This is a genomic window from Sphingomonas pseudosanguinis (genome assembly GCF_052056765.1).
GTDB lineage: Bacteria > Pseudomonadota > Alphaproteobacteria > Sphingomonadales > Sphingomonadaceae > Sphingomonas > Sphingomonas pseudosanguinis.
Genome location: NZ_CP189888.1, coordinates 3,103,706 through 3,156,925, shown reverse-complemented (window position 1 = coordinate 3,156,925; position 53,220 = coordinate 3,103,706). Strand labels below are relative to the sequence as shown.

The following is a 53,220-nucleotide window of genomic DNA, read 5'->3' as shown; positions in this document are numbered from 1 at the left end:
TAGACGCCGCGCTCGGCGAGGTGGCGGTTGAGCACGATATGCCCGTCCAGGATCGAGCGCGCCGAGTCGACGACCGGGTCGTTGCCGTCGTCGCCGTCCGCCAGCACGGTGTATATGGCGGTGATCGATCCGGTGCCGTGCGCATCGGCGCCCGCGCGCTCGATCAGATTGGGCAGCATCGCGATGGCCGAGGGCGGATAGCCGCGCGCCGAGGCGGGTTCGCCCAGCGCCAGCCCGATCTCGCGGCCCGCATGCGCGACGCGGGTCAGCGAGTCCATGATCAGCAGCACCTTCTTGCCCTCGGCGCGGAACGCCTCGGCAATGGCGGTGGCGCGCAGGGCGCCACGGATGCGCAGCACCGGCGAGTGGTTGGCCGGCACCGCCACCACCACCGAGCGCGCGCGCGCCTCGCCAGCGACCTTGGTCTCCAGAAAGTCGGCGACCTCACGGCTGCGTTCGCCGATCAGGCCGATGACGATGACATCGGCCTTGGCGGCGCGGACCATCATGCCCAGCAGCACCGACTTGCCGACGCCCGAGCCCGCCATGATGCCGACGCGCTGGCCCTGGCCGATGGTCAGCAGGCCGTTGATCGCACGGACGCCGACGTCGAGCGGCTCGAGCACGCGGCCACGGTCCAGCGGCGACTGCATCTTGCCCGCCAGCGGCCAGCGGCCCGCACCGCGAATGGGGCCGAGACCGTCGATCGGCTTGCCCGACCCGTCGACCACACGGCCGAGCATCGCCGCGCCCACCTCCGCTTCGCCCGGAGGACCGAGCGGGCGCACCGGTGCGCGCGGGAGCAGGGGGGCGGGGCCGCCGAGATTCATCATCAGCGTGCGGCCGTTGCGGAACCCGATCACCTCGGCCTCGACGCGTTCCTCCGCCTTGTCGCCGATCGCGCAGACGGTGCCGACCGGCAGCGAGAGGCCGACTGCCTCCATCAGCAACCCGTCATAGGAAGCGAGCCGCCCGGCGACGCTGGCGCGCGGGGCGAAATCCGCCTGGGCCAGCGTGTCCAGATAATCGGCCGTGAAACGGTTCAGCATTGCGGAACGGGAACCTTGTCGATCGCGGCGGCCAGCTGGTCCAGCCACATGGTCGGGCCATCCTCGACGATGGTCGAGGCGCTTTCGAGGACGAAACTGCCCCGCTCCAGCGCGGCGTCGCCGACGGGAAAGATGCTCTGCGGCAGGCGGCCTTCGAGCAGCGCGACATCGTCCGGGTGGACGCGCAGCAGCGCGGCCTCCTGCGCATCGGCCATCAGGTCGATCGCCGCCTCGATCCGGCCGGCCAGCCGGGCGCCGTCGACGCCGATCTCACCGACCAGCTTGCCGACGAGCGCGAGCACGGTCTGGCGCAGCTGCTCGGCCATCGCCTGGCGATCGAGACGCGAGGACATCGCCTGCGCGATCGAGTCGATCAGCTGGCCGTCGCGCGCCTCGGCCTCGGCACGGGCCTGGAATTGCTGTGCTGCGACCGCCAGCCCCTCGGCATAGCCCTCCGCATGGCCGGCGGCGTGCGCGGCGCCGATCGGGTCGTGCATCGCCTCGGCGGGCGAGTCCTGGCACGCGCCGAACGGGTCCCAGCCCTCGGTCGGGTCCTGGTCGCGATTGGCGGGGTGGAAATGGCGCGGCTGGCCGTTCGGCTGTGCGTCGGTGGCCGAGGGGCCAGCGCCCATCGGTCCACGGGCGCGGAACGAGACGGGGCCGGCATCGCCGCCCAGGCCCAGGCCCGGCACGCCCGACGGGGAAAAGCCGCCCGGCGGCATGAACGCGCGTTGCAGCGCGGCCGCCGCGTCGTTGCGGGCGGAAAAGCCGGCGACGAAATCAGACATAATCGTCCTCGCCTCCGCCCATCATGATCGTGCCTTCCTTGGCCAGGTTGCGCGCGACGGTGATCATCGCCTTCTGCGCCTCCAGCACTTCGGACAGCTTCATCGGCCCGCGCGACTCGATCTCGTCGCGGATACCGGCCGCCGCACGCGCCGACATGCAGCCCAGGAAGCGCTCGCGCGCCGCCTCGTCCGCGCCCTTGAGCGCGCGGGTGAGGATCTCGCCATCGACGTTGCGGATGAGCGTCCCCAGATTCTTGTCGTCCATATCGAGCAGGTTCTCGAAGATGAACAGCGCCTCCTCGATCTGCTTGGCGACGTCGCGATCGATCTTGAACAGCTTGGGCATGACCCGCTGTTCGGTCGCCTTGCGCGCGCTCGACAGGATCTTGGCCGCCTCGCGCGAACCGCCCAGCGCCAGACCCTGGCCGCTGCTGCCGCCCTCGCTCCAGCGGGTCAGCACCGCGTTCAGCGTCTCGATCGCCTGCGGCGTCACCGGACCCAGCCGCGCGACGCGGTGGAGGATGTCGGGCTGCATGACGTCGGGCAGCAGCTCCAAGACCTTGCCGGCGACCACGGGATCGCAATTGGCGATCAGGACCGCGCCGATCTGCGGATGCTCCTTCTCGACGATCTTGGCGATGTCGGTCGGGTCGAGCCAGCCGAGCATCTCGATCTCGCATTGCGCCTTTGGCGGCACGATGCGCGACAGCACGCTGCCGGCGCGTTCGGGACCGAGCGCGCGGTTCATCAGGCTTTCGACCATCGGCTTGGGCTGGAACGCGATCGAGGCGCGGGCGCGGGCACAGCCGACGAAATCGTCGAGCACGAAGCCGACATCCTGCTCGCTGACATCGGCGATCGAATACATCGCCTTGCCCAGTTCGCGGACCTCGTCCGGCTCCAGCTTTTGGAGGATGGCCGAGGCTTCCTCCTCGCCGACCAGCATCATCAGCACGGCGGCGCGCTCGACCCCCGAATAGACGCGGCCCCCTTCGGACGCGGTGACGGTCACGACTGCGCCTCCGAGCGGATCATGTCACGGATGGCCAGCGCGGCGCGCGCCGGGTTGTCGCGGGTGAAGCCGCGCACCTTGACGATGCGATCGTCGAAATTGTTCGTCTCTTCGATCTCGTCGAGCGTGACGGCGGGCTGGACCGCGATCTGTTCAGGGACCGGCTGGCCATCGGCGGCGACGCGCGGGGCGGCCCCCTCGGCCCCCGCACCATCGGCGGCACCCATGGGCAGCGCCTTGGTCTCGGCCTCGTCCTTCTTCTTCGTCATCGCCTTGACCAGCGGGCGGACGCCCAGCAGCAGGACGAGGAGCGCGATCAGGACGGCGGTGGCGTTGCGTGCCACGATCGGCAGCCAGCTATTGTCGTACCAGGCGCGGCTGTCCTCGACACCCGCATCGGCGAACTTGCGGCTGATGACGGTGACATTGTCGTTGCGCTGCTGGTCGAAACCGACCGCCGACTTCACCAGGTCGGAAATCTGGTTGATCTCCATCTGGCTGCGCTTGCCCGTGGCGGGGTCGCGCAGCAGGACGGCGACGGTCAGCCGCTTGATCGAACCCGGTGCGGCGCGGGTGACCGAGATCTGCTTGTTCAGGTCATAGGCGCGCTGGAAGGCGTCGGACTGCTTCTCCGGATTGACGCCCGGGCCCCCTGCGACCGGCTTGCCATCGGCCGGCGGCGCGCCGTTCGCGCCATTGGCGGCCTGCGGCTGCTGCAGCGTGCTGGCGGGCGGGGGCGTGTTGGACAGCGCACCCGGAATGCCGCCCGGCGTGGTCGGGTCCTTCTGGTTGCCGGTCCAGTTGCCGGTTTCGGCGCGCAGCGCGCCGTCCTTGTCATAGCGTTCGCTGGTCGCGCTGGTCTCGTCGAGATTGACGTCCGCCTGCACCTCGGCGGTGAAGTTGCCCGCGCCGACGAGCGGGGTCAGCAGCTGGATCAGCTGGGTGCGGTATTTCTCTTCCAGGCGGCGCTGGAAATCAATGCGACGATCATCGCCGCTTGCGCCCTCGCCGCCCTTCTTGGACAACAGGCCGCCCATCTGGTCGACGACGGTGACGTCCTCGGGCTTCATGCCGGGCACCGACGAGGCGACGAGATTGATGATCGACTGAACCTGCGATTCCGACAGCGAGCGCCCGGCATTGAGCTTCAGCACCACCGAGGCGGACGGCGAGGACTTGTCGCGGATGAAGGGCGACGCTTCGGGCGTGGCCAGATGCACGCGCGCCTCGGCCACCGCGTCGATCTCCTCGATCGAACGCGCCAGTTCGCTCTCGCGCGCCTGGCGAAGGCGTTCGCCCTCGACCGCGCGGCTGACGCCCATCGGCAACTGGTCGAGGATCGCATAGCCGCCGGGTGCCTGTTTCGGGAGCCCCTGGCCCGCGAGCAGCATCCGCGCCTTGGAGTAATCCTCCTCGTTCACGGTCAGCGCGCCGGTGCCGTCGTTGATCTTGCTCTTGATGTTCGCGGCCGACAGCGCGGTCGTCACCGCCTGCTTGTCCGCGTCCGAGAGATTCTCGAACAGCGTCTTTTGCGGCGGGCTCGACAGCGCCATCCAGGCGAGCGCGGCGGCGGCGATCAGGCCGATCAGCATCGCCATCGGCGCCGAGCGGCGCACGGCGGGCTGCGCCATCACCGACTTGATCTGGCGTAGCGGGTTGGCGAATTTTTCCGGCAACGGCGGCAAGGCCGGCGGCGTGTTGGATGCGGGGGTGAGGGCTGTGCTCATCTTACACCGGCATGCTCATGATGTCCTTGTAGGCGGACAGGAGTTTGTTGCGGACTTGCAGCGTCGCCTCGAACCCGACCGAGGCCTGCTGGCGGGCCATCATCACCTTGGCGATGTCGACGGTCTCGCCGCGTTCGTAGGATTCGGACAGGCGGGCGGCCTGTTGCTGGCCCTCGTTCACGCCCTTCAGCGCGGACTCGAGCGTATCGGCAAAGCTGGTCGGGGGTGCGACCGGCTGGGACTGGGCGGCCTGTGCCGCCTGGTTGGCACCGGCCTGGCTTGCCGCCTTGAGCGCCTGATTGCGTTCCAGGATCTGGGCACGAAGCGCCATCACCCGGTCGACGCTCATCGCGCCGCCGACACCGCCGACGCTCATGCCATCATGGCCCGGCTAGAGGGGCGGATGATCTCCTCGCCCTGCTCGCGCGCCTTGGCGAGGCGGTAGCGCAGCGTGCGCTCCGAGATGCCGAGGCGCTTGGCGGTCTCGATCCGGTTGCCGCCGCATGCGGCCAGCATCTCGCGGATCGCGGCGAACTCGCTCATCTGCACGACCTTGCCCAGCGTGGCTTCCGCGGTCGTCACGGTCAGCGGGGTCTCGTCGGTGTCGTTGGCGACCATCGGGCGGTCGAACACGATATGCTCGGGCTCGATCGTCGCACCGCCGGCAAAGAGGAGCGCGCGCTGGATCACATTCTCCAGCTCGCGGACATTGCCGGGCCAGTTGTGCATCGCCAGCTTCTCGATCGCCGCGACGCTGGGCCAGGGCATGACGGCGCGGCTGGCGGCGTGGCGCAGGATCATCGTCGCGGCGAGCGCGGGAATGTCCATGCGCCGTTCGTTCAGCGACTTGGTGGTCAGCGGGAAGACCGACAGGCGGTAGTACAAGTCGGCGCGGAACCGGCCGGCGGCGACTTCGGCCTGCAGGTCGCGGTTGGCGCAGGCGATGACGCGGACGTCGACCGACTGCGGCATCGATGCGCCGAGCGGGATCACCTCGCGCTCCTGAAGGACACGGAGCAGCTTGGCCTGGAGCTGGAGCGGCATCTCGGCGATCTCGTCGAGGAGCAGCGTGCCGCCATCGGCCGCACGGAAGAAACCTTCGCCCGCCTGGGCCGCGCCGGTGAACGCGCCCTTCTGGTGACCGAAGAGCAGCGCTTCGAGCATCGATTCAGGCAGGGCAGCGCAGTTGATCGCGACGAAAGGCTTGGCCGCGCGCGGCGACTGGGCGTGGATGGCGCGCGCCACCACTTCCTTGCCGGTGCCGGTCGGGCCGTTGATCAGGACGGTGATGTCGGCCTGTGCCACTCGCTCGGCCAGCGTGAAGAGCGCCAGGCTCTCCGGATCGGCGGCGGTCGGCATCTCCGGCCCGGCGACGAGCGCGCGGACGAAGCTGTTGCCGACGCCGGCTTCGCTGGCCGGATAGGTCACGGTCGCGGGGCGGCCGCCCTGTGCCGGGGTCAGCGAGGGAACCGGGCCGTCATTGACGATGACGGTGCGTGCCGGATGCGCGATCGCGTCGCCCTCGGTCACCAGGGCGGTGTCGCCCGGCAGGAATGCGGCACCGGGTTCGGCAATCGCCAGCCCCTGCGCACGCAGCGCGGAGATCAGCGCGTATTTCTGCTTAACCAGCGCAGCGGAGGGGTGAATCGACGACATCGGGCTTCAGTCCTTTCGTGACTCGCTAATGCCGTCTCCTTGGTAAAGCCGCGGTTAATCCTGGCAGCTTGCCGGCAAGTTTTTTCCGGGCGCGACGCGCGCCCGTATGTGTGCGGGCGACGCGCCGCCGCGCGCGCGACCGTTCCGGCAATACCGGCAAGGCGACCGGCAAAAATTTGCAGAGGCCGGCTAAAACCTGCCGGAATGCGGCCGTTACTCCACTCGGCGGCTCGGTGGTCCAGAGGGGACACAGACGGATCGCCGAGCAGATTTGGAGACAAGACATGACCGTTATTGCCAGCAATATCAGCGCTTTGCGTGCCACCGCCGCGTCGACCTCGGCGCAGAACGCGCTCAGCACCTCGATGCAGCGCCTGTCGACCGGCAACCGCATCAACTCGGCAAAGGACGATGCCGCCGGTCTGGCCATCAGCGACTCGATGACCGCGCAGATCAAGGGCATGGCGCAGGGCATCCGCAACGCGAATGACGGTATCTCGCTGGCGCAGACGGCCGAAGGCGCGCTGAACGAAGTCACCAACATGCTGCAGCGTATGCGTGAGCTGAAGGTCCAGTCGTCGAACGGCACCTATTCGTCGGCCGACAAGGCGAACATCACCAACGAGCAGACCTCGCTGGCCTCGCAGATCAGCGCCGTCGTGAAGAACACGCAGTTCAACGGCAAGCAGCTGTTCAACGCTGCCTCGACCGTCACGATCCAGACCGGTGCGACGACCAACGATACGGTCAATATCGGCCTGCGTGACATGACGGCGACCTACGACACCTCCGGTGCGTCTCCCGCTGGTTCGAAGCTTCAGGCGGTCGTCAATTTTGCGCCGACGGGCACGGATACCGCGCTGAAGTCGGACACGCTGGCCAACTATGACGACGCGATCGCCGACGTCTCGTCGATCCGTGCGGGCCTGGGTGCGACCCAGAACCGTCTCCAGTCGGCGGTCAACTCGGCGACCTCGAACATGACCAACCTCGCCGAAGCGAAGAGCCGCATCGCAGACACCGACTTCTCGGAAGAAACGACCGCGCTCGCCAAGGCGCAGATCCTGAGCCAGGCGTCGACCGCGATGCTGAGCCAGGCCAACCAGTCGCAGCAGGGCGTGCTGAAGCTCCTCGGCTAATCGCCCTGGGCGAATGCCGACCGCGGTTTTCCCCTCGGTCGCGGAAGGTGGACCCCCCGGTGCTCTTTAAGAGGGTGCCGGGGGGCTCCGCCCGAAAAAATGCGCCCATTCGACTCTTTTCTCTAAAGCCCTGCCGAACGCGGTCGTTACCCGTCTTGGCAGCTCGACCTTCGCCTTGGGGGCGGCGGAGAGCTCCGGCTTTGGAGAACGACCATGACGGTTATCGCCAGTAATATTTCGGCGTTACGCGCATCGAGCGCCAACGGCGCCGCGACGGAAGCGCTGAACGTGTCGATGCAGCGCCTGTCCACCGGCAAGCGAATCAATTCCGCGAAGGACGACGCCGCCGGCCTCGCCATTGCCGCCTCGATGACCTCGCAGGTCCGCGGCATGAACCAGGCGATCCGCAATTCCAACGACGGCATCTCGATGGCGCAGACCGCCGAAGGCGCGCTCGACGAAGTGAGCAACATGCTCCAGCGTATGCGCGAACTGGCGGTGCAGAAGGCCAACGGCATCTATTCGTCGAACGACAAGGCGAACATCACGTCCGAGCAGAACGCGCTGGCGTCGCAGGTGTCGAACATCCTGTTCAACACCCAGTTCAACGGCCAGAAGCTGCTCGACGGTTCGGCGGGAACGGCCGGTGTCGTCGCCATTCAGGCGGGCGCGAACACCAGCGACGCCATCACCATGACCTTCAGCAATCTGACGACCGATGCCGACATCAACAGCGCCATCGCCGTGGTCGATCCGGCCACCGGCCCCAGCAGCATCGCGACCGCCGCGACTCTCGAGAAGTTCGACGCCGCCATTGGCAGGGTCGCCAATATCCGCGCCGGCCTCGGCGCCACGCAGAACCGGCTCCAGTCGGCGGTCAACAACCTGACCTCGAACGTCACCAACCTGACCGACGCGCGAAGCCGGATCGAGGACACCGATTTCTCGGCGGAAACCACCGCGCTCGCCAAGGCGCAGATTCTTAGCCAGGCCTCGACCGCGATGTTGAGCCAGGCCAACCAGTCGCAGCAGGGCGTGCTCAAGCTGCTGGGCGGCTAATTCCCGGTTCCTGAGCGCCCCGGCACCGCGCCCCCACTCGGGTGACGGGGCCGACCGGCCACGAGTCTCTCGCAGGCCGGTTCGCAGGACAAACCCCGGCGGCAGTCATGCCGCCGGGGTTTACTCGCGTTTGAATCGCGTCAGGTGCCGAGCGGCGTCCGGCCGATCGAGGCCTGGGCAAAGGCGATGATCGCGTCGTTCACGTCGCCCGACACTTCGCCCGGCACCACGGTGAACGGCAATGCCCGCAATTCCTCGCTCGCCAATTGATAGGCGTGATGCGCCGCCGGCTCCGCATCCGATGTCGGCCCCTGGGTGGCGATCAATATGTCATGCGGGGTGATACGCTGCCGATCGAGCAGATAGTCCAGTCGCTTGCGCCAGTGCGCGGCATAGTCGACCATCGCCATCGGGCTTTTCTGCGTGAAGGCGAGCGGCCGGATCGCGCGCAGCCGATCTCCCCGATGCGCCAGCGGAAAGGAGATCGACATGAGTTCGTCGTCGATCTTGACTGACTTGAAGAAGTCCAGATGCCGCCGCCGCAGCGCATGCCGAATGTCGCGGGTCAGCTCGACCTCGGGCGTGTCGGTCGAGAAATCGCGGCGGACGAAGCGGGCATATAATCCCTCGACGAAGGCTGTCAGGTTCAGGTCCGTCTGGGCGATTCGGGGCTCGCTGAACCGGATGCTCGATTCGCGTCGGGCGATAATGTCCCGGAAGGTCGCCTCGGCATCCCATTCTCCGAGGCTGGGCAGGAACTCGCTGACCCGGCCCAGCTCCAGCCGCAGCAGGTCGATCGCGCCGGCATAGGCGGCATAACCCTTGTCATCGAAGAAGTGACGGACCCGTGCGAACCGCTTGGGCGCGATGCGATAGTCGATCAGGCGATGCGTCAGATCGAGCGCGATGACACCGATATTGGCGAACTCCTCGGTCTCGGCGAAGGGCCGAAAGCGGATGATGGCGTATCGATAGAGCGTCTTCATACGAGTTCTGCCCAGAATCGGGGGTCGTCATGGCGGCGCAAGCGCGTGGCGATAGTGTCGAGGAAATCAGCCTGCCCATCCAGCCATTCCTCGGGGAGGGCGTGGAATATGTCGGGCAGCAGCCTCGCCGCGTTCGTCATGCCGGCCATCATCGCATCCCGCAGCGAGTCGCGCCGCCGCATTCTATCCCAGGCGGGACGCCCGGCATGCAACGGCAATTCCCGGGCGGGATCGTAGGACGCTGCGAACGCCAGATTGTGATCGATGACGATCAGCGCGCCGTCTTCCAGACGCACGAAAAGATTGGGATTGCCGCCATGTTCGGTCAGCGTCCGGTCACCATTCGCGATCCAGTGGTCGAAGACATAGAGCCAGCATGACAAAGCGGCATTTTGCTGCGCCAGAATGACCGGCGTGACCGGCTGTATCGGTTCCTGCCATGCCGAGGCGAACACCGGGCCATCCCCGATCGCATGCGCCACATCCGGGTCGCCATGATGCCGGACCAGCGACGTCGGCATCCGGCCAATGACGAAGGGGGGTATGGGCAGTCCCAGCTCCCGGCCCAAAAAACCAGCGACCACCTCGGCGATCAACCCCTGGCGCAACGCCTGGCGGCCCTTGACCGCGTAGAGCTGGCCATCATCGAGATGGCACAGAAAGGGCTGGGTCATGCCGCTGGCGATCGGCTGGACGATCTCCACGATATCGAGAATGTCCAGCCGCACCGTCATCGCGCCGCAGCCTATCAGCTGGCGGGGAGGGCGGCCATGGTTAAGATCGGCCCGGCATGTCGGGCCTTCATGACCTCAACGCTGCGCGGCCAACGCCTTCTTCAACCGGGCATGCGCCGCGCTCTTGATCTGGCAGACGCGCGCGGCGCCGACGCCGAGCACCTGGCCGATTTCCTCCAGATTGAGTTCCTCGACATAATAGAGCTGGATCACCATCGCCTCGCGCTCGGGCAGCGCGGTGATCGCGGCGATCAGCGCGTCGCGCAGGTCGCTTTCGGCAAGCTGCTCGAAGGCGTCGGGAGTGTCGTCGGCGAACCAGGGCAGGTCGTCGGCATAGACGTCGTCGATCGGCTCCATCCGCACGGCCTCGGCCGTCTTATAGTCGGTGCGCAGCTTTTCGGTCGTGACGCCCAGCTTCTCGGCGACCGCCTCGTCGGTCGGGACCTGGCCCGCGACCTGCGACAGCGCGGTCACCGCCTCGTGATACTGGCGGCGGCGGCGCATCGCACCGCGCGTCGTCGTCGCCTGGCGGCGCAGCTCGTCGATCATCGCGCCGCGCAGACGCGCCTTCAGATAATGGCCGAACTCGACCCCGCGCTCCTCGAACGAGGCGGCGGCCTCGACCAGCGCGACCAGGCCGACCTGGACCAGATCCTCGACTTCGATCAGGCTCGACATCGATCCATGCACATGCCACGCGATCCGGCGCACCAGCGGCAGGTGCTGGCGGATGATCGCATCCGCCTCGATCCCGCCACGCCGGCGCGGCGCCGGGCGATAGGTGATCGGCTGGTCGGCGACCGTGGGGTTGGCGAGCGCCGGGTCGAAATTGACCGGGTTGATCGCCTGGGCGTTCAGGAACGCGCCGCTCAGGGGGTGCGCGCTCATGCGGCCAGCGCCTGCGGTGCGCCGATCACGGCGACGACCTCGACCGCCTTCTCCTCGGGCACCTCGAAGAAGGACAGGACCGGCGTGTCGGGCAGGCAGGTGCGCAGCAGCTTGCGCATCGCGATCCGCACGCCCGGCTGGACGACCAGCGCGAAAGGCTTGGCCTCGGCGAGCAGCGGCTGCGCGGCATGGGTCAGCGCCTCGGTGATGCGGCGGCCCAGATCGGGCTCGATCACGTGGCGGCGGCCGGTGTCGGCGCGCATCGCCTGGGCGAGCAGCCCTTCGAGCTGACCGTCCAGCGTCATGACGCGCAGCGGCTCGCGCATGCCACACAGCTTCTGGATGATGAGCGCGCCCAGCTGCGGCCGGATCAGCTCGACGATCTCTTCGGCGTCGAGCGTCTTCTGGGCCGCCACGGCGATCGCGCTGGCGATGCGGCGGAACTCCTTCAAGGTGATATTCTCCGAAAGAAGGCCCTTGAGAACCTGGGTCAGGGTGGTGAGCGGCAAAGGATTGGGACTGAGCGAGGCGGCGAGTTGCGCGGCGCGCTCCCTCAGCCCGTCGAGCAGCGACTGGACCTCGTCGGGGCCGAGCAGCTCGGCGCTGTTCGAGGACAGGATGTGGTTCAGGTGCGTCGCCATGACGGTGCCCGGATCGACGACAAGATACCCCATGCCGGTGGCGGCATCCGCGTCACCCTTCAGAATCCAGGTGGCGGGCAGGCCGAAGGTCGGGTCCTTGACCGGCTTGCCGTTCAGCGTGCCGAAGGCCTGACCGGTGTCGAGTGCCAGCATCTCGTCGGGCGACACCTGATCCTCGGCGGCAACGACGCCGTTGATGATGATCCGGTAGTTGAACGGCCCGAGATTGATGTCGTCGCGCACCCGCGCCTGCGGCACGACGAAGCCCAGTTCCTTGGACAGCTGGCGGCGGACGCCAGTGATGCGCGCCATCAGCGGGGCACCGCGACGCTCGTCGACCAGCGGCACCAGGCCGTAGCCGATGTCGATATGGACCTGCATCCCGTCGATCACCTCGTCCCAGCCGATGCGCGAGGGATCGGTCGGCTCGGCGGCGGGGGCCGGGGGGACGGGGACCGGGCGCTTCTCGATCTGGCGCAGCTTGTGCGCGGTGAACCCGGCGATCGCGGCGGCGGGCAGCAGGATCAGGTGCGGCATACCGGGCAGGACGCCCAGCAGGCCCAGGATCACCGCGACGGGAATCCAGGTCTTGGACGCGCCGAACTGCGAGCCGATCTGGCCCGCCAGATCCTTGTCCGACGACACGCGCGTCACGATGGCGGCGGCGGCGATCGACAGCATCAGGCTGGGCAGCTGCGCGACCAGCGCGTCACCGATGGCGAGCAGGATATAGGTCTTGGCGGCATCGGCGATGCCCATGCCATGGCTGACCGGACCCAGGATCAGGCCGCCGATGATGTTGGCCGCCAGGATCAGCATGGCGGCGACCGCGTCGCCCTTCACGAACTTGGACGAACCGTCCATCGAGCCGTAGAAATCGGCTTCGGTCGAAACCTCGACGCGGCGCGCCTTGGCCTGGTCCGGGGTGATCAGGCCGGCGTTCAGATCGGCGTCGATCGCCATCTGCTTGCCGGGCAGCGCGTCCAGGGTGAAGCGCGCGGAGACTTCGGACACGCGGCCGGCGCCCTTGGTCACGACGATCAGGTTGATGATCATCAGGATCGCGAAGACGAAGAGACCCACGACATAGTCGCCGCCGATCAGGAAGGTGCCGAACGCCTCGATGACGTGACCCGCAGCACTTTCGCCCTCATGGCCATGGACCAGCACGATGCGGGTCGAGGCGACGTTGAGGCCCAGGCGGAACAGGGTCGCAAAGAGGAGCACGGTCGGGAAAGCCGAGAAGTCGAGCGGCTTTTCGGCGTTCAGCGCGACCATCAGCACGGCCAGGCTGATCGCGATGTTGGCGACGAAGAAGATGTCGAGCAGCGCCGGCGGGATCGGCACGACCATGACCAGGACCAGCAGCAGGATCGCGGCGGGCAGGGCCATGGTGCGGCCATTGGCGAAAAGCTTGCCCATCGCTTAGCCCCCCATGCTCGCGAGCATCATATAGGCCAGCCGGGCGTGATCGGGCTTGGGCCGCAACAGGCTGTCGCTCGTGGCATTGGCGCCCGTGGCATTGGCGGTCGCGCCGCCGCGCAGGCCCAGCTGGTTCATCGTGCTGGTCGCCCAGGCGAGCGCGTCGCTGGCGCTTTCGTTGTTGCCGGTGACGACGGTCGCGTCGGCCTGACCCTGCAGCGCCAGCGCCTGGGCGGCGAACTGCATGTTGGCGGCGCGGGTCGCGTCGCTGTCGGCCGAGCTGCCGGCCAGCTTGTTGGCGAACCGGTCATAGATGTCGGCGACCGTGCGCGGCTGGCCGTTCGAGGCATAGAAGACCGAGCGGTTGGCGCGTGCGGCGGCGGGGAACAACGCGGCACCCGTCGTCTGCGGGCTGGAGGCCAGCTTGGACAGGAACTTGGTCGCGCCGCCCAGGCCCAGGAAATGCGCCATATACAGGTCGGTGCCGTTCGTTTCGCGGCCCAGCGTCGATTCCAGCGCGGCCTTGTTGTCCGAGGCGTGCTCGGCGGCCATCAGCGAGGCGGCGGTGGGATCGTTGCGCAGGCCCATCACGGCATTGCGGGCGCCGCCGCTGACATAATAGCGACCGCCCGACTGGCCGATCGAGTCGGCGGCCCAGCCCAGCCCATGCTCGGCGCCATGCTTCTTGAGCACGGCGAGCCAGCTCTGCTCGACGAACTGATACAGGCCCGAGGCCGACGAGGTGCCGGCGCGCGCATTGGCGTTGAGCCCGGATTCGAGCTTGGCCTGACCCAGCAGATAGCCGAAATCGACTCCCGTGCGGCTCGAGGCCAGCGCGATCGCCGACTGTATCCGGGATTGAGAGACGGGTTGGACGGTCATGCTGTTTGGTAAATGCCCTTGTTCGGGCTTCACTCAGCAAGGGCCGTGCCAATTCTCCGGCGGCAAAGGCTCAGGAATCAAAAAGCCCCGGAAATCCGCGAGTCGGCGGCGTTCGGGGCTTGGGTCGGCAAAGGTCGGGGGGCAGGGTGGTCGGGGTTTCCGGCAAAGCGGCAAGCGGTTGCCGGCCGGCACCGGCAAGTCGGGGGCAAAGCCGGCGACGATCAGGCGTAGGCGCGCATCATCGGGCGATAGCCGCCACCGCCGGCATCGCCGGTCAGCGTCTGCAGCTTGCGCCGCACATTGGCCGCCATCAGGTTGACGTAGATGCGGCAGGTCTCGTTCAGGCGATTGGCCTCGTCGGCCAGTTCGCGCAGCTCGGGGCCGGCGGGGCCGGTGCCGAGCGAGGCGACATCCTCGATCGCGGCCAGCTTCTCGGTGGTGGCGCGTTCCAGCGCGGCCACGTCGTTCGACTTCAGCGCCGCGATTTCACGATGAAGGGCCTCGATGACCCGGATCAGGGCGTCACGCCGCGTCATTTACCATTCCAGTCGAGCTTCAGCGCGATCATCTGGTCGGCGATGGTCGCCGGCAGGATCGGGAAATTGCCATCGGCGATCGCTTTCTTGATCGCGGCGACGCGGTCCTGGTCGACCGGCGGCTGGGCGGCCAGCGTGCGGGCCAGATTGCCCACGCCGCTCATGTCGCCCATCGTCTTGGCGGGGGTGAAACCGGTCTGACTGTCTGCGGCGAGCGCGCTGGGACGCGACACGCCGGCGATCCGCGCGATCCTCGTTTCCCCGGCACTGAGCCTTGTTACATCGACCATGTCCGCACCCGTTGGTTTCGCTGACATGGGGTATAACGGCCCCGGCCGGGGAATCTTTAGCGGGAATTTACAACCTGGCCCGCAAAAACCCGCATCATTCCGACCAGCCGGGCAAGGTGGCGCGACCACTGGCCAGCGCGACCGCCTGGACGGGCTGGCGCGCGGCGTCGATGCGCACGGGGAAATGTCCGCCGGGCACCGCGTCCGCCATGGCAACCCCTTCTCTTGTAATGGAAAATCCATCCGAGCCGGCTTCGATCACGACCGGATCGCCGCGTCGGATGACGGGTTCGGCCTTCACCGCGATCGCCGGCATCGCGCGCGGCGCGCCGGCCGGGCGGGGCGGGCTGAGCACGGGTACGAAGATCCGCCATTGCGGCCCGGCGCAATTAACCACGACCGCATCATGCGCCTCGGTCCGCCAGGATAGCGAGACGGTGGCGCATTGCGCGAGCTTCAACCGTGTGTCGACCGGCGCGCGTGCGCCGCCCTCCACGCCGATCGGCCGGCCGGTAAAGGCGGCGACGGCGGCGTCCAATGCGCCGATATCCTGGAAATTGGCGGCGCCCGCCAGCAACAGGGACAGGATCATCAGGGTCTCCGTGACGGTTCGCCGGCAAAGACGAGCGTGACCATCGCAACGCGCTGGCCGGGCTTTGCGGCGGTGGAAAGGATCAGGCGGTCGGCGGCGGCCGGACCGATCAGCGCGGCGGTCGCGCGCGCGCGATCGGCGGCGAGGACGACCGCGCTACGGCTGGCGGCATCGACATCGGCGGCGCTGCCATCGGTGGCGCCGACGACCGACAGGCGGACGCGCGGATCGGCGAGTGCCTCCTGCGCCCAGGGGACGAACAGCGGATCGGGGTCGGTCGGGATGGCCGAACCGGGGGCGAAGCGCAGCGAGGCGGCGGCGACCGGCATGGCGGGCGTCGGCTCGGGCGGCAGGCGCAGCGCCTGGTCGGCGATCGACTGGCTCGACCCGAATTGTGCGCGCAGGCCGTTGAGCAGCGCGGGGCGTCGCTCCGCCCCCGTCGCCTGGACGAGAACCAGGAAGCCGACCAGCAGCAGGGCGAGGTCGGCCAGGGTCACGAGCCAGATCGGCCGCGCGGGCGCGGCCTCCGGGAAAGGGGGATCGGTCGTCATGCGACGCTGACCAGATTGGGGCCGCCCGACTTGCCGGGGCTGAGGGGCGCGCGCGTCGGACGCGGCGCCTCGCGCGCGGCGAGCAGCGCCAGCGGGGCGACCAGGCGGGTGCGCTCGAACGCCTCGATCCGCGCGGCACGGCGCAGGCGGATGGCGATCGGCTGCGCGACCAGATTGGCGAACAGCGCGCCATAGAGGGTGGCGAGCAGCGCGATCGCCATCGCGCCGCCGATCCGCTGCGGATCGTTCATCGTCGCGAACATCGCGGCCAGCCCGATCAGCGTGCCGACCATGCCCATGGCGGGTGCGGCCTCGGCGGCGCCCGCCCAGACATCGGCGACCGCGACATGGCGTTCGATCCGGCCTTGGCGCGCCATGGCCAGCTTGCTGGTGACCGATTCCGCGCCCTCGCCATCGACGATCGCGGCGATCGCCTCGGCCAGGTCGGGATCGGTGACGACCGAACGGTCGAGCGTCAAGACGCCGTGGCGCTTGGCGATGCGCGACAGATGCGCGATCTGCTCGATCAGCGGATCGGCCGAGAAGGGTCGTCGCAACAGCACCATCAACGCCCGCATCGCGCGGCGCGCATCGCGCCACGGCGTGCGCAGCAGGGTGGCGATCAGGGTCCCGCCCAGCACGATGGCAAGCGCGGCCGGATCAAGGAACTGGTGAAGCGGTGGCAAAGCGATCATGCGCGTGACCCTGCAAGGGGCGGGCCAAGTGCGTTTGTCGGGCCGGGCCGTCTGTTGCCGTGGCCAAATTCCTCCCCTGCAAGGGGAGGGGGACCATGCGAAGCATGGTGGAGGGGTGTCACCGCCCGAGAGGACAGTCCAACCTCACCAAGGGCGACACCCCTCCGTCAGGCCTTCGGCCTGCCACCTCCCCTTGCAGGGGAGGAATGCGAGACGCCGTCATCCGGGCGGACTCTGCCGCTTCGTTGCCGCCGGCCGGCAAGATCCGGCAATGCCTTGCCGCTTGCCGGCTGCCGATCCCGGCTCCCCGCCCAAATTCCGCAAATTCCGCAATTGGCACGGAGGTTGCGAGACCCCGGTGACGCGATGATCCGCCCGGGGGTCTGCGTGGGAAAGGAGGTTGATGATGGCCGCAGAAACATTGTTCGGAATTCACGGCGCCGCGCTCGAAGTCCGGGGGCAGCGCATGGGCGTGCTGGCGTCCAACATCGCCAACGCTTCCACGCCGGGCTTCAAGGCGCGCGACATCGACTTCAAGGCGGCGCTCGCCGCCGTCGAGGGCGGGCAGCAGGACCAGGGCATCGCCAAGGCGATGAAGTACCGCATCCCCCTCCAGACCTCGCTCGACGGCAACACCGTGGAGCTGGCCGAGGAGCAGACCGCCTTCGCCGAGAACGCCGTCCAGTATCAGACGACGCTGTCGTTCCTGAACGGGCGCATCTCCACCATCACCCGTGCGCTGAAGGGCGAATAAGCGATGCCGAACGGACCGCTTTCCATCTTCCAGGTTTCGGGGCGCGCCATGTCGGCGCAGCTCATCCGCATGAACACGACCGCGTCGAACCTGGCCAATGCCGGTGGCATCGCGGGCACCGCCGACACCGCGTACAAGACGATGAAGCCGGTGTTCCGCACCAGCTTCGACGCCGCGACCGGCCTGTCGACCGTCGATGTCGAGAAGATCGTGATCGCGGGCGAGGACCCCACCAAGCGCCACGACCCCAACAACCCGATGGCCGACAAGGACGGCAACGTCTTCGAGGCGGCGGTCGATGAAACCCGCGAGCTGGTCGACATGATGGAGACCGCGCGCACCTATCAGAACAATGTCGAAGTGATGCAGACCGCCAAGTCGCTGATCCTCGACACCCTCAAGCTGGGCCGCTGATCATGACCTCCACCGCGATGAACTCGACGCTGGACAGCCTGGGCATCGCGCGTGCCGGCTCGACCGCCAGCAACGCCGCCGCCGCGACCTCGGCCAAGAAGTCGACCACGCTCGACCAGTCCGCCTTCCTCAAGCTGCTCACCGCGCAGCTGAAGAACCAGGACCCGTTCGCGCCGATGGACAATACCCAGATGGTCGCCCAGATGGCGCAGTTCTCGAGCGTCGCGGGCATCTCCGAGATGAACACGACGCTCGCCTCGATCGCGACCAAGCTGAACGCGACGACCCCGGCGGACGCGATGAACTATGTCGGCAAGACCGTGCTGACCGAGGGCACCACCGCCTATGGCCGCACCAGCGGCGGGCTGGCGGGACAGGTCGAACTCGACAATGCTGCCACCGACGTCTCGGTCACCATTTCGGACGCGCAGGGCACGGTGCTCAGGACGCTGCCGCTCGGCATGCAGAAAGCCGGCACCGCCAGCTATGACTGGGACGGCAAGACCGAGGACGGCAAGGACGCCGGCTCGGGTCCCTTCACCATCTCGGTCGGCGCGCTCGACGGCAGCAACGTCGTCAACGCCCGCTCGCTCGTCTGGGCGCCGGTCCAGTCGGTGTCGATGCCGTCGAACGGCACCCCCGTCCTCTCCGTCGCCGGCCTCGGCCAGGTCAAGCTTTCCGCCGTCCGCTCGGTCGGCTGATCCCCCTTTACGCACCAGGAAGATAGCCCATGTCCTTCTACACCTCGCTCAGCGGCCTCCAGGCCTCGCAGACCGACATGTCGGTCATCTCGCACAACCTCGCGAACGTCGGCACCAACGGCTTCAAGAAGAGCCGCGCCGAATTCGCCGACGTGATGGCGGCGAACTTCTCGACCGATCCGTTCAAGCAGGTCGGCTCGGGCACGGTGGTCAAGGCCAACCGGCAGGAGTTCAAGGAGGGCAATTACACCAGCACCTCCAACGCGCTCGACCTCGCCATTTCGGGCGACGGCTTCTTCACGGTGCAGGCGGGGGGCACGACCGGCACGCTGAACTACACCCGCAACGGCGCGTTCCAGGTCGACACCAACAACTATGTCACCGACACGCAGGGCAACCGGCTTCAGGTGTTCCCGGTCGACAAGGACGGCAACGTCACCTCGTTCGGCAATGACGGCCTGACCAGCCTGCAGCTGCCGCCGACCAGCGGCACGCCGGTCGCCACCAAGAAGGTGACGCTGGACATCAACCTGTCGAGCACCGCGACGGCGCCGACCGGGGCGTTCGACCGCACCAATATGGGCACGTACAACAACACGACCCAGACCAAGATCTTCGACACGTCGGGCAACGCCATGACGCTGACCAACTATTATGTCCGCAAGCCGCTGCCGGTCGATTCCGAGGGCAATGCGATCCAGCCGGCGGACGGCAGCAGCGAGTGGCTGGTCTACAGCTATGTCGGCGACCAGCGCCTGACGCGCGGCGGTTCGTCCGATCCGTTGCCGATGACGTTCAATGCGGGCGGCAACATGACCTTCCCGACCGGCGCCGTTACCTTCGACAACTTCACGCCGCGCACCTCGGTCATCTCGCAGCCGCTGACCATGGACTATCGCGGTTCGTCGCAGTCGGGTTCGATCTTCTCGGTCAACTCGCGCACCCAGGACGGCAAGGCGGTCGGCCTGTTGTCGGGCGTGTCGGTGGGCGAGGACGGGCTGATCACCGCGTCCTTCTCGAACGGCGAGACCGCCGCACTCGGCAAGGTGGCGGTGGCGACCTTCGTCAACATGCCGGGCCTGCGCCAGGAGGGGAACAGCTATTGGGAAGCGACCGGCATGTCGGGCGCGGCCAAGTTCGGCACCGCCAATGAGGGCGCGTACGGCGCGATCCGGTCGAGCACCATCGAGGGGTCGAACGTCGACATCACCGAGGAGCTGGTCAACCTGATCGCGGCGCAGCGCAACTTCCAGGCGAACGCCAAGGCGCTCGATACCTCGAGCCAGATCTCGCAGACCATCTTCAACATCCGCAGCTAAGCGCACGGTTCGGGTAACAGGGGGCAACGATGGACAAGCTGGTCTATACGGCGGCGACGGGGATGCGTTCGCACATGGCGGCGCAGTCGGCGATCGCCAACAACATGGCCAATGTCTCGACCATCGGGTTCCGTGCCGACCGCGTCGTGTTCGACCGTATCGACCTGAAGGGCGGCGGCGCGGCGTTCGAGGCGCGGATGCCGACCGCCGAGGAAGTGACCGACGCCGACCGCGCGCCGGGCACGGTGCAGCATACCGGCAACCCGCTGGACGTGGCGATCGCGACGTCCAGCGCCTGGCTGGCGGTGCAGTCGCCCGACGGGTCGGAGGCCTATACGCGTCGCGGCGACCTGGAGGTCACCGCCTCGGGCGTGTTGCAGACCGGCGACGGCTATCCGGTGATCGGCCAGAACGGCCCGATCACCGTGCCCCCCTATAACTCGCTGTCGGTGTCGCCCGACGGCACCGTGTCGATCATTCCGCTGGGCGCCGGCCCCGATACCCAGGCGCAGGTGATCGACCGCATGAAGCTGGCCGATGCGCGCGTGTCGCAGACGGTCAAGGGCCTCGACAATCTGCTGCGCGTCAAGGGCGGCGGCGCGCTGCCCCAGGACATGGACGCCACCGTCCAGTCGGGCGCGCTCGAGGGATCGAACGTCAACATGGCGCAGACGCTGGTCGACATGATCGAGAACCAGCGCAGCTACGAGGTGCAGGCCAACCTCATGAAAGAGGCCAAGTCACTGGACGAGAGCAGCGCATCCCTGATGCGGCTGCCGAGCTGAGGATTAAGAGACCATGTCTTCCGCCGCCATGCACATCGCGCGCACCGGGCTCGACGCCCAGGACATGCGCATGCGGGTCATCTCGAACAACCTGGCCAACGTCAACACGACCGGGTTCAAGCGCGATCGCGCCGCGTTCGAGACGCTGGCCTATCAGACGATCACCGCGCCGGGCGCCGCCAGCTCGACCGAGAGCAAGTACGCGACCGGCCTGAACCTGGGCACCGGCGTGCGCATCCAGGGCACCGCACGCATCAACACGCAAGGTGCGATGCAGACGACCAACAACAGCCTCGACATGGCGCTGGACGGCGAAGGCTTTTTCCAGGTGCAGATGCCGGGCGGTACGCTGGGTTATACCCGTGCGGGCAATTTCTCGCGCTCGGCCGAGGGGCTGCTGGTGACGTCGGAGGGTTATCAGGTGATGCCGGGCATCACCGTGCCCGAGGGCGCGACCCAGATCACCATCGGCACCGACGGCACCGTGTCGGCCACCATCCAGGGCCAGACCGCGCCGGCCGAGATCGGCCAGATCCAGATCGCGACCTTCCCCAACCCGGCGGGCCTCCAGTCCAAGGGCGACAATTACCTGACCGAAACCGCCGCCTCGGGCGCGGTAAACATGGGTGTCGCCGGCCTGGAAGGGCGCGGCCAGATCCGTCAGGGCATGCTCGAAGGCTCGAACGTCAATGTCGTCGAGGAACTGGTCGACATGATCGAGACGCAGCGCGCCTATGAGGTCAACTCGAAGATGATCAAGTCGACCGACGAGATGCTCCAGTACGCGAACCAGAATCTGTGAGCCGGACGATGCGCTTCTCTCCGCTTCTGCGTGGCGGCCTGGTCCTGGTGCTCGCCGCCTCGGCGACCGCGCCCGCGCAGGCCAGCCTGTTCGGCAAGAAGGCCCCGCCCGAGGATTTCTCGACCACCCGGCCGCTGCCCGTCGCGGCCCAGCCGGTCGCGCCCGCCAACGGCTCGATCTTCCAGGCGGCGGACGGCTATGCCGCGCTCTACGAAGGCTGGCGCGCGCGCCGGGTCGGCGATCCGCTGACCATCGTCCTCGTCGAGCGGACGGCGGCGTCCAAGTCGGCTAATTCCAAGCTGGGCTCGAAGGGCGATCTGGGCATCAACCCGCCGACGACCGGCCCGCTTGGCTCGCTGCTGAAGTCCACCGACATCGGCATGGGCGGCAGCCGCAACTTCAACGGTTCGGGCGCGGCCGACCAGTCCAACTCGTTGTCGGGCGAGATCAGCGTGACCGTGGCGCAGGTGTTCGCCAACGGCACCATGCTGGTCCAGGGGCAGAAGCGCGTGACGCTGAATCGCGGGGACGAGTTCATCCAGATCAAGGGGCTGGTCCGCATGGCCGACATCGGCATCGACAATCGCGTCCCCTCGACCCGCGTCGCCGATGCGCAGATCGCCTATACCGGCAAGGGCGATGTCGCCCGCGCCAGCCGCCAGGGCTGGCTGAGCCGTTTCTTCCAGGCCGTCAGCCCGTTCTGAGGCATTTGACCATGATCCTCCGCTTCCTTCTCGCCATGCTCGCCACCTTCGCGATCGCCGCGCCGGCCTCGGCCGACCGGATCAAGGATCTGGGCGGGTTTCAGGGTATCCGCTCCAACCAGCTGACCGGCTACGGCATCGTCGTCGGTCTGCCGGGCACGGGCGACGACAATCTGGAATATACCGTCCAGTCGCTGAAGGCTGTCGTGTCGCGCTTCGGGCTGCAACTGCCGCCCAACGCCAATCCGGGCATGAAGAACGCAGCGGTGGTGATGGTCACCGCCGACCTGCCGCCCTTCGCCAAGCCGGGCCAGAAGCTGGACATCACCGTCGCCTCGATGGGCAAGGCCAAGTCGCTTCGCGGCGGCAGCCTGATCCTGACGCCGCTTCAGGGTGCCGATGGCCAGATCTATGCGATGGCACAGGGCAATCTGGCGGTCGGCGGTCTGGGCGCGGAAGGCGCGGACGGATCGAAGATCGTCGTCAACGTCCCCTCCGCCGGCCGCATCCCCGAAGGCGCGACCGTCGAACGCGCGGTCGCCACCGGCTTCGACACCGCGCCGACGCTGACCTTCAATCTGGCGCGCGCCGACTTCACCACCGCGCAGAATGTCGCGCAGGCGATCAATGCGCGCCTGGGCATGGGCATCGCGCAGGCGATGGACGCCGTGTCGGTCGCGGTTCGCGCGCCGATGGGCGCCGATGTCCGCGCCACGCTGATGTCCGAGATCGAGAATCTGAACGTCGTCTCGGCCGAGCCGCCCGCCAAGGTGATCGTCAATGCGCGCACCGGCACCGTCGTCATCAACTCGGCGGTGCGCGTCGGCCCGGCCGCCGTCACCCATGGCAAGCTGACCGTCAAGATCGACGAGAATCAGCGCGTCAGCCAGCCCGCCCCGCTCAGCGGCGGCCAGACCGTCGTCACGCCCAAATCGGGTGTCGCGGTCGAGGAGGAGCGTCGTCCGATGTTCCTGCTGAACCCCGGCCCCAAGCTGGCCGACGTGGTCAAGGCGGTGAACGCCATCGGTGCCGCGCCGTCCGACCTGGTCGCCATTCTCGAAGCGCTGAAGGAAGCCGGCGCGCTCAAGGCGGAGTTGATCGTCCTGTGACCCAGAGCATTTCCTCCACCCCGTCGGCGGCCTCGGCCGCCGGCATCACCGGCACCGTGTCCACCGACACCCGCCGCCTGTCGAACGGCGCCAATCTGGACAAGGCGGGCACCCAGTTCGAGGCGATCTTCACCGGCATGATGCTGAAGGCGATGCGCCAGACCAAGCTGGGCGATTCGCTGTTCGAATCGAAGGCGCTCGACACGTTCCGCGACATGCAGGATCAACAGGTTGCGCAGACCATGGCCGCCCATGCCCCGATGGGGATCGGCCAGGCCGTGACCGCATTCCTGGCCAAATCGCAACCCGCTGTTAACCAGAGTTGACGTAGTTAACGCGCATGAGCGACCTGCTCTCTATCGGCGCTTCGGGCGTCCGCGCATATCAGACCGCGCTCACCGCCGTCGGCGAAAACATCGCCAATGTCGGAACGGACGGCTATTCGCGTCGCACGGTCACCATGCGCGAGGTCGCGCCCGCCGCAGGCCTTGCCGCCAACAAGGTCTCGGCCGGCTCGGGCGTGATGGTCGAGGGCATCGCGCGGGCCACCGACGTCTATGCGAGCGCCGCCGTTCGCGCCGCCACCGCCGACCTGTCGCGCACCCAGACGGGGGCCACCTGGCTGACCCGGATCGAGGGCGCGATGACGGGCGATCAGGTCCAGACCCGGCTCACCGCCTTCTTCACCGCCGCGCGCACGCTGGCGGCCGAGCCGACCTCGGGCGCGTTGCGCTCGACGATGCTGGAAACCGCCAAGTCGACCGCGACCGCCTTCACCGCGACCGACTCGGCCTTCGAGCAGATCAACGCCGATTTCGACGGTCAGGCGCGCCAGGCTGCGCACGACCTGTCCTCGCTCGCCACCTCGCTGGTGCGGGTCAATGACGGGCTGGGCCGGACCCAGCCGGGCACCGCCGCCGCCGCGCAGCTGACCGATCAGCGCGACCAGATTCTGGCGCAGATGAGCGCGCTGTCCGACATCACCAGCACGACCGACCAGTTGGGCCGCGCGACGGTGCGACTCGGCGACCGGGCCGGTCCGGTGCTGGCCTCGACCGACATGGTCGGCTCGGTCAGCTATCAGCGTCGCCCCGATCGCAGCGTCGGCTTCACCGTCTCGCTGCAGGGCGAAAGCCACGACTTCATCCCCACCGGTGGCGCGCTCGCCGGTGCGCTCGACGGCGCGGAGCGGATCAACGCCACGCGGGCGGCCTTCAACCAGGTCGCCAAGGATTTCGTGAAGACGGTCAACGACCTTCAGGTCAACGGCCAGGACCTGACCGGTGCGCAGGGCAAGCCGATGTTCACCCTGGCCGACAACAGTGCCGTGATGGGTCTGAACTTCACCGAAGGATCGATGATCGCGGCGGCGAAGGACAATCAGGGGTCGCGCAACGCCGACAATCTGTACGATCTGCAAACGCTGCGCGGCACCGGCAAGTTCGAAGGGCGGCTGACCCAGATCGTCACCGACAACGCCACCACGCTCAAGCAGCGCCAGACCGTCGCCGAGGCGCAGACCGCGATCAGCGACGGCGCCAAGGCAACGCTGTCGGGCGCCTCGGGCGTGACGCTCGATTCGGAGGCGGTCACGCTGATGCGCTTCCAGCAGGCCTATTCGGCCTCCAGCCGGGTCATCCAGATGGCGCGCGAAACCTTCCAGTCGATCCTCGAGATCCGGTAACGGTCATGCAGATTTCCACCAACGTCTTCTACGACATGGCATCGCGGCGGATGACCGCGCTGACCGGCAAGGCCAATGCGGCCATGCTGGAGATCTCGACGGGCAAGAAGCTGCAAAACCCGTCCGACAACGCCGCCGCCGCCGCGCAGGTCGCCGAGTTCGACCGCCGCGACGCCGACGATGCCGTCTACAAGACCAATCTGACGCTCGCCGGATCGCTGTTGCAGCAGGCCGACACCACGTTGGGCCAGATCGGCAACCAGGTGCAAAAGGCGCTGGAGCTGGCGACGCAGGCGGCCAACGGCACGCTGTCGGTCGCCAACCGCGCCAGCGTCGGCGATCAGATCGCCTCGATCCGCGACGCGCTGGTCGGCCTCGCCAATTCCAAGGACGCGCGCGGCCTGCCGCTGTTCGGCGCGGCGGCGGGGACCGACGCGGTACGGCTGAGCGGTGGCGCCTACACCTATACCCAGGCCGATGTGTCGGAGATTCCGATCGCCGATGGCCAGTCGATCGAGGTTTCGGTCGGTGCCGAGCGGGTGTTCAAGGCCGGCGACAGCGACACGCTGAACGTGCTGAACAGGCTGGTCACCGCGTTGCAGACCAACACCGGCGATGTCGCCGGGACGATCCGCGACTCGATGGACAAGCTGTCCGCCGCCAACGACAATATCGCCAGCGTTCAGGCCTCGATCGGTGCGCGCGAGGCGCGGGTCGAACTGCAACAGGGGTTGCAGGAACAGGCCGCGACCGATCGCGCCACGCTGCGCTCGACCGTCGAGGACGCCGATCCGACCGAATCGATCACCAAGCTGCAACAGACGATGACGGTGTTGCAGGCCACCCAGGCCAGCTTCACCAAATTAACGAGCCTGTCGCTCTTCGATTATCTGAAGTGATCGAAGGGGTTCGGTAACTCTATCTTGAGGTTACGGCGCTAGTCCGGAGATCGGACCGCCGACATGTCGGTTCTCTGGAGAATCATTCCACCATGTTTCCTGCCATCGGCCTGGTCATCCTGCTCGGCATGGTCTTCGGCGGCTTCGCCATTACCGGCGGCAAACTGGGACCCGTGTTCGAGGCGATCCCGCACGAAATGCTCATCATTGGCGGCGCGGCCGTCGGTGCGCTCGTCATCGGCAATTCCGGCAAGGAGCTGAAGGCGCTGGGCGGCGCGATGGGCAAGATCTTCAAGGGGCCCAAGTACAAGAAGCAGGACTATCTCGACGTCATCTTCCTTGTCTCCAAGCTGATGAAGATGCTGCGCACCGAAGGTCCGATCGCGCTGGAGCCGCATGTCGAGGACCCCAAGTCCTCCTCGGTCTTCGCCGAATATCCGCGGCTCGTCGCCGACCATACGCTCGTCAACCTGATCGCCGACACGCTGCGCCTGGTCGTGGTGTCGTCCGGAACGCTCGACGTGCACGCGGTCGAGGAGGTCATGGACAACGCGATCAAGACCCATCACCACGAGGTCGAAGGGCCGCAGGGCACGCTGCAGAGTCTCGCCGACTCGCTGCCCGCGCTCGGCATCGTCGCGGCCGTGCTCGGCATCGTGAAGACCATGGGTTCGATCGACAAGCCGCCGAGCGTGCTGGGCGGCATGATCGGCTCGGCGCTGGTCGGCACCTTCATGGGCGTGCTTCTGGCCTATGGTATCGTGAATCCGTTCGCGGGCCGCCTGAAGCAGGTGATCGATGCCGACGCCGCCATCTATCACGTCGTCAAGCAGATCATCATCGCCTCGCTCCATGGCCATCCGCAGCCGCTGGTGATCGAAGCCGCGCGCTCCGGCATCGCGCACAAGGACCAGCCCGGCTTCGCCGAGGTGTTCGACGGTCTGCGGGGCCGCTAAGCCATGGCCCGCGCCCCCCACGGCAAGAACGAGCCGCCCAAGATCGTCATCGTCAAGAAGATCATCGCCGATGGTCATGGCGGGCATCATGGCGGCGCGTGGAAGGTCGCCTATGCCGATTTCGTGACGGCGATGATGGCGTTCTTCCTGTTGCTGTGGCTGCTCGGCGCGACGACCGAGAAGCAGCGCAAGGGCATCGCCGACTATTTCGCGCCGACCCTGCTCGACACCAAGTCGACGGGTATCGGCGGCGGCGTTCTGAACGGCGGACCCGGTGCGGGCCGTCAGCAGCAGGCCGCGAGCGGCCGCCTTCAGGTCATCATTCCCAAGGTGATGGAGGGCGGCGGCGACAAGGCGGGAACCGGCGACAAGGGATCGCTGCGCAATCCCAATGCCGTGGTGCAGGACAAGAAGACGTTCGACGCGATCAAGCGCGAGCTCCTCAAGAAGATGCAGGTTACGCCCGAGCTCCGCAAGCTGGCGCAACAGGTGCGGTTCATCCCCACCGACGACGGGCTGCGCATCGATCTGGTCGACAATGCCGATTATTCGATGTTCGCGACGGGCACCACCAGTCTGGAGCCGGCCGCGTCACAGCTGATCGGCACCATCGCCAAGACGGTGGCGGATGTGCCCAACACGATCATGATCCGCGGCCATACCGACAGCGTGCCCTATGGCGATCCGCGTGCGATGAACAACTGGATGTTGTCCTCGGGCCGTGCCGAGGCGACTCGGCGGCGTCTGGCGGCCGGCGGACTGCCCGAATCGCGCTTCGAGCGGATCGAGGGCGTCGCCGATCGCGAACCGATGATCGCGAGCAACCCGTCCGATCCGCGCAACCGGCGCGTGGCCATCACCCTGCTCTATCGCAAGGGCGTGTTCGGCGAGTGACCGGTCGGCCGGGTAATCCCGGGCCCGGCCCCAATTCTGGATCAGTTCAGGTCCTGAACCAACAGGGCGGCGGCTTCGCGCTGCTGGCGGGCGTCGCGGATCGCCTCGGTCTTCAGGCTGCGCTCGGCCAATAGGGTCCAAGCGGCTTCGGCGCGCCGCGCGCGTTCGCGCACCAGCGCGAGCGGGCTGTCCTCGGCCTCGCGGTGGCAGCGTTCGGCGTGGGCGGCGAAGGTCTGGCTGTCACGCATCGAAACATCTCCTCGAACAGAAACAAAAAAGGGGGCGAAAAGCTCGCCCCCTCGCATCGTCCTCAATCGGCCGGCTGAAGATTGACCGCGCTCGTCTTGCCGCGGCGGTCCTGCTCCAGTTCGTAGTGCAGCCGCTGGTTCTGGTTCAGCGAGATCATGCCCGCCCGTTCGACCGCGGAGATATGGACGAAGGCGTCATTGCCGCCGCCATCGGGCGCGATGAAGCCATAGCCCTTGTCGGCGTTGAAGAATTTGACGGTGCCGGACTGGCTCATGCTGTTTTCCTTCTGAACGGACCGCCGAGACATGGTCGATCCTTATGCTTCGACAGCAGGGAAAGAAGGAAAAGGGGGCCGCAAAGCGCCAAGAACCGTCGATATGCGACTATAGCGCAACCCATGTCGGGTGCCCGGCGATAATTACAACCAGGCGGCGCATTTATTATCGTCCTGGCGCGAATCGCGGCGTGGCGTCTCGAAGACTTTGGGGCGCGTGGCGATGGTCGGAAAAATATTGGGTGGCGGGCGAATATATCCGTCGATTCCCAAGGGTTGCGGATGAAAAGGTCCATTGCCGCCAGGTGCCATGAAAAACGCCCGCCGTCCTGCTCCGGGAGAAGAGCGGACGGCGGGCGATCTTCACGCCACCGAGGTGGAACCGGGGATTATTCCTCGGTCGCGGTCTCGGCGCCCTTGCGGGGCTTGCGCGGGGCGGTGGTGCCGTTGCGCTGGCCGGGCTTGCGGCCCAGGCCGATCTTCTTGGCCATCGCGCGACGGCTTTCCGAATAGCTCTCGGCAACCATCGGATAGTCCGGCTTCAGGCCGTAACGCTCGCGATATTCCTCCGGCGTCAGGCCATGGGTGGCCAGGTGACGGCGCAGCGTCTTGTACGGCTTGCCGTCGATCATCGAAATGATGTGATCCTTCGACGCCAAAGACTTACGCGCCGAAACGGCGGGGACATATTCGGTGGGCGCCTCGACATCAGTCGTCTGCGGCGCGCTGCCCAGAAGCGACGACACGGTTTCGTGCATCTTGCCGAGAAATGCGGGAACCTCCTCCGCCGAGGTGCGGGTATTGGGATTGCCCAACCACGCGATCGTCAGTTCGGTTGCCAGTTCAACGGCATTCACATCGATAGGGTCGTCGGCCATGTTACGCTCCTGTTGCAATTGATCGTGAACTAGCCGTGATTTCCGCAACGTCAACCTGTAGCGGTGTCATTTTTGCTCCTGAAACGTAATATTTCGGGCAATATTTCTCTTCAGGAGCGATATGATCTCTAGGGCGTGAATTTCTTTTACACGGATCAATATAGCCCACCTCGGATCAGCATTTGCCCATGTCGGGTCGTGATCGCCATCAAGGCCTTACAGGCCGTTCGAAAACGCAGACAATTGCAACGATGCCAGTGCGCACAGGTATCCTTTGCAAAGCGCACGATTGCATTTTTTGCAAGAAAAATTGATGAGCTTGCAGTTGTGTTAATCGTGCGGCTGACGCAAAGGGAACAGGCCTTTCAGGCATCCTCTCCTAAAAACTTTCACGGCTGGTCTTCGGACCAGCCTTTTTTTTGGCTATGCAGCGGGCATCGGCCGGCTTAGGCTCACCATGTCGCCGCGCACACCATAACAAATAAGCAGGAGCGGAAGCCGCCGGGAAACCGGCACCGCGCGACGATACCGGGGGTTGAGCGACCCGTCGCTCCCCCCGTCCAACTTTATCCCTGGATTCGCGACGTTCAGCTCTTGTCGGTCGGCGCCTTGCGCTGGACGAACTGTTCCAGCGCCGACAGTGCCAGCCCGGCGATCGCGGTGACATCCGGCCGGGTTGATGCGGGCGGAGTCGGTGCAGACGGGGGCGGTGGGGGCATGGCCGCATCGCTCGCGTTTGGTGCTGGTGTCGGATCGGTGGCCCCGCGCGTCGTATCGCGCGTCAGGGCGGCCGCCATGGCGACGACGCCCGTGGCGATCAGTTGCCGTCCCATCGGGCTGCGCGCCTGATCCAGCAGGACCTGCCCCACCCGGTGCAGCGGCGAGGGCTGTTCCCCGGCGGCCCGCGCCGCGGCAGCCTGTTCGAAGGCGGCCCGTTCGGCCTTTTTCTGTTTCTTCTTCTGCTTCTTCTTCTTGCCCATCGCCGCGCCACTCCCGCCAAGCTGTATTTGCAATATAATACACCTGCGTACCCATTCAACGGGCGAGGCGGATCAGCCGTTCAGCGTGCGGGCGCGGCGGCGTTGCACCGAGCTGCCGATGCCCATCGACTCGCGATATTTGGCCACCGTCCGCCGCGCGATGTCGAAGCCCTTGGCCTGGAGCAGTTCGACCAGCGTGTCGTCGGACAGGATCTTGGCGCCTTCGTTCGCGATCAGCGTCTTGATCGCGCTCTTCACCGCCTCGGCCGACACCGCATCGCCGCCGTCCGCCGCCGCGATGCCGCTGGTGAAGAAGAATTTCAGCTCGAACAACCCGCGCGCGCAGCTGAGATACTTGTTGCTGGTCACCCGGCTGACGGTCGATTCGTGCATGCCGATCGCCTCGGCGACGCGCGCCAGCGTCAGCGGCTTCAGATGCGCGACGCCGTGGAGGAAGAACGCCTCCTGCTGCTTCACGATTTCGGTCGCGACCTTGATGATCGTGCGCTGCCGCTGGTCGAGCGCCTTCATCAGCCAGTTGGCGCTGGCCAGACAATCGGCGAGCCACGCCTTGGACCCCTTGTCCTGCGGGCCGTGGCGCAGCTCCTGATAATAGCGGCGGTTGACCAGCACGCGGGGCAGGGTGGCGGTGTTGAGCTCGATGCCCCAGCCATTCTTCGTCCGGGTAACGAACAGATCGGGCACCACGCCCTGCGCGGCATCGCCGCCATAGCGACAGCCGGGCTTGGGGTCATAGCCGCGCAGCTCGCGGATCATGTCCGCCATGTCCTCGTCATCGACCCCGCACAGCCGCTTCAATCGGACCAAGTCGCCGCGTGCGAGAAGGTCGAGATTGGCGATCAGCCTGGCCATGCACGGGTCGTAACGGTCCGCCTCACGCGCCTGGAGTGCCAGACATTCGGCCAGATCGCGCGCGCCGACGCCGGTGGGATCGAAGCTCTGGACGACGCCCAGCACCGCCTCTACCTGCGCCACCGCGACGCCCAGACGCTGCGCGATCTCACCCAGCGGCACGGTCAGATAGCCCGCCTCGTCCAGCTGGTCGATCAGATGGCTGGCGATGGTCCGCTCGACGCCCGACAGGACGAGCGCCGCCTGCGCCTCCAGATGCTCGGCGAGATTGGGCGCGGCGTCGGCCAGCGAGTCCCAGTCGGGACCGTCCTCGCTCCCCAAGCCGGTGCCGCCACTTCCGCCGTTCAACGACAGGCCGCCATCGGGGCCGGTGCCGCCATCGGCGATGCTGTCCTGCTGATGGCTTTCGGTGGCGTAGTCCAGGTCGAGCGCACGGTCCTCGGCCGGTGCGGTGCCGCTCACCAGTTCGTCGGCACCCGCCGGGGCCTCGCGCTCGGGGCGTTCGGGCGTCGCCACCTCGCGCACCGCACTCGCGTCGAGCAGGGGGTTCTTCTCCACCTCCTCGGCGATGAACGCCTCGATCTCCAGATTGGACAGCGTCAGCAGCTTGATCGCCTGCTGCAACTGCGGCGTCATCACCAGCGATTGCGACTGGCGGATGTCGAGGCGCGGCGCCAGGCTCATGGTTTTGTTCCTCCCCTGCAAGGGGAGGGGGACCATGCGAAGCATGGTGGAGGGGTGTCGCCCTCTCGATGGCGGGGTACCCCTTCGTCAGGCCTGCGGCCTGCCACCTCCCCTGCGAGGGGAGGAAGGAGAGAGATGTCAATCCGCCCCGCGCCGCCCGCCGCGCCGGTCATGCCCACAGGTGCGGATCGACGGGCGCTTCTCATCAGATCAGAGCGAGAAGCCTTCGCCCAGATAGAGCCGGCGGACATTGGCGTCGGCGACCAGTTCCTCCGGCGATCCGGTGAACAGCACGCGGCCGTCATAGATGATGTAGGCGCGGTCGACGATGTCGAGCGTCTCGCGGACATTGTGATCGGTGATGAGGACGCCGATGTCGCGGCTCTTCAGGTCCTTCACCAGATCGCGAATGTCGGCGATCGAGATCGGATCGATGCCCGCGAACGGTTCGTCGAGTAGCATGATCGACGGGTCGGCGGCCAGCGCGCGCGCGATCTCGGCCCGGCGACGTTCACCACCTGACAGCGCCATGGCGGGCGCGGCGCGCAACCGCGTCAGCCCGAATTCCTCGAGCAGTCGGTCGAGCTTGCGCGCGCGCTCGGCCGGGTCCGGCTCGGCCAGTTCGAGCACGGTCGAGATGTTCTTCTCGATCGACAGCCCGCGAAAGATCGAGGTTTCCTGCGGCAGATAGCCCAGGCCCAGGATCGCGCGGCGATACATGGGCAGGCCGGTGATATCCTCGCCGTCCAGCATGATGCGGCCCGAATCGGGCTTCACCAGCCCCATGACCGAATAGAAGCAGGTCGTCTTGCCCGCGCCATTGGGTCCGAGCAGGCCGATCACCTCGCCGCGCCCGACCGACACCGACACGTCGGTCAGGACGACGCGCTTGTCATAGCTTTTGGCGATCGAAACGACCTGAAGCCCTTGCGACACGGGCGGCTCGGCCGCCGGGCGCGGGGCGCCGCCGGTGCGATCGCTGCCCTCGCGGGTCGGGGTTTCCATGTCCATCGGCCGGTGTCTTCCCTTTCCTGGGCGACTGTAGCGGCCCCCGCGCCGACCGCAAATGGTCATCGGCGCGGACGGCATCGCCCTGATGATGTCAGTTGCGGTCTGGGACCGAGAAGGTGCCCGTCACCCGGCCCGACGGCGCGCGTGTCGTGGTGCCCGCTGCCGCGCCGCTGCCGCCGCCCGCGACCGACGATCCGTCGATCACCGCGCGACCGGTATCCAGATTGATGGTCAGCCGCCCGCCGCTCACCGTATTGCCGCCCTGGGTCAGGGTGACGTTGCCCAGCATGGTGATGACCCGGCGGTTGAGGTCGTAGATCGCATATTGGCTGCGCGCGGTCTGGTCGGGCCGCTTGACGACCACCCCGCCCGAGGCGTCCAGCCGCGAGACCTGCGGATTGCCGCCGATCACCTGGCCGGTATAGGCCACCGTCATCCGCGCTGCGTTCAGCGTCATCTCCGCCTGGCGCACCGCGACATTGCCCGCCAGGACGGCGCGATTCGCCTTGTCCTGCAACTCGATATGGTCCGCGCCGAAATCGATCGGCGCGCGGCTGTTGTGCCGGGTCTGCGCCGGGGCGGAGGCCGCGAGGGCGATGAGGACAGGCGCCATCACGGCGGTGAGCTTGTGCATGACGCGCTATTTCGTGCTTTACGGGACGATGCGCAAGCGGGCGTTGCCATCCAGCGTGACGGTGCGATCTTCCAGATTGGCCCGCAGCTTATCGGCGCGGAACGTGCCCTGCGGAACCTGTCCGGTGACCGCCCCGCCCGAAACCAGCATCCGCTGCTGCAGATCGATCGTCGCGTCGTGCGTCTTCAGATTATAGCCGCCGGCCGATTTGAAATCGAGCGGACCGTCCAGCTTCACCTGTTCGGTGCGCATGTCATAGCGGCCCGAATTGGCGCTGACCGTGGCGGGGCCGTCCGACAGGCGGATCTGCGCGGCCAGCCGGTTGAGCTGGACCACCGGCTCGGCCGAGCTGCGCTGGATCGCCGAGCCAGCGTCGAGCGAGAAGGGCTGCCCCTTGTCGTCGACGCCGCGATACTGCGCCGCCTGGATCTTCATCCGCTCCTGCGCGACCTCGACCTTCTTCTTGTCGAGCACGAAGGACACCTCGCTCGACGAATAGATCGGCGCCATCACCAGGAACGCGGTCAGCACGCCGATCGCGCTGGGCAGCACCCAGCGGGCCATCGTCACGAATCGGTCGTGACGGCTGCCCGGCGCGGCCCAGATCTGGCGCTGGGTGCGGACGCGGTCGGCGATTTCGGACATGGCGGCCTTTCCTGCGAAGCCCCGATTCAGGCAAAGATACCTTAGGCGTGGGCGAAGATATCGGTTTCCGGCCAGCCCGCCAGATCGAGTTCGGCGCGCGCCGGCAGGAAATCGAAACAGGCCTGCGCCAGTTCCATCCGCCCCTCGCGTACCAGGCGCTTGTCCAGCTCCACCTTCATGCGGTGAAGATAGCGCACGTCCGATGCGGCATATTCGCGCTGCGCGTCCGACAGTTCGGGCGCGCCCCAGTCCGACGACTGCTGCGCCTTGGACAGCTCGATGCCCAGCAATTCGCGCACCAGTTCCTTCAGGCCGTGGCGGTCGGTATAGGTGCGGATCAGCCGCGAGGCGATCTTGGTGCAGTAGACGGGGGCGGCCACCACGCCCAGATAATGGCGGATCGCGGCGATATCGAATCGCCCGAAATGATAGAGCTTCAGCCGTGCCGGATCGGCCAGCAGCGCGCGCAGATTGGGCGCGGCATAGTCGCTGTCGGGCGAAAAGCGGACGAGATGCTCGTCCGGGCCGCCATCGGACAGCTGGACGACGCACAGCCGGTCGCGCGGCGTGATCAGGCCCATGGTCTCGGTATCGACCGCGATCGCGGCGCCGGGCGCGAACAGATCGGCGGGAATGTCTTCTTCATGCAGGTGAACGGTCATGGACATGCCCTAGCGACCGGCGGGGCAAGCCTCAACCATGATGATGGAGTCGGGGATCGGCGAAGACGCGGTGCGGCGGCGTCCGGTTCGCCACGGCAATTCGCGCGAATTTTCGGAGATGTTGTGGAGTTTCGGCCACAATTCCGACGCAATCTGCTTTGTTCGCGATAAAGCGAGAAGCGGTTCGCACGATTTCGTTCGCGATGGCTCGCCTTCTGCGTTATGGATCGGAACTAGGCGCAAAAGGTTTGGCGCCAAAAGACCCGCGCTCTTCGTCCGGCGCACGGTTCTTGAAGATGACATTTGCGGGCGAACCGGGAAGACGAACAGGGCTTATGGGTTTCGATAGAGGTAGCCGGGGCAATCGCGGCACGCGTGGTCGCGACAAGCGGGACAATTTCGGCGGCAGCGACGATTTCGGTGGCGGCGGCTTCGGCGGCGGTGACCGTTTCGGTGGCGGCGGCTTCGGCGGTGGCTTCGGTGGTGGCGATCGCTTCGGCGGCGGCGGCGATCGTGGCGGCTTCGGCGGTGGTGATCGCGGCGGCTTCGGCGGCGGCGGTGGCGGCGGCTTCCGTGGCGGCGGCGGTGGCGGCTTCGGCGGCGGTCGTGGCGGCGGCGGCATGCCCCCCCAGGTCGTTGGCGAGGGCACCGGCGTCGTGAAGTTCTTCAACGCGCAGAAGGGCTTCGGCTTCGTCGTGCGCGATGACGGCGGCGAAGACGTGTTCGTGCACATCTCGGCCGTCGAGCAGGCGGGCCTGACCGGTCTGGCCGAGGGGCAGCCGCTCGGCTTCACCCTGGTCGATCGCGGTGGCCGCATCTCGGCGACCGAACTGAAGATCGAGGGCGAGCCGCTTCCGGTCCAGGAACGCGCCCCCCGCGAACCGCGTGAAGGCGGCTTCGGCGGCGACCGTGATCGTGGCCCGCGCGGTGGCGCCGGCGGCGGTTTCGGTGGCGCCCCGCAGCGTCAGCTGACCGGTGAGAAGGCGACCGGCACGGTCAAGTTCTTCAACGCGATGAAGGGCTTCGGCTTCATTCAGCGCGACGATGGCCAGCCCGACGCGTTCGTCCACATCTCGGCCGTCGAGCGCGCCGGCATGGGTTCGCTGAACGAAGGCGACCGTCTGCAGTTCGAGATCGAAGTCGATCGTCGCGGCAAGTACGCAGCGGTCAACCTGCAGAACGAGGGCTGATCCCCTCGGCTGAATAAGCCTCCCTTTTCGGGCGACAGGGCCCGGCGTCGCAGCGATGCGACGCCGGGCCTTTTCGTTTTGATGGGGTCTTTGCCTTTGATCCAGTGGCGGTCGGCGCTGGAGAGTTGCGGGTGCGCGGGGCTTTCCATCGACGCAGTGCGAACGCTACATCGTCGGCCATGTCCCGCCCTTCCATCACCAATGTGCTGTTCGTGAGTAGCCAGAACCGGCTGCGCAGTCCGACCGCCGAGCAGGTCTTCGCGACGCGCCGCGACCTGGAGGTCATGTCGGCGGGTACGAATAACGATGCCGACAATCCGCTGACCGCCGAACTGGTGACTTGGGCCGATGTCATCGTGGTCATGGAGAAGATCCACCGCACCAAGGTGCAGACGCGGTTTCGATCCGCCCTGAATGGCAAGCGGATGATCTGCCTTGATATTCCGGACGACTATGCCTTTATGGACCCAGCCTTGATCACCTTGCTGACGGCCCGGTTGGCCCGCCATTTCCCATCGCGGTGAGTGTGGGCGGTAACGCTCGATCGCACCATGCCCGCGATCATGCACGGCCCGTGACGGTTGCGGTTGCAGGGGGGTGCGTTAGGCGCTCCGCCTGCGCAACGGCCACCGCCACCCACGCCGCACCGCGATCCAACGTAGCAACGCCAGTATCAGTAGCCCCGCCACCAACCAGGGCAAGCCCCCGATCGCCAGGGTGATCAGCGACGCGATGCTGGCCGACAGGGTCTCGCCCGCGCTGAACAGGCTCTGGAGAATGGGCGAGCGATCGCTGGGTATCGCGCTGAAATGATAGCTGATGGTCACACGCGACATGGCGACGCGCTGCGCGAGATCGGCCTGCGCGGCGCGTGCGGCGTCAAGTTCTTCCTGCGTCGTGGCATAGGTGCGTTCGGCTTGAACCAGTTCACCGACATTGCCCTTGCCCGCCCGGATGATTGTCAGCAGCCGTTCGGCCAGCGCCTGTTTCGCGCGCACACGAGCGTCGGTATCGATCACCTGGCGCGTGACGTCCTCGGCCTCGACCTGGCGGCTGGCGACGCGAGCGCCGCTTTCGGTCGCCAAGGCGTCCAGCCGCTGATTGACGTTCGGCACCATATGCGCATCGATCAGCAGCACGGCCTCATCGTTGACGACCGAATCATCGGGTCCGGACGTGTCGAGCGACGACGACATGACCAGGCAGCGGGTCGGCCCCAGCTTGCGGCACAGCGCCAATTGCTGGCCTTGCACCTTCGCAACGGTACGCTCATCGAAATCATAGGTGACCGAATAGCTATAGGCGATGCGCGGCCCATTGGCGGAGGACGGGGAAGGCGCATAGCCCATCGGGGCCGGGACTGGCTCCTCGACATTGAAGGTGTCCATTTTTTCGACCCGGCCATGCGGCGCGCGATCGCATGCGATCAGTGCCAGTGATAGCAACATGACAAACCAATGGCGCATGACGTCGTCTCCCCTAGTTCATTGTATCATGGTCCGAGCAACGGCCTGTCAATGCGATGACAGGCGCGGGCGGAATTTCACCAATCGGCGATGAACCATCGTCCCGCCGCCGCGTAGCCCGTTCCGGACTCCACACGAACGGACCGCACCATGTCTCACTCAGCTTTGCCCGCCCCCGTCCGCCTGCTCGGCCCCGCCGGTATCCTGCCGCAGGCGATCTGCGTCGCCTTCGCCCTGCTGTGGCCCGAGCAGCGGATCTTGGCGGGGATCGCCGGTGGATTGTATGCCGCGTCGATCCTGTCCTTCCTGGGTGGGCTGTGGTGGATCGAGGCGCTGATGCGCGGTGACCAGCGCGCCGTCCCTTATGTCATTGCCGTCCTGCCCAGCCTGATCGCCTGGGCGGCGCTGCTGGCGCCGCTGACGGGGCTGAGCGGCATGGCGGGGTCGTTGTTGTTGCTGGGCATCGTCATCCTGATGTCGCCGATCGCCGACAAGAGCATCGGGCGGCTGGCGAGCGACATGCCGGGCTGGTGGCGGCTGCGCTGGGGGCTGTCGATCGGGCTGGGTGGGCTGACGCTGCTGCTGGGCGCGATCCTGGCGTGATACGCAACCGGCTTGCCTCGCTGGCCATGCTCCTGTACCGATCAGTACACTGAAAGATGATCGAGAGGCATGATGCGTCCGCCATTTCCGCCCTTCACCAGCGAAACCGCCATACAAAAGGTTCGCGCCGCCGAGGATGCCTGGAACAGTCGCGACCCGGAACGCGTGGTGCAGGCCTATACGCCTGACTGCGCATGGCGGAACCGGGCGCAGTTCGTCACCGGTCATGCCGAGATCGTCGCCCTCCTGCGTGCCAAATGGACGCGTGAGCTGGACTATCGTCTGATCAAGGAGGTCTGGGCGCAGGAGGGCAGCCGGATCGCGGTTCGCTTCGCCTATGAATGGCATGACGATAGCGGCCAATGGTATCGGTCCTATGGCAATGAGAATTGGGATTTCGCCGAGGACGGCCGGATGGCGCGTCGGATCGCGTCGATCAACGACCTGCCGATCGCCGAGGACGCGCGACTGTTCCACTGGCCGCTGGGTGCGCGTCCCGCCGATCACCCGTCGCTGAGCGACCTGGGGCTGTAACGTCATGGCGCGGATCGTCGCCGAGCGGGCGGACACGCTGCCGGGCCTGATCGAGGCGTTTCGCGAGCATGGCTATGCCGGGGCCAGCCTGTCGACGATCGGCGCGGCGACGGGGCTGGGGCGGGGGAGCCTCTATCACTTCTTTCCCGGCGGAAAGCGCGAAATGGCCGAGGCGGTGCTGGCCGACATCGCCGCCTGGTTCGAGGCATCGGTCTTCACGCCGCTGGCCTACGCGGAGGACCCGCGCGCCGGTATCGAGGCGATGATGGTCGCGATCGACCGCTATTTCCAGTCGGGACGCCGGGCGTGCCTGATGGGTGCCTGGGGACTGGGGGCGACGCGCGATCCCTTCGCCGAGGCGATTACCGGCTATTTCCAGCGCTGGATCGCCGCGCTTCAGGCCGCGCTGATGCGGGGCGGAGTGGCGGCGGATCATGCGCTGACGCTGGCGCAGGATGTGGTCGGCGGTATCCAGGGCGCGATCACGCTGTCGCGCGCACTCGACGATCCGGGGCTGTTCCGCGCGACGCTGGGGCGGCTGACGGCGCGGCTCTACACCGCGCTCGCCAGCGCCGGGTGAGGCGGGGGGGGGGGGGGCAGCGCCCCCGCCCGGTTCAGATCGCAGCCAGCGCCTGTTCGCAATCGGCGATCAGGTCGTCGGCATCCTCGACCCCGATCGAGATGCGCACCAGATTGTCGGTGATGCCCAACGCCGCCTTGCGTTCGTCGGGGACCGACAGATGCGTCATCGCCGCCGGGTGGCTCGCCAGCGTCTCGGTGCCGCCCAGGCTGACCGCCAGCTTGGCGATGCGAAGCGCGTCGAGGAAACGGAAGGATTCCGCCTCGCCGCCCTTGAGATAGAGCGAGAAGGTCGACCCGCCGCCCGTGCAGTGGCGGCGATAAATGTCGGCCTGCCGCTCCAGGCCCGGCGTGCCTTCAAGAAAGCCGAGATAGCCGACCCGCTCGACCTTGGGATGATCCCGCAGGAAGGCGCAGACCTTCGCCGCATTTTCCCCAGCGCGGCTCATCCGTAGCTCCAGCGTCTCCAGCGAACGCAGCAGCATCCAGGCGGTGTTCGGATCGCAGATGGTGCCGATGGTGTTGCGCATCGAGCGGATGGTGGCGATATGCGCCTTCGACCCCAGCACGCCGCCCGCGACCAGGTCGGAATGGCCGCCGGCATATTTGGTCAGCGAATAGACGACGAGATCGGCGCCGTGCTTGAGCGGCCGCTGCCAGAGCGGACCGAGAAAGGTGTTGTCGATCGCGATCGGTGGCTTTTCGCCCGCATCGGCAAAGGCCGCGTCGCGCGCCGCCGCCACGGCTTCGATGTCGACCAGCGCATTGGTCGGGTTGGCGGGGCTTTCCAGATAGATCATCGCGACCCGCCCCAGTGCGGCGGCCTTGGCGAGCACCGCGTCGATCTCCTCGCGGGTGGCGCCGGCGGGGAAGTCGAGCCACTGGACCCCGAACCGGCCCAGGATGCGGCCGATCAGCGTCTCGGTCGCGGCATAGAGCGGGCCGGAATGGACGATGACGTCGCCCGGCTGGACCATCGAAAGGAACAGGGTGGCGATCGCCGCCATGCCGCTGGAAAAGGTCAGCGCATCCCCCGCCTCGTCCCAGATGGCTAGGCGGTCCTCCAGAATTTCCTGGTTCGGGCCGTTGAAGCGCGAATAGACCAGCCCGTCCGCGCCGCCGGGGCGCTTGCCGGTCACGCCCTCGAAATGGCGCTTGCCGGCGGCGGCGTTGGGGAAGACGAAGGTCGAGGTCAGGAAGATCGGCGGTTTCAGCGACCCTTCCGACAGCACCGGATCGAAGCCGTAGCCCATCATCAGCGTCGATGGCTTCAGCTTGCGGTCGCCGATGGTCGTCGCATCGCTCTTGCGGTCGGTGGTGGCCCCGGCCGCAGCCTGGCCCTGCGGCGGAACGCCGGTCAGATCGGATTCGGTCGGCATGGATAATCTCCTCGGGACATTGGGGACCGCTCTGTCGGCGGCCATGTCCCGAGGATAACGCGACAAATGGCTTTGGCGAGATGCCAATCTTCCTCCCCTGGAAGGGGAGGTGGCGCGCGCAGCGCGTCGGAGGGGTGTCCAGCTATCGATAGGGTGACACCCCTCCGTCAGGCCTTCGGCCTGCCACCTCCCCTTTCAGGGAAGAATTTATGACGGGAGACCGACCAGCGAAATCTGGCGGCCATAGGAAGGTTCGCCGCGATGGGTGGCGCGGCGGAAGCTGAAGAAGCGATCCTCCTGCGCATAGGTGTCCTCACCCAGCGCGGCGACGCGGGTGATCCCGGCGGCGGCGAGGCGGTGCGCAACATAGGCCTCCAGGTCGAACTGGTAATGGTCCGCACGGGTGCCGTCGGCGAAGAAGCGCTCATTGTCGGGATCGGCCTCGGCGAAGCGGCGCAGAAAGCCGGCATCGACCTCATAGCTGGCGCGCGCGATGCACGGGCCGATGGCGGCGGCGATCCGGTCGCGCCGCGCGCCCAGTGCTTCCATGGCCAGCAAAGTGGCGTCGGTGATCCCGCCCAGCGCCCCCTTCCACCCGGCATGGGCCGCGCCGACGACGCCCGCCTGCGGATCGGCGAACAGCACCGGCGCGCAATCGGCGGTCAGGATGCCGAGCAACAGGCCCGGCCGGTTGGTCACCAGCGCGTCGCCATGCGGGCGGACATCGTCCTCAGGCGGGGTCAGGATCGTCACCGCCTCGGCCGAGTGGATCTGATAGCAGGTGATCAGCCGAGCACCGGGCAGCACCGCGTCTCGGGCGAGGCGACGATTCTCGGCGACCGCATCGGCGTCATCCTCGGAGCCCAGCCCGACATTCAGCCCGCCATGAATCCCCGCCGACACGCCGCCGCGCCGCCCGAGAAAGCCGTGTGGCACATCGCCGAGCAGCGGCGTGCGAAGCGTTTCGATGGTCATAGCGACAGCCTCATGATCCGGTCCTCGTCGATGGTGGCGCCCACGGGGAAGTCGTAGCGACCGACATCGACGAAGCCGTAGCGCGCGTAAAAGGCCTTGGCCCGGTGATTGTCGACATAGACCGACAAGATCAGCTCGCTGGCGCCGCGTACCCGCGCGGCGGCGATCGCCCAGTCCATCAGCGCGGGGCCGATCCCTGCACCCAGATGGCTCGACGCGACATAGAGCTGGTAGAGTTCGATGGCATCGTCGGGCCATTCGCCGGGAAAGCCGACGGGGCCGATCTTGGCATAGCCGATGATCGCCGCGTCCGCGACCGCCAGGCGGATGGTGAAATCGGGGTGGCCGATTTGGGCAGGCAGGCCTTCGGGGCCAAAGGCTTCGTCCAGAAACGCGTTCAGGTCGGCGGGCGGATAGAGATGGCCGAATGTCTCGGTGAAGGACGCGCGCGCCATCGCGGCCAGCGCCTTGCCATCACCGGGCGCGGCGTCACGATAGGCGATCATTCGCCATACCCCGCCGGCACCGGCCAGTCGGGCCGGGTCACCGCCAGCGCGCGGAACAGCGTGCCCATGTCCTGCATCAACCGGTTGCGATCGGCGAGCAGCGCATCGGCGCGATCGGGATGCGCACGGGCGAGGCCGGCGGTGCGCTGATCGATGCCCAGCGCGCCCAGCAGATCGCGCTGCGTCACCGGGCCGAAGGCGGCGAGGCCCGAGCCTTGCGCGGCGGCGGCCAGCGTCGTGAAATCGACATGCGCGCTCAGATCCTGTTCGCCCGGCCGATCGAAGGGATTGGCATAGGCGTGCCCCCGCACCGCCTGCAGCGTGTCGGCGATGGCGGGGCCTTCATAGCCATAGTCGATAATCAGCGCGGCCCCGCCCTGCGCGGCGATCCGGGCGGCGAGCTGGCGCATCACCGCGACGCTGGTGGGGGACACCTCGATGACAGACCCGGCCTCGGCTTCGCGCAGCGGCTCGGGAATGATCTCGGGCGGCACCGGCGGGCCGGCGATCGGCAGGAACAGCAGGTCCTGCGCCGCGACCAGCCGCTCGTGCCAGCCCTCACCGCGGCGGACGAGCTGGCGGATGGGCAGCGCGTCGAAGAATTCGTTGGCGACGACGATCAGCGGCCGGTCGGTGGGCAGCGTCTCGACCGTGTCGTGCCAAGTGGCGTCGGCGACCCGCTCGGCCTGGGCGGTACGCAGCGTCGCGCTGGTCTCGACGAAATGGATGCTGGGCGCAAAACCCGCCTTGGCCATCGCCCGCCGGGCGTCCGCCGCCAGCGTGCCGCGCCCCGGCCCCAGTTCGACCCAGTGAACCTCGGGCCGCCCCGCGCGGTCCCACAGGTCGGCGCACCACAGGCCGATCAGCTCGCCGAACATCTGGCTGATCTCGGGGCTGGTGGTGAAGTCGCCGCCCGCGCCCAGCGGATCGCGGGTGCCGTAATAATGCGCATTGGCGGCGGCCATGAACTGCGCCACCGGGATCGGCCCGGCCAGCGCGATGGCGCGGGCGAGCCGTTCGGGCAGCGCGTCCTCGGGCTCGGGCTTGTGATCGGCGGGGGGGATCAACGGGTTGGTCATGTCCCCGCTCTGCCGATCCGCCCCGTTTGCGGCAAGCCCGTCAGACATCCTTGGGCGGATCGACATGCCTCTTGTTCTATAACGCCCCTCTCCCCTGGACAGGGGAGAGGGTTAGCGAAGCTTGCCAGCCTGCTGGCTAGCGCAGCTTGGGTGAGGGGTTGAGCGAGCCTGCGGCTCGCGCGCTCTTCGAGCGCCACCCCTCACCCAGCTCCGACTAAGTCTTTGCTCTGGCAAAGACCAAGTCTGCACAACCCTCTCCCCTCTATGAGGGGAGAGGGGAAAACAGGGTTGCCGCGATGTCGATTCGCGTGAGCGATCAGGAAACGCTGTGGGTACCCGCGATCGGCTCGACCCGGACGCGGCGCGCCTTGGCGGAGTTCATCAGGTAGAGGCCGCCCAGGATCATCGGCACGCACAGCCACTGGCCCATGTGCAGCCCGGTCATCTCGGCGAACTGGCGAAGCTGCTGGTCGGGTTCGCGGAAGAATTCGACGATGAAGCGCGCGATGCCATAGCCGAGCAGGAACAGGCCCGACAGCTTGCCCGGATCGTACCGCGCCTTGGTCCGCCAGAAGGCGAAGCTCATCACCGCGAACAGGATCAGCCCTTCGAGGCCCGCCTCATAGAGCTGGCTGGGATGGCGCGCCGGGTCGGGCAGGCCGAAGGGCACGGTGCGCGGGAAGATGATCGCCCAGGGAACGTCGGTCGGCTTGCCCCACAGCTCGCCGTTCACGAAATTGGCGAGGCGGCCGAGGAACAGCCCGACCGGCGCGGTGCAGACCAGATAGTCGAGGATGCGCAAGCCCTGCAGCTTGTGCTTGCGCGCGAACAGCCAGACGCCGAGGCCGACGCCGATCGCGCCGCCGTGAAAGCTCATCCCGCCATCCCACAGCCGCAGGATGCGCAAGGGGTGCAGGAACATCTCGGGCGCGTAGAAGATCACATAGCCGATCCGCCCGCCCAGGATGATGCCCAGCGTGGCATAGAAGACCAGATCGTCGGCATGGGTCCGCGACATCGGCGCACCCGGCCGGTCGAGCATCTTGCCCAGATACCACCAGCCGAACAGGATGCCGGCGATATAGGCCAGGCTGTACCAGCGGAGCGTGAAGAAGCCGATCGAGAAGACGTCCGGGTGCAACCCCAGATCCTCGAACCGGATATGGCCGCTGGCGGCCGCGAGCATGGGCAGGATCAAGCGTGTTTCCCTTATCTCTGGCCCGCTCTCATAGAGCGGCCGAGCGACAACACCAAGACCATGGGTTCGGTGCCCTTATGGCGGGGTTTGGGTGGGGCGTGGCCTTCGACTTCGCTCAGGCTGAACGGGTTGTTGTATCCAGAATCATTTCCTACCTCCGTTCAGCCTGAGCGCAGTCGAAGGCCACGCTGCGAGCGCCGCGAAATAGGGTTCACGCGAAGCCGCGAAGAAGGGGTTCGCGCAGAGGCGCGGAGGACGCAGAGATGTCCGGTCCGGCCGCAAGGCCAGTCCCTGCTCCGTGAGCGACACGGTCTGCCGATTGAGACGGCAGGATGCCCGCGCCGCCGGTCCCCCTCTGCGTCCTCCGCGCCTCTGCGCGCAAAAAGCCTTCGCGTCTTCGCGTCTCCGCGCGAACAATCGACTCCTTCGCTCTGAGACAGAGAAACCCCGCGCTTGCCTGCCCGCCCTTGTCCGGTAAGGCTCCGCCGCGATGGAGTTGAGCAGGCGCAACATCTTGGTCGGTGGGGGCGTGGGGGCCGGGTTGGTCGTCGCCTGGGGGCTGTGGCCGCGCGCCTATGCCCCCAATCTGGCGACCGAACCCGGCCAGCAGGCGTTCGGCGCCTGGCTGAAGATCGGGCGCGACGGTATCGTCACCGTCGCGGTGCCGCAGGCCGAACATGGGCAGGGGATCGCCACCACGCTGGCGCAGGTCGTCGCCGACGAATTGGGGGCCGACTGGCGCACCGTCGCGGTCGAGACGGCGCCGCTCAGCCCGCTCTACGCCAATCCGGTCGCGGTCGATTCGCTATTCGAGGGCGCGTTCGGCCGGTTGCCGGCGGCGATGCGCGATGAATGGTTGCGGCGCGACATGGTGATGTTGACCGCCGGATCGTCCTCGCTGCGCATGTTCGAGGAACCGGCCCGCGCGGCGGCGGCGACCGCGCGCGCGCTGATGGCGCAGGCCGCCGCGCGCCGCTGGGGCGTGGACTGGACGCTGTGCGAGGCCAGGGACGGATTCATCGTCGTGGGCGATCGCCGCCTGCGCTTCGCCGAACTGGCCGAGGCGGCGGCGGGCGAGACGGTGCCGCAGCCTTTGCCGCTGGGCAGCGGCGGCGCTGGCAAGCTGGCGGGCAAGGATGTGCCCCGGCTCGATTCGCCGGCCAAGGTCGATGGCTCGGCCAATTTCACCGCCGACATCCGCCTGCCCGACATGGTGCATGTCGCGCTTCGCCATGCGCCGTTGGGGCACATGCGCGGGCTGCGGATCGATCGCGACGCGGCGATGAAGGTCACCGGCGTCGTCGATGTGATCGAGGGCGACGAATGGGTCGCGGTCGCCGCCGCCAGCTGGTGGATCGCGCAAAAGGGGCTGGACGCGCTTCACCCCCGGGCGGTCACCGATGGTCCCCGCCTGACCAATGCAGGGATCGCGCAGGCGCTGGAACGGGCGCTGGCCGAGGAGGGGTGGCTGGTCACGTCGCGCGGCGATGTCGCGGGCGCGCTGGAGGGCGACGGGCTGGTGTCCGCCAGCTACCGCGTCGGCGTCGGGGTGCACGCCGCGATCGAGCCGCGCGCGGCGGTGGCGGCGTGGCGGGACGATGGGCTGGAGCTGTGGGTGCCGACCCAGGCGCCGGTGCGCGCCCGCGCGGTCGCGGCGCAGGCGGCGGGGATCGCGGTGGACCGGGTGGTCGTCCATCCCATGCCGATCGGCGGCGGCTTCGGCATCGGGCTGGAGACGGAGGCGGTCGCGCAGGCCGCCACGATCGCCGCCAGGCTGAAGCGCCCGGTCAATCTGCAATGGTCGCGCGCCGACGATCTGCGCCGCGACGCCTTCCGCGCGCCCGCGCTCGCCCGGATGACCGCGCGGCTGGACAAGGGCCGGATCACGGGTTGGCGCAGCCGGATCGCGACCCCCTCTACCGGCGCAGGCCTGGCCGAGCGACTGATGCCCGGTGGCCTGACCCGATTCGGCATGGCGGGGCAGCGGCATGGCGATGCCTATGCGATGGGCGGCGCGGTGCCGGCCTATGCCTTGCCCGCGCTGGCGGTCCATCATCACCCGGCCGACCTGTCCTTGCCGACCGGGCATGTGCGTGGCGGCGCGCATGTCGCGAACTGCTTCTTCACCGAATCCTTCATCGACGAACTCGCGGCGCGATCGGTGGCCGATCGGCTCAACTGGCGGCTGGGGCTGCTGCGCGATACGCCACGGCTGGCGCAATGCCTGTCGACCGCCGCTTCGCTGGGCGGATGGGAAGGCGGCGGCGCGGGCAGCGGGCAGGGGCTGGCCGCGCACCGGTTTCGCGACAGCCATATCGCGGTCATGGCCGAGGCGCACCGCGATGCCGCCGGTCGCCCGGTCGTCGACCGGCTGGTCGCGGCGGTCGATTGCGGGCGGATCGTCCATCCGGATATCGTGCGCCAGCAGATCGAGGGCGGGCTGGTCTTCGGCCTCGCCAATCTGCTGGGCGCCGCGACCGGCTTCGCGCGGGGGCAGCCGCAGGCCGACCGGCTGGCGGCACTGAACCTGCCGCGCCTGGCCGACATGCCCGACATCACCGTCGAGCTGATCGCCTCGGACGAGGCGCCGGGGGGTGTCTCCGAACTCGCCGTCCCGCCGGTCGCCCCCGCCATCGCCAATGCGCTTGCCACTTTGGGCGGTGCTTCACGGATACGAAGCCTGCCGATGGAGTTTCCCGCCTGATGCTGCCCCCCGATCATCCGCCCGTCCCGCGTCCGAAGATCGGCGTGCTCCTGATGAACCTCGGCACGCCCGAGGCGCCCGAGCCGCGCGCGGTGAAGCGGTACTTGCGCGAATTCTTGTCGGATCGCCGGGTGATCGAAATCCCTGCGCTCCTCTGGCAGCCGATCCTGCGCGGCATCATCCTGAACACCCGGCCGAAAAAGTCGGCGCATGCCTATTCACTGGTATGGCGCGACGACGGCTCGCCGCTGGCCGCGATCACCCGCGCACAGGCGGTGGCGCTGAAGGACGCGTTCGGGCCGGGGGTGATGGTCGACTGGGCGATGCGCTATGGCCGTCCCGCCATTGCCGAGCAGGTGCAGGCGATGAAGGATGCCGGGTGCGAGCGCATCCTGCTGGCCCCGCTCTATCCGCAATATTGCGCGGCGACGACCGCGACCGCCAATGATAAGGCGTTCGCGCACCTCGCCACGATGCGCTGGCAGCCGGCGATCCGCACCCTGCCGCCTTATTATGACGACGCGCTCTATATCGATGCACTGAAGACGCAGGTCGAGGCGCAGCTCGCCACGCTCGATTTCGAGCCGGAGGCGATTCTGGCCAGCTTCCACGGCATGCCGCAGCGAACGCTGGAGCTGGGTGATCCCTATCACTGCCATTGCCGCAAGACCGCGCGGTTGCTGGCCGAGGCGATGAAGGACACGCTGGGCGGTCGCGAACTGCTGGTCGCGTTCCAGTCGCGCTTCGGCCGCGCCAAATGGCTGGAGCCGGCGACCGACACGGTGCTGGAGGCGCTGCCGGGGCGGGGCATCAGGAAGGTGGCGATCCTGGCCCCCGGCTTCTCCGCCGATTGCATCGAGACGCTGGAGGAACTGGCGATTCGCGGGCGCGAAAGCTTCGAGGGCGCGGGCGGCACCCATTTCGCCTATCTGCCCTGCCTGAACGATACCGATATCGGGATAAACATGCTGCGCGGTTTGATCGAACGCGAGCTTCAGGGCTGGTTGCCGTAGCGTAATATTACATTGCACCCGGTCTTCGCCATTGCGGAGAATCGCTGCCCCTTTTAAGCCACAATCTCAAATGGGAGAGGTTTGATGGCTCGGGTTGCAATCGTGACGGGTGGTACGCGCGGTATTGGCGAGGCGATCAGCCTGGCCTTGAAGGACGCCGGCGTCACCGTCGCGGCCAATTATGCCGGTAATGACGAGCGTGCGCGCGAATTCTCGGAGCGCACCGGGATCAAGGCGTATAAGTGGGACGTGGCCGATTATGACGCGGTCCAGGCGGGCGTCGCGCAGGTCGCCGAGGAACTGGGGCCGGTCGACATCGTCGTCAACAATGCGGGCATCACCCGCGACGGCACGCTGCTGAAAATGACCTATCAGATGTGGAAGGAGGTCATGGACACCAACCTCGGCGGTTGCTTCAACATGGCCAAGGCGGTGTTCCCCGGCATGCGCGAGCGTAAGTGGGGGCGGATCGTCAATATCGGCTCGATCAACGGCCAGGCGGGCCAGTACGGCCAGGTCAACTATGCCGCCGCCAAGTCGGGCATCCATGGCTTCACCAAGGCGCTGGCGCAGGAGGGCGCGCGTGTCGGCGTGACCGTCAACGCGATCGCGCCGGGCTATATCGACACCGACATGGTCGCCGCCGTCCCCGCCGACGTGCTGGAAAAGATCGTCGCTAAGATTCCCGTCGGCCGTCTGGGCCAGGCGCACGAGATCGCGCGCGGCGTCGCCTTCCTGTGCTCGGACGAGGCGGGTTTCGTCACCGGCTCGACCCTGTCGATCAACGGCGGCCAGCATATGTATTGAGGCGGATTCCATTCCCCAAGCCGTTCGTGCCGAGCCCTTCGGCTGGCTGGCAAGCCAGCCGCTCAGGATGAACGGAGGTTTTGCAAAATCGTCTCGTGGGGAGGGATAGGACATAAGCAAGAACGCCGGCCTCCCATGGGAGACCGGCGTTCCGTTCTCGATACGCTACGCGAGAAAACTGGGGCGGTGGGGCAGGTACAGGCTCCGCCCGCCCTAACTATTTAGCGGCAATAGCCCGGACGGCCCGACCGCTCGATCGCCCGGCCAGCCAGCGCGCCGCCCGCACCGCCGATCAGCGTGCCCAGCGTGCGATCGCCATCGGTGTCGATGGTGCGACCCAGCAGACCGCCCGCGACCGCGCCGACGATGGTGCCCGTGGTGCCCGAGCGGCGGCACTTGCTCGCCTGATACTCGGCGCGGGCGCCATCGCTGTAACCCCGGTTGTACCGGTCGGCATGATAGGACCGGCGATAGCGATGCGCATCCGCAGCGGTCGCGGGCAGAACAGCGCCGCCGATCATCGCCAGCGTGGTCGCCGCCAGGGTCAGGGTCTTCATCATGGTGTCACTCCCGATACTGTGTTTCGATCGACGGTCCCGTCCGCCGTTGACCCGCTTTTGGGCGATTCGCGTTGAGCGTTTCCTGAATGCCGCCGTTATCCGCCGTTCATGCAAAGGCCGGCGGGACGGATGGTCGGGAAATGGCGGCTGTCCTGTTGCGGCGCAGCGCGTATGAGGCGGCATGCGCGTGCTTCTGTCCTGTCTGTTGCTGCTGGCCTTCGTGCCCGGATGGTCGGGCGAACAGCGGCTGGGCCTACTGGGCCGCGTGCCGCAGATGGAGGCGCGGCCGGTCACGCTCGATCCCCGCGATCCGGCGCGGCGGCGGCTGGGCGCGCTGACCTATCTGGGGGGCGTCAGCCTGCATAGCCGCGACCCGGCCTTTGGCGGCTTCTCTTCGCTGGTGGTGACGGGGGACCGGTTCACCCTGCTGAGCGATGGCGGCAATGTCGTGCAGTTCCGCATGGGGCGGGACTGGCGACCGCATGCGCTGCGCTTCGGCAATCTGCCGGCGGGGCCGAGCATCGGCTGGCAGAAGCAGGACCGCGACAGCGAATCGCTCGCCCGCGATCCGCGGACCGGCGCGCTGTGGGTCGGGTTCGAACGCTATAACCAGATCTGGCGCTATGCGCCCGACTTCACGCGCGCCGAGGGCTATGTCGCGCCGCGCGCCATGGCGGGCTGGCCGCGCAATGGCGGGGCCGAATCGCTGGCGCGGATGCCCGATGGCCGATTCGTCACCATTTCCGAGGAAGCGACCGCGACCAAGGCCGAACGGCGAGGGTTGAAGGTCGCCAGGGCGTTGACGCGACAGGGGCTGATCTTCGCGGGTGACCCTTTGCGCTTTCGCCCGCGCCGCTTCCTCTATCAGGTGTCATCCGACCATGACGTCGCCGATGCCGCCGCGCTGCCCGACGGATCGCTGATCGTCATCGAGCGGCGATTCCGCCTGCCGTTCCGCTTTTCGAATCGGATCATGCTGGTGCCGGCGGATGAAATCGCACCGGGGCGGTTGGCGAAGGGGCGGCTGCTGGCGGAGTTGGATACGCCGCTGATCCACGACAATTTCGAGGGCGTGGCGGTCACGCAGGAGGACGGCGCGACCATGTTGTGGCTGGTATCGGACGACAACCAGACGGTGCTGGAGCGGAGTTACCTGCTGAAATTCCGGTTGGAGGCGTAGGTTTGGGGCATGGCCTTCGACTTCGGCGCCGTGCGCCGAAATTTATCCTGAGCGGCTGGCTTGCCAGCCAGCCGAAGGGCTCAGGCTGAACGGTGTGAGGGGTTGTAGCCATTATTCCAACGCCCGTTCAGCCTGAGCGAAGTCGAAGGCCACGTACGTCACGCAGCCACGAAAATCCGCAAACAACGAAAACCCGCCGCTCCGGAGAGCGGCGGGTTTCGAAACCTCAGGCACGCGGCGCGAAATTACGCGGCGGCGGCTTCGGTCTTGGCGCCGGCCAGCTTCTTCACGACGTCGCGCTTCAGGCGACGGGCGCGCAGCGAAAGCTGGTCGTCCGAGGTCTTCACGAGCCAGTTGTCCAGGCCGCCATTGTGCTCGACCGAGCGCAGGCCGTGGGTCGACACGCGAAGACGCACGCTCTTTTCGAGCGAATCGGAAATCAGCGTGACGTTCTGCAGGTTCGGCAGGAACGTACGCTTGGTCTTGTTGTTGGCGTGGGAAACGTTGTTACCCACCTGCCGGCCCTTGCCGGTCAGCTCGCAAATGCGCGACATGATCGTTATCCTGGTTTCAGGCAATGCCCGGAAAGGCCGCGCGGATAACCCGGACCGGCGTCCACGTCAACCGATTCCCTGTGATCGGCCATGCACGATGGGCCGTGCAACCGCCCCCGGGACGAGGCGTTGTTACGGCAACGAACCTGATGGAGCCAGACCCATGCGCGCCTTTCTCGTCCTCATCGGCATCGTCCTGCTGCTGGCCGCCGGCGCCATGGCGATGGGCTGGATCAGCATCGACCAGACCCGCCCCGCCGTTGTCCAGGCGCCGACCTTCCGCGCCGAAGGGCCCAAAGTGTCGGTCGGCACCACCCAGAAGACGGTCGAAGTGCCTACCGTCTCGGTTCAGAAGCCCACCGAGAACACGCAATAACCACGGAGCCTCGCACACCCTTGCCCGCGCGCATCACGCGGGGCAGGGGGATGTGATGTTCCCGCTGCCCGATCCGATGCGCCTCGCGCTCGATGCCGCTCGTGAAGCGGGACAGGCGGGGGAAGTGCCGGTCGGCGCGGTGGTCATGCGACAGGGCGAGGTCATCGCCACCGGGGCGAATGCGCCCCGCCGTCTGCACGACCCCACCGCCCATGCCGAAATCCAGGCGATTCGCGCCGCCGCCGCTTGGCTGGGCCGCGACCGACTGGAGGATTGCGATCTGTGGGTGACGCTGGAGCCCTGCGCGATGTGCGCCGGGGCCATCGCGCATGCCCGAATCGCACGGCTCTATTATGCGGCCAGCGATCCCAAGGGCGGCGCGGTGGAACATGGCCCGCGCTTCTTCGCCCAGCCGACCTGCCATCACCGGCCCGAGATTTATAGCGGGATGGGCGAGGGGGAGGCGGCCGGTCTGCTCCGCGATTTCTTTACGGCGCGTCGCTGAGCGATCCCGGTCGCATCGACATTCCGATCAAGCCGCCCTCATTCCTCCGCTGCAAGGGGGCGCGAGGAACCTGACCTCTCCCACGGAGAGACACCACTCCATCAGCCTTGCGGCCTGCCACCTCCCCTTGCAGGGGATCGCCGCAAAACGCCAATTCCGCAACGACGCTCTGCAAGGGGAGGAATAGCGTGAATGTCAGCGGGCGCTAACGCCGCTTTCGGTCATGGAAGAAGCGGACCAGGAGCATGGCGACCACGCCGCTTGCGCCACCCACAATGGCCCCGCGGAAGGACGAATGGGGTGCGATGTTCCAGGCATTCAGGATCAGAAGTGCGGAATAGGTCAGCCCACCCGTCAGCAACGCGCCGATCCACAAGGCCATGTGAGACTGTCCGTCCAATCTTTTTGTCATTGTGATTCGCGTTCCTCGTTGGGACGGATGCGTGCCTGTTGAACGCCGGCCGACGTGACGGACGCATGACGGCGCGATGAAGACATGAAAAAGGGCCCGGACGGCATCCCGCCCGAGCCCTTTTCTTCCCATGCAATGCGCGCGCTTAGCGCAGATCACCCTCGCGGATCGGTACGATCTTGATCTCGACGCGGCGGTTGGCGGCGCGGCCGGCATCGGTGTCGTTCGACGCGACCGGCTGCGACTTGCCGAAGCCGCGCGTGCCGATGCGGGCCGGCTGCACCCCGCGCGAGGCGAGATAGTCGGCGACCGCCACCGCGCGGCGCTCGGACAGCGCCTGGTTATAGCTGTCGCTGCCCGTCGAATCGGTGTGGCCGTACACATCGATATAGGTCTGGCGATACTGCGACAGGATGTCGGCGACCTGATCCAGCGTCTGGCGGAACTGCGGCTGCACCGTCGACGAATCATAGCCGAAGGTGATGCCCGACGGCAGGTTCAGCAACAGGTCGTCGCCCTGGCGGACCACCTGGACATCGGTGCCGGCGGTGCGGGCGCGCAGGTCGCGCTCCTGCTTGTCCATATACGCGCCGATGCCGGCGCCGGCGAGGCCGCCAATGCCGGCGCCCAGGATCTTCTCGGTCCGGTCGCGCCGGCCGCCGACCAGATCGCCGAGCAGATAGCCGCCGACCGCGCCGCCCAGGCCGCCGATCGCCGCCTTAGACAGGCGCTGCTGGCCGGTTTCCGGATCGGTGGTGCACGCCGAGGTGGCGACCAGCGCCGACAGCGCGGCCATGGTCAGGAACTTTGCGGACGTCTTCATGCGCATAACCCTTGTTAATGTGTCGCGTCTCTTCCCCCGAAACGCGAACCCGGTGGCGCTTGTTCCGCAAGCGATCTGAACGGAAGATGACGACAGGAGTTGTCGAAGGCTTGTCCGGCCCGCTATGAGCACTCCACACCGATGGCCACGCTGCCCCCCTTTCCCTGGATCGACGTCCTCATCATCCTCGCGCTCGTCGCGTTGAACGGGGCCTTTGCG

62 protein-coding genes (2 of these 62 only partly in view) are annotated in these 53,220 nt (G+C 67.2%); 27 read left to right on the top strand and 35 right to left on the bottom strand.

The genetic code is table 11. From position 1 onward, the window contains the following. The 6 genes in view from ACQHGV_RS14440 to ACQHGV_RS14415 are tightly spaced (at most 1 nt apart) and all read right to left on the bottom strand, a layout consistent with a single transcriptional unit that may run on beyond the window. Positions 1 to 1,049, bottom strand: the 5' portion of a protein-coding gene (locus ACQHGV_RS14440) for a FliI/YscN family ATPase (protein ID WP_409789690.1). 289 nt of this gene lie to the left of the window's left edge; the window shows 1,049 of its 1,338 coding nt (coding positions 1-1,049); it begins with the start codon at positions 1,047 to 1,049; its stop codon lies off the left edge, out of view. After that, the gene (locus ACQHGV_RS14435; protein WP_440978710.1) at positions 1,043 to 1,837 is read right to left on the bottom strand and encodes a FliH/SctL family protein; all 795 of its coding nucleotides are present in this window, start codon (positions 1,835 to 1,837) and stop codon (positions 1,043 to 1,045) included. The genes ACQHGV_RS14440 and ACQHGV_RS14435 overlap by 7 nt, the downstream gene beginning before the upstream one ends. Then, positions 1,830 to 2,849 (bottom strand): flagellar motor switch protein FliG, encoded by a 1,020-nt coding sequence (gene fliG / locus ACQHGV_RS14430; RefSeq protein WP_183949712.1) that lies wholly within the window; start codon positions 2,847 to 2,849, stop codon positions 1,830 to 1,832. The genes ACQHGV_RS14435 and fliG overlap by 8 nt, the downstream gene beginning before the upstream one ends. Continuing rightward, entirely contained in the window at positions 2,846 to 4,576 is a 1,731-nt protein-coding gene (fliF, locus tag ACQHGV_RS14425) for a flagellar basal-body MS-ring/collar protein FliF (protein ID WP_440978709.1), read from the bottom strand. Before fliF ends, fliG begins: the two co-directional genes overlap by 4 nt. A gap of 1 nt (position 4,577) precedes the next feature. After that, on the bottom strand, positions 4,578 to 4,952 hold the full coding sequence (fliE, locus tag ACQHGV_RS14420; RefSeq protein ID WP_183949716.1) for a flagellar hook-basal body complex protein FliE: 375 nt from the start codon (positions 4,950 to 4,952) through the stop codon (positions 4,578 to 4,580). Further along, the gene (locus ACQHGV_RS14415) at positions 4,949 to 6,232 is read right to left on the bottom strand and encodes a sigma-54 interaction domain-containing protein (protein ID WP_440978708.1); all 1,284 of its coding nucleotides are present in this window, start codon (positions 6,230 to 6,232) and stop codon (positions 4,949 to 4,951) included. Before ACQHGV_RS14415 ends, fliE begins: the two co-directional genes overlap by 4 nt. 284 nt (positions 6,233 to 6,516) lie before the next feature. Between ACQHGV_RS14415 and ACQHGV_RS14410 the strand changes: the two genes are divergently transcribed. Further along, complete coding sequence (locus ACQHGV_RS14410; RefSeq protein WP_183949720.1) at positions 6,517 to 7,371, top strand: flagellin N-terminal helical domain-containing protein; 855 nt, start codon at positions 6,517 to 6,519, stop codon at positions 7,369 to 7,371. 213 nt (positions 7,372 to 7,584) lie between these two features. Continuing rightward, a complete protein-coding gene (locus tag ACQHGV_RS14405; protein WP_183949721.1) occupies positions 7,585 to 8,430 on the top strand; it encodes a flagellin N-terminal helical domain-containing protein in 846 nt (281 codons plus the stop codon). A 140-nt stretch (positions 8,431 to 8,570) separates the two neighbouring features. Here ACQHGV_RS14405 and ACQHGV_RS14400 read toward each other — a convergent pair whose 3' ends face one another. The 10 genes from ACQHGV_RS14400 to ACQHGV_RS14355 all read right to left on the bottom strand — a co-directional run bounded on the left by ACQHGV_RS14400 (position 8,571) and on the right by ACQHGV_RS14355 (position 16,647). Then, the gene (locus tag ACQHGV_RS14400) at positions 8,571 to 9,416 is read right to left on the bottom strand and encodes a DUF3037 domain-containing protein (RefSeq protein WP_440978707.1); all 846 of its coding nucleotides are present in this window, start codon (positions 9,414 to 9,416) and stop codon (positions 8,571 to 8,573) included. After that, positions 9,413 to 10,150, bottom strand: a complete 738-nt coding sequence (locus ACQHGV_RS14395; RefSeq protein ID WP_440978706.1) for a HipA family kinase — start codon at positions 10,148 to 10,150, stop codon at positions 9,413 to 9,415. The genes ACQHGV_RS14400 and ACQHGV_RS14395 overlap by 4 nt, the downstream gene beginning before the upstream one ends. A gap of 75 nt (positions 10,151 to 10,225) precedes the next feature. Beyond that, entirely contained in the window at positions 10,226 to 11,038 is an 813-nt protein-coding gene (locus tag ACQHGV_RS14390) for a sigma-70 family RNA polymerase sigma factor (protein WP_440978705.1), read from the bottom strand. Then, positions 11,035 to 13,101 carry a flagellar biosynthesis protein FlhA gene (gene flhA / locus ACQHGV_RS14385; protein ID WP_440978704.1) on the bottom strand — a complete coding sequence of 689 codons (2,067 nt, stop codon included), beginning with the start codon at positions 13,099 to 13,101 and terminating at the stop codon, positions 11,035 to 11,037. The genes ACQHGV_RS14390 and flhA overlap by 4 nt, the downstream gene beginning before the upstream one ends. Before the next feature lie 3 nt (positions 13,102 to 13,104). Continuing rightward, positions 13,105 to 13,983, bottom strand: a complete 879-nt coding sequence (locus ACQHGV_RS14380) for a lytic transglycosylase domain-containing protein (protein ID WP_440978703.1) — start codon at positions 13,981 to 13,983, stop codon at positions 13,105 to 13,107. A 221-nt stretch (positions 13,984 to 14,204) separates the two neighbouring features. Further along, the gene (locus ACQHGV_RS14375) at positions 14,205 to 14,519 is read right to left on the bottom strand and encodes a flagellar protein FlgN (RefSeq protein ID WP_183949732.1); all 315 of its coding nucleotides are present in this window, start codon (positions 14,517 to 14,519) and stop codon (positions 14,205 to 14,207) included. Further along, positions 14,516 to 14,752 (bottom strand): flagellar biosynthesis anti-sigma factor FlgM, encoded by a 237-nt coding sequence (gene flgM / locus ACQHGV_RS14370; protein WP_420854077.1) that lies wholly within the window; start codon positions 14,750 to 14,752, stop codon positions 14,516 to 14,518. Before flgM ends, ACQHGV_RS14375 begins: the two co-directional genes overlap by 4 nt. A gap of 151 nt (positions 14,753 to 14,903) precedes the next feature. Next, on the bottom strand, positions 14,904 to 15,401 hold the full coding sequence (locus ACQHGV_RS14365) for a flagella basal body P-ring formation protein FlgA (RefSeq protein WP_440978702.1): 498 nt from the start codon (positions 15,399 to 15,401) through the stop codon (positions 14,904 to 14,906). Continuing rightward, a complete protein-coding gene (locus tag ACQHGV_RS14360) occupies positions 15,401 to 15,952 on the bottom strand; it encodes a hypothetical protein (RefSeq protein ID WP_409789724.1) in 552 nt (183 codons plus the stop codon). The genes ACQHGV_RS14365 and ACQHGV_RS14360 overlap by 1 nt, the downstream gene beginning before the upstream one ends. Then, complete coding sequence (locus ACQHGV_RS14355; RefSeq protein WP_183949735.1) at positions 15,949 to 16,647, bottom strand: motility protein A; 699 nt, start codon at positions 16,645 to 16,647, stop codon at positions 15,949 to 15,951. Before ACQHGV_RS14355 ends, ACQHGV_RS14360 begins: the two co-directional genes overlap by 4 nt. A gap of 403 nt (positions 16,648 to 17,050) precedes the next feature. Between ACQHGV_RS14355 and ACQHGV_RS14350 the strand changes: the two genes are divergently transcribed. The 13 genes from ACQHGV_RS14350 (at position 17,051) to ACQHGV_RS14290 (ending at position 27,668) form a co-directional block, all read left to right on the top strand. Next, positions 17,051 to 17,401: a flagellar basal body rod protein FlgB gene (locus tag ACQHGV_RS14350; protein ID WP_183949736.1), complete on the top strand. Its 351-nt coding sequence runs from the start codon at positions 17,051 to 17,053 to the stop codon at positions 17,399 to 17,401. A 3-nt stretch (positions 17,402 to 17,404) separates the two neighbouring features. Beyond that, on the top strand, positions 17,405 to 17,815 hold the full coding sequence (flgC, locus tag ACQHGV_RS14345) for a flagellar basal body rod protein FlgC (protein WP_440978701.1): 411 nt from the start codon (positions 17,405 to 17,407) through the stop codon (positions 17,813 to 17,815). A gap of 2 nt (positions 17,816 to 17,817) precedes the next feature. Beyond that, positions 17,818 to 18,516, top strand: coding sequence for a flagellar hook assembly protein FlgD (locus tag ACQHGV_RS14340; RefSeq protein WP_440978700.1), 699 nt, complete (start codon positions 17,818 to 17,820; stop codon positions 18,514 to 18,516). 29 nt (positions 18,517 to 18,545) lie between these two features. Further along, on the top strand, positions 18,546 to 19,835 hold the full coding sequence (locus ACQHGV_RS14335; protein ID WP_183949740.1) for a flagellar hook protein FlgE: 1,290 nt from the start codon (positions 18,546 to 18,548) through the stop codon (positions 19,833 to 19,835). 29 nt (positions 19,836 to 19,864) lie between these two features. Then, positions 19,865 to 20,620: a flagellar basal body rod protein FlgF gene (locus ACQHGV_RS14330; protein ID WP_183949742.1), complete on the top strand. Its 756-nt coding sequence runs from the start codon at positions 19,865 to 19,867 to the stop codon at positions 20,618 to 20,620. Positions 20,621 to 20,633: 13 nt separating this feature from the next. Then, positions 20,634 to 21,422, top strand: a complete 789-nt coding sequence (flgG, locus tag ACQHGV_RS14325) for a flagellar basal-body rod protein FlgG (RefSeq protein WP_007406187.1) — start codon at positions 20,634 to 20,636, stop codon at positions 21,420 to 21,422. An 8-nt stretch (positions 21,423 to 21,430) separates the two neighbouring features. Beyond that, complete coding sequence (locus tag ACQHGV_RS14320; RefSeq protein WP_440980216.1) at positions 21,431 to 22,126, top strand: flagellar basal body L-ring protein FlgH; 696 nt, start codon at positions 21,431 to 21,433, stop codon at positions 22,124 to 22,126. Between the two features lie 11 nt (positions 22,127 to 22,137). Beyond that, positions 22,138 to 23,235, top strand: coding sequence for a flagellar basal body P-ring protein FlgI (locus ACQHGV_RS14315; protein ID WP_183949744.1), 1,098 nt, complete (start codon positions 22,138 to 22,140; stop codon positions 23,233 to 23,235). Beyond that, the gene (locus ACQHGV_RS14310; protein WP_440978699.1) at positions 23,232 to 23,561 is read left to right on the top strand and encodes a rod-binding protein; all 330 of its coding nucleotides are present in this window, start codon (positions 23,232 to 23,234) and stop codon (positions 23,559 to 23,561) included. The genes ACQHGV_RS14315 and ACQHGV_RS14310 overlap by 4 nt, the downstream gene beginning before the upstream one ends. 14 nt (positions 23,562 to 23,575) lie before the next feature. Continuing rightward, the gene (flgK, locus tag ACQHGV_RS14305) at positions 23,576 to 24,919 is read left to right on the top strand and encodes a flagellar hook-associated protein FlgK (protein WP_183949746.1); all 1,344 of its coding nucleotides are present in this window, start codon (positions 23,576 to 23,578) and stop codon (positions 24,917 to 24,919) included. 5 nt (positions 24,920 to 24,924) lie between these two features. Then, complete coding sequence (locus ACQHGV_RS14300) at positions 24,925 to 25,818, top strand: flagellin N-terminal helical domain-containing protein (protein WP_183949748.1); 894 nt, start codon at positions 24,925 to 24,927, stop codon at positions 25,816 to 25,818. A gap of 92 nt (positions 25,819 to 25,910) precedes the next feature. Then, positions 25,911 to 26,774, top strand: coding sequence for a flagellar motor stator protein MotA (motA, locus tag ACQHGV_RS14295; protein ID WP_183949750.1), 864 nt, complete (start codon positions 25,911 to 25,913; stop codon positions 26,772 to 26,774). Between the two features lie 3 nt (positions 26,775 to 26,777). After that, positions 26,778 to 27,668 carry a flagellar motor protein MotB gene (locus tag ACQHGV_RS14290; protein ID WP_183949752.1) on the top strand — a complete coding sequence of 297 codons (891 nt, stop codon included), beginning with the start codon at positions 26,778 to 26,780 and terminating at the stop codon, positions 27,666 to 27,668. 41 nt (positions 27,669 to 27,709) lie between these two features. Here ACQHGV_RS14290 and ACQHGV_RS14285 read toward each other — a convergent pair whose 3' ends face one another. The 9 genes from ACQHGV_RS14285 to ACQHGV_RS14245 form a co-directional block, all read right to left on the bottom strand. Beyond that, on the bottom strand, positions 27,710 to 27,916 hold the full coding sequence (locus ACQHGV_RS14285) for a hypothetical protein (RefSeq protein ID WP_183949754.1): 207 nt from the start codon (positions 27,914 to 27,916) through the stop codon (positions 27,710 to 27,712). 62 nt (positions 27,917 to 27,978) lie between these two features. Continuing rightward, positions 27,979 to 28,191, bottom strand: coding sequence for a cold-shock protein (locus tag ACQHGV_RS14280; RefSeq protein WP_183949756.1), 213 nt, complete (start codon positions 28,189 to 28,191; stop codon positions 27,979 to 27,981). A 389-nt stretch (positions 28,192 to 28,580) separates the two neighbouring features. Beyond that, a complete protein-coding gene (locus ACQHGV_RS14275) occupies positions 28,581 to 29,069 on the bottom strand; it encodes a MucR family transcriptional regulator (RefSeq protein ID WP_183949758.1) in 489 nt (162 codons plus the stop codon). A gap of 587 nt (positions 29,070 to 29,656) precedes the next feature. Beyond that, positions 29,657 to 30,049: a hypothetical protein gene (locus ACQHGV_RS14270; protein WP_440978698.1), complete on the bottom strand. Its 393-nt coding sequence runs from the start codon at positions 30,047 to 30,049 to the stop codon at positions 29,657 to 29,659. A gap of 72 nt (positions 30,050 to 30,121) precedes the next feature. Further along, a complete protein-coding gene (gene rpoN / locus ACQHGV_RS14265) occupies positions 30,122 to 31,606 on the bottom strand; it encodes an RNA polymerase factor sigma-54 (RefSeq protein ID WP_440978697.1) in 1,485 nt (494 codons plus the stop codon). A gap of 210 nt (positions 31,607 to 31,816) precedes the next feature. Further along, positions 31,817 to 32,611, bottom strand: coding sequence for an LPS export ABC transporter ATP-binding protein (gene lptB / locus ACQHGV_RS14260; protein ID WP_409789791.1), 795 nt, complete (start codon positions 32,609 to 32,611; stop codon positions 31,817 to 31,819). 97 nt (positions 32,612 to 32,708) lie between these two features. Then, on the bottom strand, positions 32,709 to 33,251 hold the full coding sequence (locus ACQHGV_RS14255) for an LptA/OstA family protein (RefSeq protein ID WP_183949764.1): 543 nt from the start codon (positions 33,249 to 33,251) through the stop codon (positions 32,709 to 32,711). An 18-nt stretch (positions 33,252 to 33,269) separates the two neighbouring features. After that, positions 33,270 to 33,896 (bottom strand): LPS export ABC transporter periplasmic protein LptC, encoded by a 627-nt coding sequence (gene lptC, locus ACQHGV_RS14250; protein ID WP_409789759.1) that lies wholly within the window; start codon positions 33,894 to 33,896, stop codon positions 33,270 to 33,272. A gap of 41 nt (positions 33,897 to 33,937) precedes the next feature. Next, entirely contained in the window at positions 33,938 to 34,558 is a 621-nt protein-coding gene (locus tag ACQHGV_RS14245) for a ribonuclease D (protein WP_183949768.1), read from the bottom strand. Positions 34,559 to 34,893: 335 nt separating this feature from the next. On the opposite strand from ACQHGV_RS14245, the gene ACQHGV_RS14240 reads away from it, so the two are divergent. Beyond that, positions 34,894 to 35,748 carry a cold-shock protein gene (locus ACQHGV_RS14240; RefSeq protein ID WP_440978696.1) on the top strand — a complete coding sequence of 285 codons (855 nt, stop codon included), beginning with the start codon at positions 34,894 to 34,896 and terminating at the stop codon, positions 35,746 to 35,748. Between the two features lie 179 nt (positions 35,749 to 35,927). Next, entirely contained in the window at positions 35,928 to 36,272 is a 345-nt protein-coding gene (locus ACQHGV_RS14235) for a low molecular weight protein tyrosine phosphatase family protein (RefSeq protein WP_440978695.1), read from the top strand. A 78-nt stretch (positions 36,273 to 36,350) separates the two neighbouring features. Here the strand turns inward: ACQHGV_RS14235 and ACQHGV_RS14230 are convergent, their stop codons facing one another. Continuing rightward, positions 36,351 to 37,214, bottom strand: a complete 864-nt coding sequence (locus ACQHGV_RS14230) for a DUF4349 domain-containing protein (RefSeq protein ID WP_440978694.1) — start codon at positions 37,212 to 37,214, stop codon at positions 36,351 to 36,353. A 150-nt stretch (positions 37,215 to 37,364) separates the two neighbouring features. On the opposite strand from ACQHGV_RS14230, the gene ACQHGV_RS14225 reads away from it, so the two are divergent. The 3 genes from ACQHGV_RS14225 to ACQHGV_RS14215 all read left to right on the top strand — a co-directional run bounded on the left by ACQHGV_RS14225 (position 37,365) and on the right by ACQHGV_RS14215 (position 38,931). Continuing rightward, positions 37,365 to 37,817, top strand: coding sequence for a DUF3429 domain-containing protein (locus tag ACQHGV_RS14225; protein WP_440978693.1), 453 nt, complete (start codon positions 37,365 to 37,367; stop codon positions 37,815 to 37,817). Between the two features lie 69 nt (positions 37,818 to 37,886). Then, a complete protein-coding gene (locus ACQHGV_RS14220; RefSeq protein ID WP_440978692.1) occupies positions 37,887 to 38,351 on the top strand; it encodes a nuclear transport factor 2 family protein in 465 nt (154 codons plus the stop codon). Positions 38,352 to 38,355: 4 nt separating this feature from the next. Next, positions 38,356 to 38,931, top strand: a complete 576-nt coding sequence (locus tag ACQHGV_RS14215; protein ID WP_440978691.1) for a TetR/AcrR family transcriptional regulator — start codon at positions 38,356 to 38,358, stop codon at positions 38,929 to 38,931. Between the two features lie 34 nt (positions 38,932 to 38,965). Here the strand turns inward: ACQHGV_RS14215 and ACQHGV_RS14210 are convergent, their stop codons facing one another. From ACQHGV_RS14210 to lgt, 5 genes are all read right to left on the bottom strand, one after another. Then, entirely contained in the window at positions 38,966 to 40,309 is a 1,344-nt protein-coding gene (locus ACQHGV_RS14210; protein ID WP_440978690.1) for a cystathionine gamma-synthase family protein, read from the bottom strand. 207 nt (positions 40,310 to 40,516) lie between these two features. After that, positions 40,517 to 41,284, bottom strand: a complete 768-nt coding sequence (pgeF, locus tag ACQHGV_RS14205) for a peptidoglycan editing factor PgeF (RefSeq protein ID WP_440978689.1) — start codon at positions 41,282 to 41,284, stop codon at positions 40,517 to 40,519. Then, complete coding sequence (locus ACQHGV_RS14200; RefSeq protein ID WP_183949783.1) at positions 41,281 to 41,790, bottom strand: GNAT family N-acetyltransferase; 510 nt, start codon at positions 41,788 to 41,790, stop codon at positions 41,281 to 41,283. Before ACQHGV_RS14200 ends, pgeF begins: the two co-directional genes overlap by 4 nt. After that, positions 41,787 to 42,869 carry a class I SAM-dependent methyltransferase gene (locus tag ACQHGV_RS14195; protein WP_440978688.1) on the bottom strand — a complete coding sequence of 361 codons (1,083 nt, stop codon included), beginning with the start codon at positions 42,867 to 42,869 and terminating at the stop codon, positions 41,787 to 41,789. Before ACQHGV_RS14195 ends, ACQHGV_RS14200 begins: the two co-directional genes overlap by 4 nt. Before the next feature lie 316 nt (positions 42,870 to 43,185). Beyond that, positions 43,186 to 44,067, bottom strand: coding sequence for a prolipoprotein diacylglyceryl transferase (lgt, locus tag ACQHGV_RS14190; RefSeq protein WP_440978687.1), 882 nt, complete (start codon positions 44,065 to 44,067; stop codon positions 43,186 to 43,188). Between the two features lie 490 nt (positions 44,068 to 44,557). Between lgt and ACQHGV_RS14185 the strand changes: the two genes are divergently transcribed. The 3 genes from ACQHGV_RS14185 to phbB all read left to right on the top strand — a co-directional run bounded on the left by ACQHGV_RS14185 (position 44,558) and on the right by phbB (position 48,591). Further along, on the top strand, positions 44,558 to 46,771 hold the full coding sequence (locus ACQHGV_RS14185; protein WP_440978686.1) for a molybdopterin cofactor-binding domain-containing protein: 2,214 nt from the start codon (positions 44,558 to 44,560) through the stop codon (positions 46,769 to 46,771). Next, a complete protein-coding gene (hemH, locus tag ACQHGV_RS14180) occupies positions 46,771 to 47,784 on the top strand; it encodes a ferrochelatase (protein ID WP_440978685.1) in 1,014 nt (337 codons plus the stop codon). The genes ACQHGV_RS14185 and hemH overlap by 1 nt, the downstream gene beginning before the upstream one ends. 84 nt (positions 47,785 to 47,868) lie before the next feature. Further along, a complete protein-coding gene (gene phbB / locus ACQHGV_RS14175) occupies positions 47,869 to 48,591 on the top strand; it encodes an acetoacetyl-CoA reductase (protein ID WP_183949793.1) in 723 nt (240 codons plus the stop codon). A gap of 221 nt (positions 48,592 to 48,812) precedes the next feature. Here phbB and ACQHGV_RS14170 read toward each other — a convergent pair whose 3' ends face one another. Beyond that, complete coding sequence (locus ACQHGV_RS14170) at positions 48,813 to 49,151, bottom strand: glycine zipper 2TM domain-containing protein (protein WP_183949795.1); 339 nt, start codon at positions 49,149 to 49,151, stop codon at positions 48,813 to 48,815. Positions 49,152 to 49,332: 181 nt separating this feature from the next. On the opposite strand from ACQHGV_RS14170, the gene ACQHGV_RS14165 reads away from it, so the two are divergent. Next, the gene (locus tag ACQHGV_RS14165; RefSeq protein ID WP_440978684.1) at positions 49,333 to 50,331 is read left to right on the top strand and encodes an esterase-like activity of phytase family protein; all 999 of its coding nucleotides are present in this window, start codon (positions 49,333 to 49,335) and stop codon (positions 50,329 to 50,331) included. A gap of 245 nt (positions 50,332 to 50,576) precedes the next feature. On the opposite strand, the gene rpmB is transcribed toward ACQHGV_RS14165, so the two are convergent. Continuing rightward, entirely contained in the window at positions 50,577 to 50,885 is a 309-nt protein-coding gene (gene rpmB, locus ACQHGV_RS14160; protein WP_183949799.1) for a 50S ribosomal protein L28, read from the bottom strand. Positions 50,886 to 51,048: 163 nt separating this feature from the next. Between rpmB and ACQHGV_RS14155 the strand changes: the two genes are divergently transcribed. Both ACQHGV_RS14155 and ACQHGV_RS14150 read left to right on the top strand, forming a co-directional pair. Continuing rightward, the gene (locus ACQHGV_RS14155) at positions 51,049 to 51,261 is read left to right on the top strand and encodes a hypothetical protein (protein ID WP_440978683.1); all 213 of its coding nucleotides are present in this window, start codon (positions 51,049 to 51,051) and stop codon (positions 51,259 to 51,261) included. A gap of 55 nt (positions 51,262 to 51,316) precedes the next feature. After that, positions 51,317 to 51,766 (top strand): nucleoside deaminase, encoded by a 450-nt coding sequence (locus ACQHGV_RS14150; RefSeq protein ID WP_440978682.1) that lies wholly within the window; start codon positions 51,317 to 51,319, stop codon positions 51,764 to 51,766. Between the two features lie 205 nt (positions 51,767 to 51,971). On the opposite strand, the gene ACQHGV_RS14145 is transcribed toward ACQHGV_RS14150, so the two are convergent. After that, positions 51,972 to 52,148, bottom strand: coding sequence for a hypothetical protein (locus tag ACQHGV_RS14145; protein ID WP_440978681.1), 177 nt, complete (start codon positions 52,146 to 52,148; stop codon positions 51,972 to 51,974). 175 nt (positions 52,149 to 52,323) lie between these two features. Then, complete coding sequence (locus ACQHGV_RS14140) at positions 52,324 to 53,001, bottom strand: OmpA family protein (protein WP_183949805.1); 678 nt, start codon at positions 52,999 to 53,001, stop codon at positions 52,324 to 52,326. A gap of 141 nt (positions 53,002 to 53,142) precedes the next feature. Between ACQHGV_RS14140 and ACQHGV_RS14135 the strand changes: the two genes are divergently transcribed. Continuing rightward, on the top strand, positions 53,143 to 53,220 hold the 5' portion of the coding sequence (locus ACQHGV_RS14135; RefSeq protein WP_183949807.1) for a hemolysin family protein. The gene runs 1,224 nt beyond the window's last position; only the first 78 of its 1,302 coding nucleotides appear in the window; it begins with the start codon at positions 53,143 to 53,145; its stop codon lies beyond the right edge, outside the window.

Coding starts and splice junctions, on each gene's coding strand:
- ACQHGV_RS14435 (WP_440978710.1), bottom strand. CDS start 1,837: ATGTCTGATTTCGTCGCCGGCTTTTCCGCCCGCAACGACGCGGCGGCC.
- fliF (WP_440978709.1), bottom strand. CDS start 4,576: ATGAGCACAGCCCTCACCCCCGCATCCAACACGCCGCCGGCCTTGCCG.
- fliE (WP_183949716.1), bottom strand. CDS start 4,952: ATGAGCGTCGGCGGTGTCGGCGGCGCGATGAGCGTCGACCGGGTGATG.
- ACQHGV_RS14415 (WP_440978708.1), bottom strand. CDS start 6,232: ATGTCGTCGATTCACCCCTCCGCTGCGCTGGTTAAGCAGAAATACGCG.
- ACQHGV_RS14410 (WP_183949720.1), top strand. CDS start 6,517: ATGACCGTTATTGCCAGCAATATCAGCGCTTTGCGTGCCACCGCCGCG.
- ACQHGV_RS14405 (WP_183949721.1), top strand. CDS start 7,585: ATGACGGTTATCGCCAGTAATATTTCGGCGTTACGCGCATCGAGCGCC.
- ACQHGV_RS14400 (WP_440978707.1), bottom strand. CDS start 9,416: ATGAAGACGCTCTATCGATACGCCATCATCCGCTTTCGGCCCTTCGCC.
- ACQHGV_RS14395 (WP_440978706.1), bottom strand. CDS start 10,150: ATGACGGTGCGGCTGGACATTCTCGATATCGTGGAGATCGTCCAGCCG.
- ACQHGV_RS14390 (WP_440978705.1), bottom strand. CDS start 11,038: ATGAGCGCGCACCCCCTGAGCGGCGCGTTCCTGAACGCCCAGGCGATC.
- flhA (WP_440978704.1), bottom strand. CDS start 13,101: ATGGGCAAGCTTTTCGCCAATGGCCGCACCATGGCCCTGCCCGCCGCG.
- ACQHGV_RS14380 (WP_440978703.1), bottom strand. CDS start 13,983: ATGACCGTCCAACCCGTCTCTCAATCCCGGATACAGTCGGCGATCGCG.
- ACQHGV_RS14375 (WP_183949732.1), bottom strand. CDS start 14,519: ATGACGCGGCGTGACGCCCTGATCCGGGTCATCGAGGCCCTTCATCGT.
- ACQHGV_RS14365 (WP_440978702.1), bottom strand. CDS start 15,401: ATGATCCTGTCCCTGTTGCTGGCGGGCGCCGCCAATTTCCAGGATATC.
- ACQHGV_RS14360 (WP_409789724.1), bottom strand. CDS start 15,952: ATGACGACCGATCCCCCTTTCCCGGAGGCCGCGCCCGCGCGGCCGATC.
- ACQHGV_RS14355 (WP_183949735.1), bottom strand. CDS start 16,647: ATGATCGCTTTGCCACCGCTTCACCAGTTCCTTGATCCGGCCGCGCTT.
- ACQHGV_RS14350 (WP_183949736.1), top strand. CDS start 17,051: ATGATGGCCGCAGAAACATTGTTCGGAATTCACGGCGCCGCGCTCGAA.
- flgC (WP_440978701.1), top strand. CDS start 17,405: ATGCCGAACGGACCGCTTTCCATCTTCCAGGTTTCGGGGCGCGCCATG.
- ACQHGV_RS14340 (WP_440978700.1), top strand. CDS start 17,818: ATGACCTCCACCGCGATGAACTCGACGCTGGACAGCCTGGGCATCGCG.
- ACQHGV_RS14335 (WP_183949740.1), top strand. CDS start 18,546: ATGTCCTTCTACACCTCGCTCAGCGGCCTCCAGGCCTCGCAGACCGAC.
- ACQHGV_RS14330 (WP_183949742.1), top strand. CDS start 19,865: ATGGACAAGCTGGTCTATACGGCGGCGACGGGGATGCGTTCGCACATG.
- flgG (WP_007406187.1), top strand. CDS start 20,634: ATGTCTTCCGCCGCCATGCACATCGCGCGCACCGGGCTCGACGCCCAG.
- ACQHGV_RS14320 (WP_440980216.1), top strand. CDS start 21,431: ATGCGCTTCTCTCCGCTTCTGCGTGGCGGCCTGGTCCTGGTGCTCGCC.
- ACQHGV_RS14315 (WP_183949744.1), top strand. CDS start 22,138: ATGATCCTCCGCTTCCTTCTCGCCATGCTCGCCACCTTCGCGATCGCC.
- flgK (WP_183949746.1), top strand. CDS start 23,576: ATGAGCGACCTGCTCTCTATCGGCGCTTCGGGCGTCCGCGCATATCAG.
- ACQHGV_RS14300 (WP_183949748.1), top strand. CDS start 24,925: ATGCAGATTTCCACCAACGTCTTCTACGACATGGCATCGCGGCGGATG.
- motA (WP_183949750.1), top strand. CDS start 25,911: ATGTTTCCTGCCATCGGCCTGGTCATCCTGCTCGGCATGGTCTTCGGC.
- ACQHGV_RS14290 (WP_183949752.1), top strand. CDS start 26,778: ATGGCCCGCGCCCCCCACGGCAAGAACGAGCCGCCCAAGATCGTCATC.
- ACQHGV_RS14285 (WP_183949754.1), bottom strand. CDS start 27,916: ATGCGTGACAGCCAGACCTTCGCCGCCCACGCCGAACGCTGCCACCGC.
- ACQHGV_RS14280 (WP_183949756.1), bottom strand. CDS start 28,191: ATGAGCCAGTCCGGCACCGTCAAATTCTTCAACGCCGACAAGGGCTAT.
- ACQHGV_RS14275 (WP_183949758.1), bottom strand. CDS start 29,069: ATGGCCGACGACCCTATCGATGTGAATGCCGTTGAACTGGCAACCGAA.
- ACQHGV_RS14270 (WP_440978698.1), bottom strand. CDS start 30,049: ATGGGCAAGAAGAAGAAGCAGAAGAAGAAACAGAAAAAGGCCGAACGG.
- rpoN (WP_440978697.1), bottom strand. CDS start 31,606: ATGAGCCTGGCGCCGCGCCTCGACATCCGCCAGTCGCAATCGCTGGTG.
- lptB (WP_409789791.1), bottom strand. CDS start 32,611: ATGGAAACCCCGACCCGCGAGGGCAGCGATCGCACCGGCGGCGCCCCG.
- ACQHGV_RS14255 (WP_183949764.1), bottom strand. CDS start 33,251: ATGCACAAGCTCACCGCCGTGATGGCGCCTGTCCTCATCGCCCTCGCG.
- lptC (WP_409789759.1), bottom strand. CDS start 33,896: ATGTCCGAAATCGCCGACCGCGTCCGCACCCAGCGCCAGATCTGGGCC.
- ACQHGV_RS14245 (WP_183949768.1), bottom strand. CDS start 34,558: ATGACCGTTCACCTGCATGAAGAAGACATTCCCGCCGATCTGTTCGCG.
- ACQHGV_RS14240 (WP_440978696.1), top strand. CDS start 34,894: ATGGGTTTCGATAGAGGTAGCCGGGGCAATCGCGGCACGCGTGGTCGC.
- ACQHGV_RS14235 (WP_440978695.1), top strand. CDS start 35,928: ATGTCCCGCCCTTCCATCACCAATGTGCTGTTCGTGAGTAGCCAGAAC.
- ACQHGV_RS14230 (WP_440978694.1), bottom strand. CDS start 37,214: ATGCGCCATTGGTTTGTCATGTTGCTATCACTGGCACTGATCGCATGC.
- ACQHGV_RS14225 (WP_440978693.1), top strand. CDS start 37,365: ATGTCTCACTCAGCTTTGCCCGCCCCCGTCCGCCTGCTCGGCCCCGCC.
- ACQHGV_RS14220 (WP_440978692.1), top strand. CDS start 37,887: ATGATGCGTCCGCCATTTCCGCCCTTCACCAGCGAAACCGCCATACAA.
- ACQHGV_RS14215 (WP_440978691.1), top strand. CDS start 38,356: ATGGCGCGGATCGTCGCCGAGCGGGCGGACACGCTGCCGGGCCTGATC.
- ACQHGV_RS14210 (WP_440978690.1), bottom strand. CDS start 40,309: ATGCCGACCGAATCCGATCTGACCGGCGTTCCGCCGCAGGGCCAGGCT.
- pgeF (WP_440978689.1), bottom strand. CDS start 41,284: ATGACCATCGAAACGCTTCGCACGCCGCTGCTCGGCGATGTGCCACAC.
- ACQHGV_RS14200 (WP_183949783.1), bottom strand. CDS start 41,790: ATGATCGCCTATCGTGACGCCGCGCCCGGTGATGGCAAGGCGCTGGCC.
- ACQHGV_RS14195 (WP_440978688.1), bottom strand. CDS start 42,869: ATGACCAACCCGTTGATCCCCCCCGCCGATCACAAGCCCGAGCCCGAG.
- ACQHGV_RS14185 (WP_440978686.1), top strand. CDS start 44,558: ATGGAGTTGAGCAGGCGCAACATCTTGGTCGGTGGGGGCGTGGGGGCC.
- hemH (WP_440978685.1), top strand. CDS start 46,771: ATGCTGCCCCCCGATCATCCGCCCGTCCCGCGTCCGAAGATCGGCGTG.
- phbB (WP_183949793.1), top strand. CDS start 47,869: ATGGCTCGGGTTGCAATCGTGACGGGTGGTACGCGCGGTATTGGCGAG.
- ACQHGV_RS14170 (WP_183949795.1), bottom strand. CDS start 49,151: ATGATGAAGACCCTGACCCTGGCGGCGACCACGCTGGCGATGATCGGC.
- ACQHGV_RS14165 (WP_440978684.1), top strand. CDS start 49,333: ATGCGCGTGCTTCTGTCCTGTCTGTTGCTGCTGGCCTTCGTGCCCGGA.
- rpmB (WP_183949799.1), bottom strand. CDS start 50,885: ATGTCGCGCATTTGCGAGCTGACCGGCAAGGGCCGGCAGGTGGGTAAC.
- ACQHGV_RS14155 (WP_440978683.1), top strand. CDS start 51,049: ATGCGCGCCTTTCTCGTCCTCATCGGCATCGTCCTGCTGCTGGCCGCC.
- ACQHGV_RS14150 (WP_440978682.1), top strand. CDS start 51,317: ATGTTCCCGCTGCCCGATCCGATGCGCCTCGCGCTCGATGCCGCTCGT.
- ACQHGV_RS14145 (WP_440978681.1), bottom strand. CDS start 52,148: ATGGCCTTGTGGATCGGCGCGTTGCTGACGGGTGGGCTGACCTATTCC.
- ACQHGV_RS14140 (WP_183949805.1), bottom strand. CDS start 53,001: ATGAAGACGTCCGCAAAGTTCCTGACCATGGCCGCGCTGTCGGCGCTG.